Annotated in this window: 46 protein-coding genes, 1 rRNA gene and 1 pseudogene (1 of these 48 running past the window's edge); 15 read left to right on the top strand and 33 right to left on the bottom strand. The window is 69.1% G+C overall.

Annotation, left to right across the window (positions count from 1 at the left end; all coding sequences use genetic code 11):
- Positions 1–901, top strand: partial view of an arginine--tRNA ligase gene (argS, locus tag AB0M63_RS00240; protein ID WP_355904523.1) — the 3' portion only. The gene continues 872 nt to the left of window position 1, outside the view; only the last 901 of its 1,773 coding nucleotides appear in the window; its start codon lies off the left edge, out of view; it ends in the stop codon at positions 899–901.
- Positions 902–1,015: 114 nt separating this feature from the next.
- On the opposite strand, the gene AB0M63_RS00235 is transcribed toward argS, so the two are convergent.
- Positions 1,016–1,453, bottom strand: a complete 438-nt coding sequence (locus AB0M63_RS00235; RefSeq protein ID WP_366017838.1) for a peptidoglycan-binding protein — start codon at positions 1,451–1,453, stop codon at positions 1,016–1,018.
- Between the two features lie 327 nt (positions 1,454–1,780).
- On the opposite strand from AB0M63_RS00235, the gene AB0M63_RS00230 reads away from it, so the two are divergent.
- Both AB0M63_RS00230 and AB0M63_RS00225 read left to right on the top strand, forming a co-directional pair.
- Positions 1,781–2,527 carry a peptidoglycan-binding protein gene (locus AB0M63_RS00230; protein WP_366017837.1) on the top strand — a complete coding sequence of 249 codons (747 nt, stop codon included), beginning with the start codon at positions 1,781–1,783 and terminating at the stop codon, positions 2,525–2,527.
- Positions 2,524–3,327, top strand: coding sequence for a helix-turn-helix domain-containing protein (locus AB0M63_RS00225; protein WP_366017836.1), 804 nt, complete (start codon positions 2,524–2,526; stop codon positions 3,325–3,327). The genes AB0M63_RS00230 and AB0M63_RS00225 overlap by 4 nt, the downstream gene beginning before the upstream one ends.
- Before the next feature lie 29 nt (positions 3,328–3,356).
- Here the strand turns inward: AB0M63_RS00225 and AB0M63_RS00220 are convergent, their stop codons facing one another.
- Genes AB0M63_RS00220 through AB0M63_RS00205 form a run of 4 tightly spaced genes read right to left on the bottom strand, consistent with a single transcriptional unit; the run spans position 3,357 to position 15,782 of the window.
- Positions 3,357–3,608, bottom strand: a complete 252-nt coding sequence (locus AB0M63_RS00220; RefSeq protein ID WP_366017835.1) for a hypothetical protein — start codon at positions 3,606–3,608, stop codon at positions 3,357–3,359.
- Positions 3,605–10,561 carry a polymorphic toxin-type HINT domain-containing protein gene (locus tag AB0M63_RS00215; RefSeq protein WP_366017834.1) on the bottom strand — a complete coding sequence of 2,319 codons (6,957 nt, stop codon included), beginning with the start codon at positions 10,559–10,561 and terminating at the stop codon, positions 3,605–3,607. Before AB0M63_RS00215 ends, AB0M63_RS00220 begins: the two co-directional genes overlap by 4 nt.
- Positions 10,562–10,593: 32 nt before the next feature.
- On the bottom strand, positions 10,594–14,211 hold the full coding sequence (locus AB0M63_RS00210; RefSeq protein WP_366017833.1) for a LamG-like jellyroll fold domain-containing protein: 3,618 nt from the start codon (positions 14,209–14,211) through the stop codon (positions 10,594–10,596).
- Between the two features lie 14 nt (positions 14,212–14,225).
- Positions 14,226–15,782 (bottom strand): integrin alpha, encoded by a 1,557-nt coding sequence (locus tag AB0M63_RS00205; RefSeq protein WP_366017832.1) that lies wholly within the window; start codon positions 15,780–15,782, stop codon positions 14,226–14,228.
- A 243-nt stretch (positions 15,783–16,025) separates the two neighbouring features.
- Here AB0M63_RS00205 and AB0M63_RS00200 point away from each other — a divergent pair, with 243 nt between their 5' ends.
- The 3 genes from AB0M63_RS00200 to AB0M63_RS00190 all read left to right on the top strand — a co-directional run bounded on the left by AB0M63_RS00200 (position 16,026) and on the right by AB0M63_RS00190 (position 19,832).
- Positions 16,026–17,957, top strand: coding sequence for a glycosyltransferase family A protein (locus tag AB0M63_RS00200; protein WP_366017831.1), 1,932 nt, complete (start codon positions 16,026–16,028; stop codon positions 17,955–17,957).
- A 248-nt stretch (positions 17,958–18,205) separates the two neighbouring features.
- On the top strand, positions 18,206–19,021 hold the full coding sequence (locus AB0M63_RS00195) for an SDR family NAD(P)-dependent oxidoreductase (protein WP_366017830.1): 816 nt from the start codon (positions 18,206–18,208) through the stop codon (positions 19,019–19,021).
- A 31-nt stretch (positions 19,022–19,052) separates the two neighbouring features.
- Positions 19,053–19,832, top strand: a complete 780-nt coding sequence (locus tag AB0M63_RS00190; protein WP_366017829.1) for an SDR family NAD(P)-dependent oxidoreductase — start codon at positions 19,053–19,055, stop codon at positions 19,830–19,832.
- Positions 19,833–19,845: 13 nt separating this feature from the next.
- Here the strand turns inward: AB0M63_RS00190 and AB0M63_RS00185 are convergent, their stop codons facing one another.
- The 4 genes and pseudogenes from AB0M63_RS00185 to AB0M63_RS00170 form a co-directional block, all read right to left on the bottom strand.
- The gene (locus tag AB0M63_RS00185) at positions 19,846–20,391 is read right to left on the bottom strand and encodes a calcium-binding protein (RefSeq protein WP_366017827.1); all 546 of its coding nucleotides are present in this window, start codon (positions 20,389–20,391) and stop codon (positions 19,846–19,848) included.
- A gap of 228 nt (positions 20,392–20,619) precedes the next feature.
- Entirely contained in the window at positions 20,620–20,793 is a 174-nt protein-coding gene (locus AB0M63_RS00180; RefSeq protein ID WP_366017825.1) for a hypothetical protein, read from the bottom strand.
- 103 nt (positions 20,794–20,896) lie between these two features.
- A pseudogene (locus tag AB0M63_RS00175) lies at positions 20,897–21,259 on the bottom strand (peptidase E); the annotation flags it as partial.
- Entirely contained in the window at positions 21,259–21,687 is a 429-nt protein-coding gene (locus AB0M63_RS00170) for an ATP-binding protein (protein ID WP_366017823.1), read from the bottom strand. The gene AB0M63_RS00170 and the pseudogene AB0M63_RS00175, both read right to left, overlap by 1 nt.
- 122 nt (positions 21,688–21,809) lie before the next feature.
- Between AB0M63_RS00170 and AB0M63_RS00165 the strand changes: the two genes are divergently transcribed.
- From AB0M63_RS00165 to AB0M63_RS00155, 3 genes are read left to right on the top strand one after another with little or no spacing between them, the layout of a single operon-like run.
- A complete protein-coding gene (locus AB0M63_RS00165) occupies positions 21,810–22,619 on the top strand; it encodes a helix-turn-helix transcriptional regulator (protein WP_366017821.1) in 810 nt (269 codons plus the stop codon).
- Complete coding sequence (locus AB0M63_RS00160; RefSeq protein WP_366017820.1) at positions 22,619–22,858, top strand: DUF397 domain-containing protein; 240 nt, start codon at positions 22,619–22,621, stop codon at positions 22,856–22,858. The genes AB0M63_RS00165 and AB0M63_RS00160 overlap by 1 nt, the downstream gene beginning before the upstream one ends.
- Before the next feature lie 34 nt (positions 22,859–22,892).
- Entirely contained in the window at positions 22,893–23,654 is a 762-nt protein-coding gene (locus AB0M63_RS00155; RefSeq protein ID WP_366017819.1) for a DUF4253 domain-containing protein, read from the top strand.
- Here the strand turns inward: AB0M63_RS00155 and AB0M63_RS00150 are convergent, their stop codons facing one another.
- From AB0M63_RS00150 to AB0M63_RS00125, 6 genes are all read right to left on the bottom strand, one after another.
- Entirely contained in the window at positions 23,655–23,939 is a 285-nt protein-coding gene (locus AB0M63_RS00150; RefSeq protein WP_366017818.1) for a hypothetical protein, read from the bottom strand. It lies immediately after the preceding gene.
- Positions 23,939–28,648: a putative T7SS-secreted protein gene (locus tag AB0M63_RS00145; protein WP_366017817.1), complete on the bottom strand. Its 4,710-nt coding sequence runs from the start codon at positions 28,646–28,648 to the stop codon at positions 23,939–23,941. The genes AB0M63_RS00150 and AB0M63_RS00145 overlap by 1 nt, the downstream gene beginning before the upstream one ends.
- The gene (locus AB0M63_RS00140; RefSeq protein WP_355923365.1) at positions 28,648–29,292 is read right to left on the bottom strand and encodes a hypothetical protein; all 645 of its coding nucleotides are present in this window, start codon (positions 29,290–29,292) and stop codon (positions 28,648–28,650) included. The genes AB0M63_RS00145 and AB0M63_RS00140 overlap by 1 nt, the downstream gene beginning before the upstream one ends.
- On the bottom strand, positions 29,292–29,801 hold the full coding sequence (locus AB0M63_RS00135; RefSeq protein WP_355923363.1) for a hypothetical protein: 510 nt from the start codon (positions 29,799–29,801) through the stop codon (positions 29,292–29,294). The genes AB0M63_RS00140 and AB0M63_RS00135 overlap by 1 nt, the downstream gene beginning before the upstream one ends.
- Positions 29,802–30,019: 218 nt before the next feature.
- Positions 30,020–31,237 (bottom strand): PLP-dependent aminotransferase family protein, encoded by a 1,218-nt coding sequence (locus AB0M63_RS00130; protein ID WP_366017816.1) that lies wholly within the window; start codon positions 31,235–31,237, stop codon positions 30,020–30,022.
- A gap of 81 nt (positions 31,238–31,318) precedes the next feature.
- Positions 31,319–32,221, bottom strand: a complete 903-nt coding sequence (locus tag AB0M63_RS00125) for an SAM-dependent methyltransferase (protein WP_355923359.1) — start codon at positions 32,219–32,221, stop codon at positions 31,319–31,321.
- Positions 32,222–32,517: 296 nt separating this feature from the next.
- On the opposite strand from AB0M63_RS00125, the gene AB0M63_RS00120 reads away from it, so the two are divergent.
- Positions 32,518–32,670, top strand: coding sequence for a hypothetical protein (locus AB0M63_RS00120; protein WP_355923357.1), 153 nt, complete (start codon positions 32,518–32,520; stop codon positions 32,668–32,670).
- Between the two features lie 22 nt (positions 32,671–32,692).
- Here the strand turns inward: AB0M63_RS00120 and AB0M63_RS00115 are convergent, their stop codons facing one another.
- The 3 genes from AB0M63_RS00115 to hemB form a co-directional block, all read right to left on the bottom strand.
- Complete coding sequence (locus AB0M63_RS00115) at positions 32,693–33,058, bottom strand: DUF805 domain-containing protein (RefSeq protein ID WP_355923355.1); 366 nt, start codon at positions 33,056–33,058, stop codon at positions 32,693–32,695.
- A gap of 233 nt (positions 33,059–33,291) precedes the next feature.
- Entirely contained in the window at positions 33,292–33,657 is a 366-nt protein-coding gene (locus tag AB0M63_RS00110; RefSeq protein ID WP_355923353.1) for a DUF805 domain-containing protein, read from the bottom strand.
- Between the two features lie 38 nt (positions 33,658–33,695).
- Positions 33,696–34,691, bottom strand: a complete 996-nt coding sequence (gene hemB, locus AB0M63_RS00105) for a porphobilinogen synthase (RefSeq protein ID WP_355923351.1) — start codon at positions 34,689–34,691, stop codon at positions 33,696–33,698.
- Between the two features lie 1,035 nt (positions 34,692–35,726).
- Here hemB and AB0M63_RS00100 point away from each other — a divergent pair.
- The gene (locus AB0M63_RS00100) at positions 35,727–39,614 is read left to right on the top strand and encodes a P-loop NTPase fold protein (RefSeq protein WP_366017815.1); all 3,888 of its coding nucleotides are present in this window, start codon (positions 35,727–35,729) and stop codon (positions 39,612–39,614) included.
- Between the two features lie 91 nt (positions 39,615–39,705).
- On the opposite strand, the gene AB0M63_RS00095 is transcribed toward AB0M63_RS00100, so the two are convergent.
- The 5 genes from AB0M63_RS00095 to AB0M63_RS00075 form a co-directional block, all read right to left on the bottom strand.
- Complete coding sequence (locus AB0M63_RS00095; protein WP_366017814.1) at positions 39,706–41,412, bottom strand: uroporphyrinogen-III synthase; 1,707 nt, start codon at positions 41,410–41,412, stop codon at positions 39,706–39,708.
- Entirely contained in the window at positions 41,409–42,368 is a 960-nt protein-coding gene (gene hemC / locus AB0M63_RS00090; RefSeq protein ID WP_355923345.1) for a hydroxymethylbilane synthase, read from the bottom strand. Before hemC ends, AB0M63_RS00095 begins: the two co-directional genes overlap by 4 nt.
- Positions 42,365–44,077, bottom strand: a complete 1,713-nt coding sequence (locus AB0M63_RS00085) for a glutamyl-tRNA reductase (protein WP_366017813.1) — start codon at positions 44,075–44,077, stop codon at positions 42,365–42,367. The genes hemC and AB0M63_RS00085 overlap by 4 nt, the downstream gene beginning before the upstream one ends.
- A complete protein-coding gene (locus AB0M63_RS00080; protein WP_355923341.1) occupies positions 44,074–44,838 on the bottom strand; it encodes a redox-sensing transcriptional repressor Rex in 765 nt (254 codons plus the stop codon). Before AB0M63_RS00080 ends, AB0M63_RS00085 begins: the two co-directional genes overlap by 4 nt.
- 247 nt (positions 44,839–45,085) lie before the next feature.
- Positions 45,086–45,325, bottom strand: coding sequence for a glutaredoxin family protein (locus AB0M63_RS00075; protein WP_355923339.1), 240 nt, complete (start codon positions 45,323–45,325; stop codon positions 45,086–45,088).
- Positions 45,326–45,439: 114 nt separating this feature from the next.
- On the opposite strand from AB0M63_RS00075, the gene AB0M63_RS00070 reads away from it, so the two are divergent.
- The 3 genes from AB0M63_RS00070 to AB0M63_RS00060 all read left to right on the top strand — a co-directional run bounded on the left by AB0M63_RS00070 (position 45,440) and on the right by AB0M63_RS00060 (position 48,921).
- Complete coding sequence (locus AB0M63_RS00070) at positions 45,440–46,378, top strand: HAD-IB family hydrolase (protein WP_355923337.1); 939 nt, start codon at positions 45,440–45,442, stop codon at positions 46,376–46,378.
- Positions 46,379–46,693: 315 nt separating this feature from the next.
- Positions 46,694–47,467, top strand: a complete 774-nt coding sequence (locus AB0M63_RS00065) for an ECF subfamily RNA polymerase sigma factor, BldN family (RefSeq protein WP_026151088.1) — start codon at positions 46,694–46,696, stop codon at positions 47,465–47,467.
- Between the two features lie 233 nt (positions 47,468–47,700).
- Positions 47,701–48,921 (top strand): DUF5667 domain-containing protein, encoded by a 1,221-nt coding sequence (locus AB0M63_RS00060; RefSeq protein WP_366017812.1) that lies wholly within the window; start codon positions 47,701–47,703, stop codon positions 48,919–48,921.
- A gap of 94 nt (positions 48,922–49,015) precedes the next feature.
- On the opposite strand, the gene AB0M63_RS00055 is transcribed toward AB0M63_RS00060, so the two are convergent.
- From AB0M63_RS00055 to AB0M63_RS00035, 5 genes are all read right to left on the bottom strand, one after another.
- A complete protein-coding gene (locus AB0M63_RS00055; RefSeq protein WP_366017811.1) occupies positions 49,016–50,098 on the bottom strand; it encodes a lysophospholipid acyltransferase family protein in 1,083 nt (360 codons plus the stop codon).
- 14 nt (positions 50,099–50,112) lie between these two features.
- Positions 50,113–51,174, bottom strand: coding sequence for an NAD-dependent epimerase/dehydratase family protein (locus AB0M63_RS00050; RefSeq protein ID WP_366017810.1), 1,062 nt, complete (start codon positions 51,172–51,174; stop codon positions 50,113–50,115).
- Between the two features lie 209 nt (positions 51,175–51,383).
- The gene (locus AB0M63_RS00045; protein WP_003948845.1) at positions 51,384–51,482 is read right to left on the bottom strand and encodes an AURKAIP1/COX24 domain-containing protein; all 99 of its coding nucleotides are present in this window, start codon (positions 51,480–51,482) and stop codon (positions 51,384–51,386) included.
- Between the two features lie 111 nt (positions 51,483–51,593).
- Complete coding sequence (locus tag AB0M63_RS00040) at positions 51,594–51,803, bottom strand: helix-turn-helix domain-containing protein (protein WP_093781815.1); 210 nt, start codon at positions 51,801–51,803, stop codon at positions 51,594–51,596.
- 129 nt (positions 51,804–51,932) lie between these two features.
- A complete protein-coding gene (locus tag AB0M63_RS00035) occupies positions 51,933–52,748 on the bottom strand; it encodes a phosphatase (RefSeq protein WP_366017809.1) in 816 nt (271 codons plus the stop codon).
- 196 nt (positions 52,749–52,944) lie between these two features.
- Between AB0M63_RS00035 and AB0M63_RS00030 the strand changes: the two genes are divergently transcribed.
- Entirely contained in the window at positions 52,945–53,391 is a 447-nt protein-coding gene (locus AB0M63_RS00030) for a spore-associated protein A (RefSeq protein ID WP_366017808.1), read from the top strand.
- Between the two features lie 112 nt (positions 53,392–53,503).
- Here the strand turns inward: AB0M63_RS00030 and AB0M63_RS00025 are convergent, their stop codons facing one another.
- From AB0M63_RS00025 to rrf, 5 genes are all read right to left on the bottom strand, one after another.
- Positions 53,504–54,676: an acetoin utilization protein AcuC gene (locus tag AB0M63_RS00025; protein ID WP_366017807.1), complete on the bottom strand. Its 1,173-nt coding sequence runs from the start codon at positions 54,674–54,676 to the stop codon at positions 53,504–53,506.
- The gene (locus AB0M63_RS00020; RefSeq protein ID WP_355923322.1) at positions 54,627–55,838 is read right to left on the bottom strand and encodes an MFS transporter; all 1,212 of its coding nucleotides are present in this window, start codon (positions 55,836–55,838) and stop codon (positions 54,627–54,629) included. The genes AB0M63_RS00025 and AB0M63_RS00020 overlap by 50 nt, the downstream gene beginning before the upstream one ends.
- A 67-nt stretch (positions 55,839–55,905) precedes the next feature.
- Complete coding sequence (locus tag AB0M63_RS00015; RefSeq protein ID WP_355923320.1) at positions 55,906–56,601, bottom strand: VC0807 family protein; 696 nt, start codon at positions 56,599–56,601, stop codon at positions 55,906–55,908.
- A gap of 69 nt (positions 56,602–56,670) precedes the next feature.
- On the bottom strand, positions 56,671–57,315 hold the full coding sequence (locus AB0M63_RS00010) for an HAD family hydrolase (protein WP_355923318.1): 645 nt from the start codon (positions 57,313–57,315) through the stop codon (positions 56,671–56,673).
- Between the two features lie 60 nt (positions 57,316–57,375).
- Positions 57,376–57,492 (bottom strand): 5S ribosomal RNA (rrf, locus tag AB0M63_RS00005).
- Between the last annotated feature and the right edge of the window lie 179 nt (positions 57,493–57,671).

The following is a 57,671-nucleotide window of genomic DNA, read 5'->3' as shown; positions in this document are numbered from 1 at the left end:
GATCTCGGACGGCGCGCTGTGCGTGTTCTTCGACGACATCAAGGGCCCGGACGGCAACCGGGTCCCGCTGATCGTCCGCAAGTCCGACGGCGGCTACGGCTACGCGGCGACGGATCTGTCCGCGATCAGGGACCGTGTCTTCAACCTCAAGGCGACCTCGCTCCTGTATGTGGTCGACGTCCGCCAGGCCCTGCACTTCAAGATGGTCTTCGAGACCGCGCGGCGGGCCGGCTGGCTCAACGACGACGTGACGGCGTACCAGTTGGCGTTCGGCACGATCCTCGGCAAGGACGGCAAGCCGTTCAAGACGCGTGAGGGTGTGTCGGTGAAGCTGGAGGACCTCCTCGACGAGGCGGTCCAGCGCGCCACCGCGGTCGTCCGGGACAAGGCCGAGAAGGTGGGCCTCACCGAGCAGGAGATCGTCGACAACGGCCGGTACGTCGGCATCGGCGCGGTGAAGTACGCCGACCTGTCCACGTCCGCCGTACGGGACTACAAGTTCGACCTGGACCAGATGGTCTCGCTCAACGGCGACACGTCGGTGTACCTCCAGTACGCGTACGCCCGTATCCAGTCCATCCTCCGCAAGGCGGGCGAGGCCCGGCCGTCGGCCCACCCGGAGCTGGAACTGGCCCCGGCGGAGCGGGCGTTGGGCCTGCACCTGGACCAGTTCAGCGAGGTGGTGGCGGAGGCCGCGAAGGAGTACGCCCCGCACAAGCTGACGGCGTACCTGTACCAACTGGCGTCCACGCTCACGACGTTCTACGACCAGTGCCATGTGCTGTCGCCGGACAACTCGCCGGAGGTCGTGGAGAACCGGCTGTTCCTGGTGGACCTGACGGCCCGCACCCTGCACCGGGGGATGGCGCTGCTGGGCATCAGGACGCCCGGGAAGCTCTGAGGGTTCCCGCGGGTATCGATCGACGCGTGTGGCCCGTCCTCTCCCCCGGGAGGACGGGCCACACGCATGAACAGCGGTTGTTTCAGGTGCCGTTGGTGTCAGATGCCGTTGGTGTCAGATGCCGTTGGCGAAGTTCTTGAACGCGGCCTTGGTGCCGGAGCCGGCGTCGCCGTCGATCGCGCCGGTGTAGCCCCAGTTCTGCAGCAGCCGCTGGAGCGCCTTGATGGTGTTGACGCCGGGGTCGCCGTCGATCGCGCCGGTGTAACCCCAGTAGGTCTGGAGGTTGCGCTGGAACGCCTTCCAGCTGTTCGGGCCGAGCTGCCCGTCGATGGTGTCGGTGTAACCCCAGTACGTGTGCAGCCAGTTCTGCACCTTCTTGGCCTCGGCGGTGGACAGGCCGAAGTTCTGCACCGCTTGAATCGAGACGGCGGACGCCTGTACGGAGGCGGCCGGCGCGGCGAAGCCGGGGGCGGCGAAGGCGATGCCTCCGGCCGCGATTCCGGCGACGGCGGTGAGGCTGACGAGGGTCCTGGCCACGACATTCGGTCGCATGCGTTCCTCTTTCGGATAGTCGATCGGCGTGCTGTGCTCGTGCTGCCGTCGTGCTGTCGTCGTGCTGGAACGAGACTGCGGTCCGCCCGGGGTACCCCGCCACAAGTGGCGCTCAACTGACGTCCCGGCGGGACGCCACCACCGCTGACCTGCGGGGACTCCGTCAGCCGGGACGACGGGACGGGACGGGGTACGGCCCGTCGTGGACCATGGCCGATTCCCTTCACGCGCTGGAACCGAATGGCCGTGCGAGGAGGTGTCAGTGATGCAGAATGCGACGCGGCAGGGACCGCTGACCACGGTCCCCGAGCGCGAGCTGGGGGGAACATGTCGCGTTGGAAAGTGCTGCCCGCGGAACTTGATCCGCGCGTCCGGCAGTTGGTGGTGCGCCTGCGCCGGCTGAAGGACCACAGCGGCCTGAGCATCCGCCAGACGGCAGCGAGAACCGGATACAGCCCGAAGTCCTGGGAACGCTACTTCGGCGGCACCTCACTGCCACCCGGCGAGGCGGTGGAGGCCCTCGCCCGGATCTGCGGCGAGGACCCGACCCGGCTCCTGGCGCTGCGCGAGGTCGCGGCGGAGGGGTGGACGACGGTACGGCGCCCGGAGCCCCTGCCACCTGAGCCGGCCAGGCAGCCGCACGGCGGGCGGGCGTTGCGGGTCGCCCTCGTCGCGGGCTCGGTGACCCTGGTGCTGGCGGTCTCGTCGGCGGTCCTGCTGACGATACGGCTGATGGACCACTCCAACAGCGGTGCCACGAACCGGACTTCGGCCCCGCTCGCAGAACCGACGCCGACGCCGACGTCGCCGTACACCTGCCGGGTGCAGCGGAGCGACGGTCGCTGGTACGCGGGCAACAGCCGTACCCGGCAGGTGAATCTGGCCGTGGGCAGCGCCGGTCCGGATGTGGCCGAGGCGCAGTGTCTGCTGCGCAGGGCGGGGATCTCGCCGGGCGGCATCGACGGGATGTTCGGTCCGCTGACGGAACACGCGGTCAAGGAGTTCCAGCGGCGGTCCGGGCTCGTCGTGGACGGCATGGTCGGACCGCACACCTGGAAGGCCCTGAGGGGATGAGCCAACTGGCCGCCGCGATGCGGGAGTTGCGAGCAGCCACCGGCCTGAGCCTGGCGGCCCTCGCCACGAAGACGCCGTACAGCAAGTCGTCCTGGGAGCGCTATCTCAACGGCAGGACGCTGCCCCCGAGGGAGGCGGTGCGGGAGCTGTGCCGGCTCGCGGGGGAGCCGGAGGGGCGGTGCGTCGCGCTGTGGGAGATCGCGGAGGCGGCGGGGAGCGGGCGGGCGGAGACGAGGGGGCAAGGGGAGGCGACGCCGCCCTCGGCCTCCTCCCCCACACCGTCGGTGCCGGAACCCCGGGGTGTGGCGGCCCTGGCGGTCCTCGCGTCCGTCTGCGCGGTCGCCGTGAGCGCGGTGGTCGTCGCACTGCTCCTGCTCCCCGACTCCGGCTCGTCCGACCCCCTCTCCCCGACGGCCGCCACCACGGCCACCCCGTCCGCCCCCGGCTGCCACGGCCCGACCTGCGCGAACCGCAGCCCGATGGCGATGCACTGCGCGGCCCAGCCGGACACCCTCGCCCAGCACCGGATGGCGACCGGGGCGTGGATGGAGTTACGGCACAGCAAGGTGTGCGGCACGACCTGGGCCCGCACCTGGGGCGGCCGCGTCGGCGACCGCATCGAACTGAGCGTGCCGGGGCGGGCGGGTTCGGTGCAGGGGGCGGAGGTGAGCAACGCGGTGGACGCGGAGTCGTACGTCTACACGCTGATGGCTGTGACGGGGCCGGGGACGGTGGTGCGGGCGTGCCTCCGGCCGGCGGGGGGTGGGAGGGAGCAGTGCTTCGAGGGGCGGGTGCAGTGACTGTCGGCAACACCCGCCCCTCACTCCCGTCAGGAGCTGTTCGCTGTACCGCTGGAGAGCTGCGCCATCTCCTTCGCGTACGCGATCGCTTCGAGAACGACATTCGCGTCAGCCTCGATCGACATCGGAAGGAGATACAGCTCATCAGGGGCGTCGACGCGGATCTCGCAGACACACTCTCCGCTGTCCATTGACCGGCATTCCACGTAGTCGGCGTCTTCGTGAATGCTGGCCACCCGGAACAACCGATATCGACGCCCTGCGATCTCTACGATCTTCATCCGAGGAACCCTTCAAAGGTGAGCCCACCGCCGCGCATGCTCCAGCGTGCACCGTAACTGCCGCTCGGATGCCAGATGTCCCGGACAGTGCCCCCGTAGTGAGCCGAGGCGGAACCCACGGTATCCACACTCCCTGGATTGGTCAGCAATTCGAGAACCATGTCGTCACCCATCTCGGTCCGCTCCGCGTCCGAACCAAGGGTCGGGAACTTGCTTGCGTGACTCGCGCCTCGGCTGGGGTCGGCGTGCTTCTGCAACGCGCGTCCCGCATTGCTCTGACCGCGAGCGATTTTCCCGGTGCGTGTGTCGATCTTGGCCTTCTTGTAAGGGCCGGTCGCCGCGGCACCCAGCTCATCGAGTGACGCGTTTGCGCAGTTGTGAACAAGGACCGGCGTAGCCCCCGCCACCACGTAGTACGTATGCAGCTCACCAACAGTGAGGTTGTGAACCGTCGCCGTCGGAGCCGTCCAGCGCTTCACGGCCGCGATCTGGACGCGCGTCCCCGACCCGGTGCTCAGCCACTCCCCCGAGTGAAGGTCCGTGGCGTTGAGCCACTCGCCCAGCTCCGGTACCCAGAAGGGGTGCTGGTCGGTCGCCGTCACCGAGGACGTCTTCGAGCCCTGCTTGCCGTCGATGTCGACGGTGACCTTGACCAGGTGCTTCAGGCCGACGCCCTTGATCTCGGCGGTGACCTTCTCGGGCTTGGTCTTGCCCGTTTCCGGATCGGTCGCCAGGACCTCGTCGCCGATCTTGACGTCCTTGATGGCCTTGGTCGTGCCGTCCGCCATCAGGACCTTGGTATCGGCGGTGAAGCTGTTCGGTTTCTCGCAGGACTCGGCGATCTTGGCGAGCCGGCTCGCTTCCTTGCGGCTCTTGCGCCAGTCGTTGAAGTCGTCGAGGAGCTTCTTGCCGAGGCCCCAGATCCGCTTGCCGAGCTTCTCCGCCTTGGCCCACTTCCAGGGAGCCGCGTACTTCTTGGCGAGTTTGGCCAGTGGGCCGCCGCCGAGGAACGAACCGACGACGTTGAGCGCCGTGTTGCCGCAGGCCGCCAGGTTGCCGGTCGTGAAGCAGTCCAGCGCGTCCGTGATGCCCAGCTCGTCCGCGGCGATCTTGCCGAGTTCCTTGGCGATCGCGATCGCCCGCTGCTTGGCGGAGTCCGCCTTCTCCTGGGCCGCGTTCGCCTGCGCGCGGGCCGGTGTGGAGGAGGTGGTGTTTCCGCCGCCTCCCGAACCGCCGCTGTCCCGCGTGTCGACCGCGCCCCGGTGCGTCGAGGGACCCGGGCCGCACTCGTTCCAGCCGCCCACGCAGTCGGCCAGGCGCAGGCCCGACGCGTCGTTGTGGGAGACCGGGCTGTTGTTGGCGTAGGCGTAGCCGTTGATCTGCTGCGGGTCGGTGTAGTCGACCACCGGGTCCGCGGAGATGAAGCGGCCGGTGTCCGAGTCGTACTCCCGCGCCCCCAGGGTCGTCAGGCCGGTCGACGCCTCCATCGTGCCGCCGACGAAGCCCTTGTCGTTGACCCAAGCCGAGCCCGACGACGTGGAGTTGTCGCGCTCGTTGCCGAACGCGTCCATGCGGCGGCGGGTCGTCGAACCCGTCTTCGCGTCGACCGCGAGCTGTGCCGTGCCCTGGTTGTCGGAGGCGAGGAAGTGGACGCCGTCCGCTTCGCGCATCGCGACCGTGGTGCCGGCGAAGGTGTAGTAGCGGGTGGCCGTGACCTTGGCCGTGGACTTGTCGTAGTGGAGTTCCGTGCCGGGGAGGTAGAAGGTCTTCTCGTCCGGGGTGTCCCGGAGGAGACGGGCGCCCGACGCGTCGTACTTGTATGTCGTGACCGTCGCGTCGGCGTTCGTGACCGTGGTCAGCTCGCCCTGCTTGTCCCAGGCCAGCGACTGGGTGTCGCCGTCCAGGACGCGCGCGGTGGTGTTGCCCGAGGCGTCGTACTTGTACGAGTCCTGGGAGGTGATCTGCGGGGTCGTGGCCGTCGCGTCGGTCTTCTGCGTCACCGACGAGACCGTGTGCGGGCCCGAGTCCGTGCCGTTCGGGCCGGAGCCGTCGCCGTAGACATAGGAACGGGTCGCTGTCGCCGCGCCGTTCAGGCCGTGGCGGACCTCGCTCTTGCGGTTGCCGATCGAGTCGTAGCCGTAGTCCGTCCAGTACGGGGCCGCGCCGCCGACTGTCGACGTCGTCGCGCCCGTCGCGCAGGACGCGTCCGTGCTGCCGGTGCCCTTCGCGTCGTTCGAGGCGACCGAGGACGTCCAGGCCGAGGAGACCCGGCCGAGGCCGTCGTACGAGAAGCACTGGATGTCGGACGTGCCGCCGGTCGGGGTGTCGGCGATCGAGAGGATGTCGCCCGCGTCGTCGTACGTGTACGCGGCGTCGTAGGCGACGCTCGACGCGCCTTCCACGTCCACCCGTGAGTTGGTCAGCCGGTCGCTGCCCGCCTCGTAGGTGTTGGTGATCCAGGTCTTCTTGGACGTGGACTCGCCTGTGTACAGCTCCAGTTGCTCCAGGTTGGAGGTCGGGGAGTACGACGCGTCCGTTACGTAACTCAGGCCGCCGAGGGAGGAGTTGAGGCCTACCGGGCGCTGGAGGTCGTCGTAGACGTTGGCGACCGCCTCGGCCGACAGGTCGCCGGCCGCCGGGAGGCCCTGGCTCTGGACCGTGCCGTCGCGGTTGTACTGGGTGGTGAACTCGTAGGTCCCGCCCAGTTGCGGCTCGGCCGTCTTGGACAGGTAGTACTTGGTGGAGAGGGGCTCGTAGTCGTTGTCGGGGTCGAGGGTCGGGTAGGTGACCGACGAGTAGACCGCGCCGTCCTTGTAGGTGTAGACGCCGTACAGCTCGCCCTTGTAGGCCGTGTCGTACTTCGACACCGAGAGCTTGGTGCCCGTGGTCGCCTCGCCCTGCCAGGTGGAGACCGCTCGGCCCAACTCGTCGTAGAGAGTTGAGGTCTTGTCGCCGTTCACCGTGACCGACGTCTGGCGGTCCAACGCGTCGTACGTGTATGAGGACGCGCCCGCGTCCGGGTCCGTCGCCGTCTGCTTCCGGCCCAACTGGTCATAGGTGTAGGCCCAGTTGTTGCCCTCATCGTCGGTGACCCGGGTCAGCAGGCCCGCCTTGTTGTAGCCGTAGGACGTGGTGACCGCGTCGGCGCCCGCGGGGTACTGGACCTGGGACGTCGTGCGGTCCCGGGCGTCGGTCACCACGGTCGTCTTCACGCCGCCCTGTGGCGGGGTGGTCGTGACGCGGTCGCCGCCGTAGGCGTACGACGTGCGGTACTGCTCGGTGCCCTGGACCTTGAAGACGGTGGCCGTGGTGCGGCCCGCGCCGTCGTACTCGGTGACGGTCTGGGCGTCGAGGTCGGCGTCCTTCGGGTCGAAGAGCGTCGAGGAGGGGGCGCCGGTCGTGTAGTAGGTGTCGTTGACCTGGACCACGCGGCCCGAGCCGTCGTAGAGCGTGTCGGCGACCATGCGGCCGCCGCCCTCGCCCTCGGTCTGGTCCTGACGGGGCCTCAACCAGCCGTCGTACAGGGACCATTCACTGCCGTACGTCGTCCCGTCGTTGTCGATCTTCTGGGTGTGGACGGCGGTCGGGCCGTCGTCGCCGCGGATCAGGTACTCGTACTTGAGGGACGGGGTGAAGTTCGAGGCCTTCGGGCGGTCCGGGAGCCACACCGACACCAGGCGGCCGAGACCGTCGTAGGCGAGGTCGGTGCGCAGGCCGTTCTGGTCGGTCTTGGCGCTCGGCTGGCCCCAGGCGGGGGTGTACTCCGTGGAGGTCGTCCAGCCGTCGATGTTGGTGACCGTCGACTTGGTGGCCAGGCCGTAGGTGTCGGTGTAGGCGGTGGAGGACGTGTACTGCGTCGACGAGGACGCCGTGTCCGCGTCCTTCACCACCAGCGGGCGGCCGTAGTCGTCGTAGGTCGTCACGGCGGTCGTCTGGTAGGTGGCCGTCGTGCCGCTGTACGACGACAGCCGCTTGGTCGACGTGATGTCGCCCTTGGTGGGGGCGGCGCCGAGCGTCGTCGAGCCGTCGTAGTAGGTGAGGTTGTCGGAGATGACGTCCTTGGTGCGGTCGGGAGTCGAGGCGCAGTCGACGCCCACCGTCTCCACGCGCGAGAGGAGCGAGTAGATGTGCGCGCTCGCGCTGTCCGCGTACTCGTTGCGGGTGCACTGGTTGTCGGCGACGCCGACCTCGCCGTCGTCGTCGACCGTCATCTCGCGGCCGGTCGAACCGTCGTACGTGGTCGTGGACTTGGTGTGCCGCCAGCCGCCCACCGCGAGCGCGGTGTAGGTGTCGGTGGAGCCAGCCGCGACGTAACGGGCCTTGTACGTCGCCCAGTCCTGGGTCTCCGTCGCGGTCACCGCGGTCCACGGCACCGTCACCGACTTCTCGGTCACCGCGGAGCCGTTGTAGGTGAGCGTCTCCAGCTCCTGGCCGGCCTTCCAGTCGGAGTCGTCGTAGGAGACGCCGTTGGAATCGGTGACCGTCGCCGAGCGGGCGTCGCCGTCCTTGTCGACGTCACCGTCGAGACCGCGGAAGAAGACGTGCTCGGTCTTGGTGTTGGCGGGGTCGTTGCTGCCGTCGGAGGTGGCGACCTGGACCCGGCCGTAGCCGCGCCAGTCGCTCCAGGTGCGGTACTCGGACTTGGTGATGCCGTCGGCCGGTGTCTTCCGCCAGCCCGCGTCGCCGAGGTAGCTGTAGGAGGTGATCTGGTCGGCGTTCTGGCCGGTCAGGTCGGTCTGGACGACGGAGGCGACCACGTACTTGTGGAACCAGTCGGTGATCGGGTCGGTGGCGCCCGGCGGGTTCCACTTCACCGGGAAGCACCGCTTGGTGGAGGAGTCCTCCGCCGGGACGGTGCTCGCAGTGCACTGGTTGTCGGCGTAGTTGACGCTGAGCGCGCCGCCCGACTCGTTGACCACGCCGGAGAGGCGGAAGCGGTAGAAGGGCTGGAGGTTGTCGCCCGACTCGTCGACCCGGTTGGGGAGTTGGGTGCCGTACAGCTCGACGGAGGGGACCGAGGCGTCGGTGCCGACCTTGCCGGTGTGGTCGATCCTGTTCAGCCACAGCGACTTGGACGCGTCGCCGTTGTCGGTGAAGACGTGGCCGAGGCTCCACACGTCGACCGGGGTGTAGGTCGCGTCACCGGTGCGGATCTGCGTGGTGATCTTCGTGAGCTGCTTGCGGGTCCAGAAGGTGGGCGAGTTCTGCCCGGGGCACTTGGTGGCCGCCTTGCAGTTCTGGTCCCAGGGGACGTCCGGCCAGTCGGCGGCCGTGGAGTCCGTGAGGGCGTCCGCGGAACAGTCTGTCAGCGAGCCGACGCAGCGCTCGGCGGTGGTGAAGACGACCTGCGCGGCCGGCTTGGTGGAGTACGCCTTGCCGTCGCGCTGGCCGTAGTCGATGCGCTTGAGGTAGCCGCCGCGGATGTAGGCCTTGCCGTTCTCGGTGGTCTTCAGGCCCTGCGTGTAGTAGTTGGTCTCCGTGCCGTAGAAGTACGACATGGCGTTGCCGTGCGGGTCGACGACGTAGTCGAGGTTCCAGCGCCAGGCCTGGGTGCAGTAGGCGTCGGCGAAGGTGGCGTTGTAGCAGGGCTCACCGGAGTCGTCGCCGTAGACGGGGGCGGTCCAGGTGGAGTTGGTCTCCTCGTTGCCGCTCGCGTAGCCGGTGAGGTGGTTGAGGCCGAAGTAGTACTGAGTGCCGTCGCCGGTGGTGACCTTCCAGTACTCGCCGTTGTTGTCGCCGTTGGTGGCGCCGGTCAGATGCTCGACCTTGGAGTTGTCGTCGGAGCTGATCCGCCACGCGCCGGTGGTGTCGTCCTTGACGAGCCGGCCGGAGGACCCGCCGGTGAGGGAGAGCGTGGCGTTGTCGAACGCCCAGCACTGGTCGCCGTTGGTGTCGTCGTGGCCGTCCTCGGAGCAGCCCTTGTAGCTGCGCTCGATGTAGCCGGGTTCGTAGGAGAAGCCCTGGCCGACCCAGGAGCCCTGGTTGTTGGTGGTCGCCGTCTGCCCGTCTATGGACTGGGAGTTGTAGCTCAGGCCGACCGTCGGCTGCATGCCGCCGGGGACCGGCGGGACGGCCATCGGGTACGACCAGGTGAAGGCGCCCGAGCTGGCGTCGACGCCCCACTGGGAGGACTGCGCCAGGCTGGTGGCCTTGTAGTCGCCGCCGTCGCCGCTGCTGCCGGCGGTGGCCGCGACGACGGTGGCCGAGGAGGTGGCGGTGTCCGCCGTGAGCAGTTGGGTGGAGGGGCCGGAGGTGTCACCGGCCGCCTGCACGGTCGCGGTCAGGGTCTGCCCTGCCGTGTCGTTCGTCGACCTCAGGTAGGTCGGGGTCGAGCAGGCCTTCTTCTCCGGGGTCGTCAGGACGCACGCCGGGTAGGTGGCCAGTTGCAGCCGGGAGCTGTAGTCACCGCCGAAGGCGTCGGCGAAGTCCGAGTAGTCCAGGGAGACTTGGGCCGGTCCGGCGGCGGTGGCGCCGTCGGTGCGGGCGACGGTGAAGAGCACGCCGTCGACACCGGCCGCCTCGGTGGCCTTGCGGCCGAGGACCTGGACGCGGACGGAGTCCGCGCCCTTCGTACCGCCGACCGCTTTCGCGGTGAGCGGCAGCCCGGCGGCCTTGACCGCCTTGCCCGTCTTGCTCGTCTTGCTCGTCTTGCTCGTGAGGTCGACCTCGGCGCTGCCGGCCGTGGGCCAGTGCGCCTTGGCCGTCTTCTTCACGGCGGCCTTCTTGGCCTGGTCGGTCTTCTTGAAGGTCTTGGCGGTGGCGTTCTTGCCGCTCACCGGTGCGTCGAGGTCGGTCTGCGTCTTGGGCCGGGTCAGACCGGTGTCGGCGGTGGCCGAGGGGGCGTACTGCGGGAGCAGCCCGATGGACAACGCCAGTCCGAGGACCAGCGCGGCCCGTCGGCGACCGCTCCGCCAGGCCGGTCTCGCGGACCGGTACCAGGGAGACTGGGACATCAACTCTCCTAGTTGATAAGGGGAACGGCCGCTCAGGCCGAGGTCTCGTCGATGCTGGAACCGCCCGGCAGACCGGCGACCAGCGCCACCAGCGAGGCGTCCAACGGACCCTGGTACATGCGCACTTCGTCCATGGCACCGGAGAAGTACTCGCCCGCCGCCGTGCCGGTCAGCGCCCGGCCGACCTGGAGGCTGGTCGTGCTGAAGTCCCAGGTGTTGTCCCAGGAGGCGTCGACGGCGGCGACGCCGTTGACGTACAGCAGCACATCGCCGAAGACCGCGTTGTAGACCAGTGCGAGGTGGTCGCCGTCGCCCGTGGAACTCGGTGCGTCGCCGCTGTCGAGCAGGGTGGTGGTCACCGGTGCGGCCGAGTCGCCGTCGGTCACCACGAGCTGCCAACGGGCCTGGGACGCCGAGTACTTGACCTTGATCGCGCTGCCCTTGGCGCCGGACAGCGACAGCACCGTCTCGTCCGTCGTCGGGTTCGCCGAGGCGAGCCGGGCACGGGCGGTGAGGGTGAAGCTGTCCTGAGCGGTGAGCGGTCCGGTGGCCGCGCGGGTGGCGTAGGCGTCGGTGCCGTTCAGCACCAGGTGCCCGTCGCCCCACAGGGGTTCGGCGGGAGGCAGACAGTCCGGGTCCGCCTCGGGGTCGCAGGAATCGTCCGGTACGTAGATGGAGGCGCCGCCGCCGAGGGTGAGCCCGGTGCCGCCCGACGTCTCCGGGGAGACTCCGCCGGTGGCCGAGTCGAGCTGCCAGTAGGCGAGTTGGTGCGGCTGGATGCCGCCGAGCTCCTGGCCCTCGGTGGGCGGGATGACCCGGTCGTGCAGCTTGACGTCGGCGACGCTGCCCTTGAGCTGGTTGGTGTAGCCGTCGAGGGCGAGCTTGCGGCCGATCTGCACACCGCCGGTGGCGCTCCACGTGGTGTGGCGGGCCTGCACGTCGTCGGCGACGAGGACGCCGTTGACGTAGAGCATCATCTTGCCGAGTTCGGCGTCGTACACCCCGATGAGGTGGGTCCAGCTGCCGGCGACGGCCGCCGCGCCGGAGACCTTCCAGGTGCCGAGCGACTCCATGTCGCTGACGGGGATGCGGAAGGTCCAGGACGCGGTGTCGACGTCGTAGCCGAGTTCGAATCCGGGCTGCGCGGTGCCGTCCTGGCTGACGACGGTGACGTTCTCGGTGGGCAGCGTGGGCAGCATGACCCAGGCGCTCACGGAGAAGGTCTTGCCGGTGTCGACGCCGGCCGTGCCCGAGTCCAGGTAGGCGTTCTCGGTGCCGTCGAAGGAGGCGGCGGTGTCGGTGGAACCGAGGGGGCCCTCGACGCCGAAGGTCACTCCGGAACCCGCGGTCGCGTCCGGGGTGTCGCTGCTGCCGGCCGCCTTGGTGGCGCCCTTGGCGTCGCCGAGGGTCCAGGCGGCGACGGGCGCGCGGCCGTCACTGACCAGGAAGACGTACGCGGTCGGTGTCCTCTGCGCGTTGCCCGCGCCGTCCACGGCGGTGACGTGCAGGGCGTACGAGCCCTCGCTCGGCGGCATCCAGCGGACGGTCGCCGGACCGCCGGTGGACTCGGCGGGCACCGTCTTCTTCGTGTTGTCGGCCTGCGGGCCGGTGAAGTAGTACGTGTAGCTCGCCACGTCGGTGGTCGGCGAGTCCATGGTGAAGTCGCCGTAGTCGCCGACGCCGGTGTGCCAGGCGTCGTCGTCCGGGTACGCGGCCGAGGTGATCACGGCCGAGTCGGGCTTGCCGGTGTCGAAGATGAACTCGCAGCGGGTCTGGGTCCCGTCGGTCGACCAGGCGCCGTAGGACTGCTGGTCGTAGCCGCGCACCGCCCACGCGATGGTGGTGTTGCTCTGCGGGATCGTGAAGCCGGCCTCGCCGTCGCCCGACAGATCGTCGCCGATGGTGTAGGAGAAGGTGGCCTGTCCGGTCTGGCCGTCCTTGCTCGCGTCGACCGTGGTCTTCTTGGCGGTGGTCGCGTAGTGGACGACCTCGTCACCCGCCGAGTTGGTCCACCAGACCTTGAACTGGGCTTGCAGGGTCTCGCTGTTGGAGCCGGTGTCGCCGTGGTCGTAGTCCTTGATGACCGCGTACGCCTTCGGGGCCCGGGTGACGTAGTGCTCGGTGGCCTTGCCGTACTCGCAGCTGTCGCCGGGGTTCATGGTCAGGGAGTCCTGGTCCGGCTCCAGCGGGGGCCGGTTGTACTTCACCGAGAGGTAGGCGTTGCCGCAGAACCGCTTCCAGTACGAGGTGTCCGACTCACTGGCGGCCTTCAGCCGGAAGGTGGTGGTGCCCCAGCCCTTGTCGGAGGCGGTCTGCACGGTGCTCGTCGCGTCGAAGCGGACGTTCTGGTTGGTGGAGGTGCACGAACCGGCGTTGTCCGTGGGCGACTTGGCGTCGACGGTGGCCTTCGAGGACGGCTGGTTCGACCAGTTCGTCGCGGAGCTGATCGCGCTCGCGCCGGTGCTGTTGACCCGGGCGAGCTGCACCTCCCGGGCGGCGGAGCTGTAGGTGAACACCTGCGTCACCGCGAACTCGGCGTCGATGATGTCCTTGCCCTCGAAGGTGCCGGTCGGGACCGCGAAGAACTGCCGCTTGACGTCGGTGGCACTGGCGCAGCGGACCGACACGTCGGAGGGGCACCGGCCCACGCCCTCGTCGTCGTCGAACTTCCAGAACTCCGCGGAGGAGTTGGCCGAGGACACCATGGTCCAACTGCTGCGGCTGGCGGTCTTGACCACCGGGTCGATGTAGACCGGGTAGACGGTGTCCTTGTCGGTGAGCAGGCTCTGGTCGGGGGTCAGCGTGACGGCGTCCGGGCTGACGTCGACGCCGACGTCGGCGACCTGGGCGCCCTCGGGAGGCGTCTGGGTGCTCTCCTCGGCGGCCGGCGTCTGTGCGGTGCCGTGGCTGGAGTCCCACATCACCGGCTGCGGTGCCTCGAAGACCGCGCCGCCCGCGCCGGGGTCGGTGGCGGTGAGGCCGCCGTCGGTGTCCTCGGCGAGGGTCACCGAGTCGGTGTCGACGGGGAGTTGGAGCTTCGCCAGCTCCGGGTCGGCCGCCGCCTTCGCGGTCTTGACGACCAGCACGTGCGAGAAGCCCTCGGCGCTGGCGGTGACCTTGAGGTCGACGCCGTCCAGGACGTCCGGGTAGGTGGCGGTCGAGCCGTCGGTCTTCGGCTCGGGCAGTTTCGCCGGCCAGTCCAGGGACAGCGCGTGGCCGTCCTTCTGGATCGTGGCGAAGGTGGTGTCACCGCCGCCGGAGAAGGACATCGCGGTGAGCGCGGCCTTCGGCGCGAGGGTGCCGTTCTTCCGCCGGACCAGGGTGGTGTCGATGTCCGTCCACTTGCCGTCGATCCGGGTGCGGACGGGCTGGACGTACTGCTTGGTGGTGAAGGTGCCGTCCGGGTTGGCGACGGTGGTGCTGCGTTCGTCGCGCAGGCTCATGATCTCGACGGCCTTGCCGGACTTCGCGGCCTTGGTGCGGGCGGCGGACGGCGAGAGGGACGAGGTACTCGACGTGCCGCTCGCGTCGGCCGCCGACGTCCGCTCGGCGGCGGGGGTGGGGGCGGCCGTCAGGCCGGGGGTCAGCAAGGCCGCGATGGTGGCGGCCGCGATCAGGGGGCGGTGACCGGATCTGGTACGGGTGTTCATCGTGGTGCGCTTTCTCATCGGATCGCCCCGAGTGCCGTGTCCGCGTCGGGCAGACCGTTCACGCCCGGCTGGTAGGTGGTGGTGCCGACGCTCGTGGTGCCGTCGACGTCGGTCCAGCGCGTGACGTAGAGGACGCCCTTGGAGGTGTCCGATGCCTTGCTGTAGGGCACGCCCACATAGAGGTTGGTGCTGCCGGCCGAGAGCGAGATGCCCGTGTAGTCCCGGGCCGTGGCCGTGCCGGGCAGCCCGGAGCCACGGGTGAGCACCTTGTCGGCGGTGCCCATGCCGGCGTCGAGCGGCCGGTAGATGTGGATGTCGCCCGCGTCCTTGACGGTGGCCGTGTCCTTGCCGGGCTCGCCGACGGCGAGGCGGACGTTGGCCGAGACGGTCACGACGGTGGTGTCGGTGTTGGCGATCGCCACCCGCTGGCCCATGAAGTCACCGGCGACCGCGTCGCCCTCGGCGTCGGTCGCGTTGCCGTCCGCCGCGTTGACCTGGGTAAAGGCGCCGGACGGCTGGACGCGTACGACCGTGACGCCGCCCGCGTCGGCCAGCGTCCCGACGTCCTCGCCCGGCATGCCGATGGCGAGCAGCACATCGGAGTTGTACGTCTGGTCGCTCGGCCGGTAGCCGGTCATGGAGACCGAGGTGCCGAAGCCGTCACCGGCCTCCGCCGTGCCGGAGATCCCGGTGCTGTTCTGGTCCAGGCCCAGGAGTGGCGTGGGCATGCCACTTGAGAGGGTGTGGCTGAAGACCGCGACCCCGCCGGCGAACTCCTCGGTGCCGATGGCCTCACCCGGGCTGCCGACCGCGAAGTAGCGGTTGGTCCCGGCCAGCGAGTAGCCGAACTTGTCGTTCGTCTCGACATCGCCGGGCACTCCCGGATCCTTCTCGCTGATGCCGATCGTGGTGGTGCCCTGGCGGTACTCGATGCAGCCCGCGTCGCCGTAGGTGGTGCTGCCCACGGTCACGTTCTCGCCGGGAACCCCGATGACCAGATACGGCGTGCCGCTCGCGTTCGCGCCCGCCTCCACGGCGTAGCCGAACCAGTCGTACGCCTCGGTGGAGCTGCTGGAGTCGAAGCCGGCCTGCGTGTATCCCTCGATCGTGGAGCCCGCGCCGATACCGGTGGGCGTGCCGTGGATCACGTAGACCGCTCCGGCGTCGACGAGGTTCACCCCGTCCTTCACGACGTCCTCGGTCGGCGTTCCCACCACCAGGTCGGTGCAGCCGTCGCCGTCGGCGTCGTAGGTGTCGTAGGAGGCCCCGAAGCCGTCACCGGCCTCCGGTGTCGCGGGCATCCCGGCGGTTGCCTGGGATATCTCGGACACCCCCTTGCCACCCCCGAGGACCACCCGCACCAGCCCGGCCTTCTTGGCACCGCTGACCGTGGCGTCCGGGTCCGCGAGGACCGTGTCGGTCACTCCGTCGCCGTTGAAGTCGTTCGCCGTCCCCGCCGTGCACGTGGCCGCCACCGCCGGTGGCGATGCCACGGTCACGACCCCCATAGCGGCCAGGAACAGCCCGGCCAGACCGGCCAGCCCCCCGGCCAGATGCGTACGTGTACGCACACCCCACCCCTTGTCGACCTTCCGGGCGCGCCAAAGTAAGGCGACCCTGTGAATGACGTAAGAGGAGACTAAATACGAGTCAAATAAAGGCCGTCAAGGTCATTCCGGAAACCGGCTGTACATAGCAACCACACAGACTGTGACCATCTGCGCCTCCGGGGCGAAAGCCGCACGCCTCACATCTCACGGCAAGCCAGTAAGCGTCAGTTCACCGCGCTTTCACCGCCAGGTAAGGTCCGTGGAATGCCGAGAGTCAAAGTCAGCGTCATCGTCCCCGTCTACAACACCGGGAAGTACGTCGACGAGTGCGCGCCGTCACTGCTGGGGCAGAGCCTCCCGGCCGACGAGTACGAGGTCATCTACGTCGACGACGGCTCGACGGACGACACGCTGAGCCGCCTGGAGAAGATCGCGGACGGCCACCCGAACGTCCAGGTCCACACCCAGCCCAACTCGGGCTGGCCCGGCGCACCCCGCAACCTCGGCATGCGGCACGCCAAGGGTGAGTACATCCAGTTCGTCGACCACGACGACACGCTCGGGCCGGAGGCCCTGGAGCGGCTGTACGACCACGCCAAGCGCAACGACGCGGACGTCGTCCTCGGCAAGATGTCCAGCACGATGGTGCGGCCCCGGCGGCTGTTCAGGCACACGGTGGACGCCTGCACGATCGAGAACGACGAGCTGACACAGAGCATGTCGCCGCACAAGATGTTCCGCCGCGCGTTCGTCGAGGAGCACGGGCTCCGCTTCCCCGAGGGGCCCTGGATCCTGGAGGACCTGGCCTTCGTCAGCGCCGCCTACCTCAAGGCGGAGCGCATCTCGATCCTCGCCGACTACCCCGTCTACTACTGGATGAAGCGGGACGACGGCGGCAACAACACCCAGCACCGCTTCAACCCGCGCCACGGCTTCTGGCCCAACACCCGCACGATCGTCCGCCAGATCAAGGACGGCACGCCCGCGTCCGACGACATCGACGCGCTCCAGAACCGCCTCCTCCACCGCCTCTACCACGTGGAGATCCTCTCCCGCACCCGTGAGCCCGAGATCCTCCGCGAGGACCCGGCCGAGCAGCGGCAGCGTTTCGAGGCGGCGCGGGAGGTGGCGGTCGAGGAGTTCCCGCCGGCCGTACGGGAGGGCCTCCCCGCCGTGTCCCGACTGCGCGCCGAGCTGCTGGAAGCAGGCGACTTCGACGGCGCGGTCACCCTCGCCGAGCGCGTCCGCGAGGTGAAGGCCCGCAGCACGGTCGGCGACCTGCGCTGGGAGGACGGCCTCCTGACCGCCGACGTCACCCTCGACCTCCTGCGCGGCGACGGCGAACCGCTCGTCCTCGTCGAGCGGGACGGAAAGCGGTGGCTGGACCCGGAGTTGGTCGCCGGAGTGCCGGGCACCGAGGACGGCTGGGAGGTCCCCGACCCGTTCCGGCTGGCGTACGCGGAACTGGTCGTCAAGGACCGGGACCGCGAGGACTGGTGGTATCCGGAAGGCGACCTGGAGGTGCGGCTGAAGCCTCTGGGCGACGGTCGTTCGCAGGTGATCGCTTCCGGCCGACTGCGCCTCGACCCCGAACGGCTCGCGGGCGGGCGGCCGTTGGAGCGCGGGGTGCACGACGTGTGGGCGTACGTCCAACTGCTGGGCGTGGACCGGATGGTGCGGGTGACGAGCGGGACCGGCACCGACGCTCCGGCCGCCGGCCCGGCGCTGACCGGCGGCCGGCTCGCCCTGCCGTACTGGACGATCAAGGGCCAACTCGCCCTGGATGTGGACCAACGGCAGCGGAAGCTGGGACCGGACACGGCTGCGGCCGCCGCGGCGAACGCCGGGCGCGGCACACGCTCCCTCCCGCTGCCGTACATCGCGGCGACACCGGCCACCGCCCCGGCCCGCATGAAGGTCACCGTGGCGACCCTCTCCGTCCAGGCCGACCTCCTCCCCACCCCCGAGGGTTCGACCGCCTACCTCCGCCTCCCCACCAGCCTGAAGCTCCCCTCCGGCCGCCACCCGGTCGCCCTCCCCAAGACCACCAACCCCCTCGCCTACGCCGTCGTCCGCGACGGCACGCTGCTGCGCGTGGAGGGCCCGGCATACGAGGCCGGTGCGGGGCGGCGCCTGCTCGACTCGGTCGCGGACAACCGGCAAGTGCGGCGGGTGCGGCGGAAGTTGGGCCGCTAGGACTTGTCCCGGAGTTCCGGGTTCGGCTCACTGAAGAGGAGCCGCGCCTCGCTCACCCCAACTCCCTTCTTCCGCCCGGGCAAGCTGACGTCCGGCTGACAGCGACGTGACCAGGCCCGCGAACTCAGGCCACTTACCGCGCCGATTGAGCCGACTGTGCCACGTGTCAACTCAGCCGATTGCCTTGATCCCGCGGAACGCGATTCACTGCGCGAACCGCGTGTGAACGCCGAGGCAGGAGCGACGAGTTGAGAACCGGACTGGACGGCCGTGCGGTCGTGGTCACCGGTGGTGGCGCCAACATCGGCCGCGCTACGGCGTTGGCGTTCGCGGCGGAGAGCGCCCGGGTGGCGATCGTGGGACGCGACGAGCGGCAGGGTACGCGGGTCCGCGAGCTGCTCCTGGAGAGCGGGGCCGCCGACGCCTACTGGCATCGCGCCGACGTCACCGACCGGGCGCAGGTCGCCGGGATGACGGACGCCGTGCTGCGGCGGTTCGGCGCGATCGACGTGCTGGTCAACAACGTCGGCGGCAACACCGGGCTCGACACGTTCGCGGAGTCCGAACCGGCCGCGTGGGAACGGGACATCGCCCTCAACCTCACGACCACCCTCAACTGCACGCACGCGGTCCTGCCCGGAATGATCGAGCGCCGCGACGGCCGGATCGTGAACATCGGCTCCACGGCGGGCATCATCGGCGACCCGCTGATGGCGGTGTACTCGGCGACGAAGGGCGCGGTGCACACGTTCACCAAGGTCCTTGCCAAGGAAGTGGGTTCGTACGGCATCACGGTCAACGCCGTCGCCCCGTACGGCACTCTCCCCGAGGACCCGGAGCACGACGTCAGCGCGGGAAGTCGTTGGCACCCCGACGGGCTGTTCGCGAGGCTGATGGACACCCGCGCGGAGGAGATGCGTTCGGTCGGCCGCCGTACCCTCCTGGAACGCCGTACCGCCCGCCCCGACGAGGTCGCGGCGGCGGCCGTCTATCTCGCCTCGGAACCCGCCGCCTTCATCACCGGACAGGTGCTGTCGGTCGACGGCGGAACCCAGATCGCCTGAAGAGCCAGGCAGTGACAAGGAGTTGGCGTTGATGGATGACTTCCTGCGGCAGTACGGTCCGGTGGCCGTGGTCACCGGAGCCTCCTCTGGGATCGGCCGCTCGTTCGCAACGGAACTGGCCGGTCGCGGACTTGACCTCGTCCTCGTGGCCCGCCGTCACGACCGCCTCAAGGAACTCGCCGACACCCTGCGCGCCGCCCACGGCGTCGAGGTCACCGTCGTGCCCGCCGACCTCGCGGACCCGGCGGCGGCCGGGGAGATCCTGGACGCGGTGTCGGGGCTCGACGTCGGCCTGTTGGTGAGCAACGCCGGGTTCGGGGTCAAGGGCCCCTTCGAGGAAGGCGATTCAGCGACCCTCTCCTCCATGCTCATGGTCAACTGCCAGGCCCCGACCCAGCTCGCGCACGGCCTCGCCCCGCGCCTGAAGCGGCGCGGGCGCGGAGGCGTGATCTTCACCAGCTCGGTGGAGGGCCTGATCGGATGCCCGTACTCGGCGGGCTACTCGGCCACGAAGGCGTACGTCGTCGCCCTCGGGGAGGCCCTGTGGGCGGAGTTCGCCCCGAGCGGCGTCGACGTCCTGACCCTCTGCCCGGGCGCCACCGACACCGAGGCCCCTCGCAACCAGGGCATCGACCCCGCGACCCTCCACGACCTGATGTCCCCGGACGACGTCGCCCGCGCGGCCCTCGACAATCTGCGCAACGGGCCCACCCACATCCCCAGCGACCACTACCGGGGCCTGTTCGACACGTTGCTCGCGATGCCGCGCGGCGAGGCACTCACCGCGATGGCGCGCCAGACGGGGAAGTGAGCGGACAAGCCCTTCAGTCCTGGAGGACGACGTTCGTGCCCGTGCCGCCCGACAGCTTGTCCCGGCCCGGGCCGCCGTACAGCTTGTCGTTGCCCGCGTCGCCGGAGATCACGTCGTCGCCGCCGTTGCCGTACAGGGTGTCGTTGCCGTCGTTGCCGTAGATGATGTCGTCGCCGAGGCCGCCGTAGACGGTGCCGTTGTCAGGGCCCGCGTACACGCTGCTGTCGGCGCCGTCGGCGTAGACCGTGTCGTCGCCCGTGAAGATGTACGCGTCGGAGCGGGCGCCGAGGTGGACGGTGTCGTTGCCGTCGTCGCCGAAGACGATGGCGTCGGTGCCGACCGTGATGGTGTCGTCGGCGGCCTTGTCGTTGCCCGAACCCAGCATCAGCAAGGCCGAGTTGGCGGCCTGGCCGGTGGCGTTGTCGTAGGTGATGCTGTCGTTGCCGTCGCCGAGGGAGACCCCGAGGACGGCGTACGAGGAGCCGCCCGACGCACCGGACCGCGTGCAGGAGATCTTGGTGACATCGACGCCGTTGGCCGAACTCGCCTTGATACCCACCTTGTTGATCTGACCGGCCGCCGCCTTGTACAGGATCCGTCGTCGACCGTCCTCTCCACGGTCGCCGGTGCGGTCGCGGCGTTCGCGGTGACGGGCAGGGCGACCGACGCGGCCACCGCGGTGCCGATGAAGCGTGAAGCATGGGTTTCCGACCACCCCGAGTCACCAGTGGGGAGTATGGGCGGTTGTGCTCGCGCTTGCGGAGTTCATGGTTCCGTGGGGCACTGTTCAGCGGCGTCGCGCGCCCGCTCGATCGCCCTTCGTCACGGCCGGGTTGAACAGCTTCCAGCGCCCTTCGGAGACGACCTCGGCGACGCCGTCGGTCACCTTGATGGCGGTCTGAGCGTCGATGGCGTACGCCGGACCGTCCGTCCCGGCGGCCCACCGTTCCGCCTCGGCCATGGTGTTCTCCGGGCAGCCCGGGCTGTCGACGTGCGGGTTCGCCGATGCGGGGCGTCAGCGCCATGCTTCCGGCACTGAGCCCCACGTAGACCGTGTCGCGCAGCGACGGGAGGAGGTCGGCCAGTCCGGACTCCCGCATCCAGTGGCACAGATACAGCGCGTCGCCGCCGTTCACCAGCAGCGCGTCCGCCTCTCGGACCCAGGAGACCCAGCGTTCCCTGTCGATGCCGGGCAGCGCGGTGAGCTCCAGCACACCCACCGATCTCCACCCCAACCCGGTCATGGGACTGGGGGACTGCCCGCTGATGAAACGCCACGGCCCACCCGGATCGCCGTACGGACCCCCGTACCCCGCCGTGGGAATGCACAGCGCGTCGGCCTCGTCGATCGGCTTGCCCAGAAGATCGACCAGCGCCGCCAGAATGCTCGCGTTCTTGACACCTGAGTCGGTGAGGAGAAGCTTCATCACGCCTTCAGCCATGGGTGTGTTCGATGTGTCAGGGCGCCCTCGCACCCGAACTCGGCCCACACCACCTTGCCCAACTCCCGCTCCCCGACCCCCCACTTGTCGGACAGCGCCGCTACGAGCAGCAACCCGCGCCCACCCTCGTCCGTGTCCTCGGGATGCGCGTCCACTCGCGGAACACCACCCCCGCTGTCATGCACCTCGACCCGTACCATCCGGCCGTCGTACCGCAGCACCACCCGGAACTGCCGCCCGGCCGGCACCCCGTGCACCAGCGCGTTGGTCGCCAACTCGCTGACGCACAGCAGCACATCACCGCCGCGCTCGGCCTCGGCGAGTCCGCACTCCACGAGGAACGCGTGCGCGAAGTGCCGGGCGGCGGGTACGGACCGGCGTTCGCGCCGGAAGAACTTCTGACTCAGGTTCACGGGACAAGAGTTGCGTAGCGTCACTAGTGTTGACAGGGCGTGAGCCCCGTGCGTGATTTTGTACGGGCGGAGTACGGGTTGGCGCAGTGTCGGTGACGGGTGGATATGGGGAGCACCACAGCATGAATTCCAAGAAGAACCGCTCGACGATGCGGATGCTGGGCAAGCAGCTACAGGCGGCCCGCATGGCGGCGGGGCTCACCCAACGCGCCCTCGCCGAGCTGGCGATGATCGACGAGGAGACCATCGCGTCGATCGAGCAAGGCAGGCGGCCCTTGCTGTCGGACCTCGCCAAGACGCTGGACCGAATCCTCGACACGAAGGGCACGTTGGAGGCGGGGGTCGAGAATCTGCCGGAGATCGACCAGTTTCCGGTATTCGCCGAGGAGTACATCCTGCACGAGCGCGGGTCCATCGCCCTGTCGTGGTACGACACCTTGGTCGTTCCCGGTCTACTTCAGACCGAGGCGTACGCCCGGGCGCTGCTGAGCGGTCGCGTTCCCTCGTACGACGAGGACGAGTTGGAGACGAAGATCGCGGGCCGCATCAGCCGCCAGGAAATCCTGGAGCGCAAGGTTCCCCCGACGCTCAGCTTCGTCGTCTGGGAACCCGCGCTGCTGTGGCCCAACGGAGGTCGCGAGACGCACCTCAACCAACTGCGGTCCCTGCGCGAACACTCCGCGCTCCCGGGCCTGTCCTTCCAGATCCTGCCGCTGAGTCGAACCTCGCACGCGGGGGATGCAGGCGCCTTCACCCTCCTGGAGACACCCGACCACCAACACCTCGCCTACACCGAGTCTCAACGCGGCAGCCAGTGGGTTTCCAACCCGGATGAGGTGTCCATTCTGGCGCGCAAATATGCGATGCTGCGGACGCAGGCCCTCACCATCGAGGACTCCAGAAGCCTGCTGGACCGTCTGCTAGGAGACTAATGAGCACGGCACTTCAGTGGTTCAAGTCGAGCTACAGCAGCAGCGAAGGCGGCCAGTGTCTCGAAGTCGCCTACGCCTGGCGGAAGTCCAGCTACAGCGGCAGTGAGGGCGGAGCGTGCGTCGAGATCGCCACCTGCCCCCACACCATCCACATCCGCGACTCCAAGAACCCGGAAGCCACCGGCCCCACCCTCACCATCACCCCCACCGCCTGGGCGGCCTTCACCACATCCCGGTGAGCGATGTCAGTGGTCGCCTCTACAGTCTCTGATCATGGCGACTCTTCCCAACCCGCTGCCGAGGCTCGCGGCCCTCGGTCTCGAACTTCCGGCCGGCCGACTGATCGACGAGACCGACGAAGGCCCCTGGTCCGAGCCGCTGTTGTGGCTCGCGGACGAGCGGGCGATACCGGGCGCGTGGTCCGCGCTGCGCCAGACGGCGCGTCAGGCCGGTCTGCTTCCCGTCGTGTTGGAGGTCGGGGGCGACCAAGGCGGGCCGGAGAGGTGGGAGTTGAGTCCCGAGGAGGCGTCGTACCCCGGGGACCACGACGCCGACGAGGTGTTGGAGGAACTCTGGGAGGAGTTCACCGAGGAGGGCGACGAGTGGCCCGGCCTCGCCGAACCACTCACGTCGGAGGCCGATCCCGATGAGCGGGCCGCCGAGATCGCCAACTCCCTTGCGGGTGGCGGGCCCGGGGTCGAGGAGCCGCGGCTCGCGCTGGTACCGGCCCGCCGCAGCGCGGACATCCCGGCGGCCATCGGCTGGATGGGCCCGGCCAACCACGAGAACGACGTGGCCCGGCTCTGCGCCGTACTCCGCTCCTGGGAGGACCGCTTCGGCGTACGGCTCGTGGCCCTCGGCTACGACTGGCTGACCGTGTCCGTGGCGGCGCCGCCCGCCGACCTCGACGAGGCCGAGGAAGTGGCCGACGAGCACTTCGCCTTCTGTCCCGACAACATCGGTGGCATCGACGACCTTGAGGCGTACGCAGGGAAGCTGATCGGCGAGCGCGTCTGGCATTTCTGGTGGGACTGATCACTGACGCCGGTTGAACGGGTCCACTGACAGACATTCCTGGATACCGAGGAATCGACATTCCCCGGTTTCGCTGTGCACAGAGATAAAAGTGGGCCCATAGAGGAAGTACTTGTCATCCCGGGTGGCAATATACTTCACCGACTGGAAATTGAAGAAGAATGACTCACCCTTCCGCGCCTTCCATTCATCCTCTTCAAACAGAGCGACTTCATTATCCCAACCAGCACTCTTCTGACGGAGGAACTCAGCCGCCAGCCGCTCCGCTTGCTCCATCGTGTACATCAATTTGTCCTCATCAGCTTGAATGTCTTGAACAGGGCCGGATCCACAAATCCGGTCTGCGCGTCAAGGAAAAATACCCGACCCTGCGAGTTCACGATATTGAACACGTGACCCGCCCCGCTTTCGGGCAGCCCGGCCACTATACCGCGAGCACCGTCTCCGGAATTCCTGACATGGTCGACCATGTCCCAGAAACTCTTGTCCTCGAAGCTCCTGCCATAGACACTCTCCAGTCGGTCAAGGGACTGCAAGCCACCTATATCTCCGGGGACGGGCTTGATTCCCTCACCGGCAAGATATCGGTCCAGCGCTTCCCCGACATAGGTGCAGTTCTGCATCCCTCCCTCAGGATTGATCTGCTTCGCCAAGTCGGCCAGATTGGCCGTCTCATACGGCTTCGGCGGCACAATTGACTTCTGCGGAGCCAGGCCCAGCGGGTCGCACGCCACCTGAGGCCGGTCCGCATACGTGACGGGATTCGCCGCCGGGGCAAGGCCGAGGGGGTCCTGGCTGACGTAGCGGCCGACTTCGGGGTCGTAGTACCTGAGGTAGTTGTAGTTCAGGCCCGTCTCGGAGTCGAAGTACTGGCCGGGGAAACGTAGGGGTGTGTAGGCATGACTTTCCGCCGCCCAGGACACCTTGCCCCAGTGTGTGGCCCGTGCTCTCCAGGCGATGTCCCCTGATTCCCCGACCAGTTCGCTGGGGGCTCCCGAGACATCGGAGACGATGGCGAAGAACCGGGCGTCGATCTCCTCCTGCGAGGCCTGCGAGGCTTGCGAGACCTGCGAGGTCGACGCCGTCACCCTGCGCTCGCTCTGGGCGACCGCTTCCGGGCCGTGGAGATGCCACGTCAGGGTGACCGCGTCGCTCGAACTCCCCCAACTGGTCGTCTGTTCGCAGAGCCACGTGCCGTCCCACGTGAAGTCCACCCGCTCCAGCACGTCCACGCCGTTCTCCGCGAGGCGCTGCTTGTTCGTGCGTCTGCCCAGAGCGTCGTACTGGTACCGCCAGGTCGTGCCGTCCGGGGTGACGACCTGGGTGAGGCGGTCCTCCGCGTCCCAGCTGTAGCGCCAGGTGTCCGGCTTGCGGGAGAGCCGGGTCTTCTGGCGGAGAACGACACGTCCGGCGGCGTCGTGCTCGTACCGGATTCGGCCGGCGCCGACGACATCGGCGCCCTGATATGTGCGATCACCGCAGCCGTCGTCACCGAACTGACGCGACGGCCAGTGACCTTTGACCTGGTTGCCGACTTTGTCGTACGCGTACGACTCGACCCACCCGTCCCCGCTTACCCGAGTAGCCCGCCCCACCGGGTCCAGTTCGTACTCACGGACCCCGTTCAACTCGTCAAGGACCTTGGTCACGCTGCCGTCCGCGCGATATTCATAGGCCCTCGACTGGAGACGCCCCAGCGGGTGCTCCACGGCTTGCGAGGTCAGCCGGTTCATCTCGTCGAAGGACCGGGAAATACTCAGGGAGTCGTCGAATCGGCGACCGATTTCGCGGCCGACCCGGTCGTACTCCAGCGCGACGACGCGTCCGTCCGCCGTGAACCGGTGGAGTTGTCCCGCGGAGTCGTATTCCCAGGCACTCTCCACGCCCGCCGGCGTCGTACGGCCCGTCAGCTTTCCGAACTCGTCGTACCGGTAGGCCACTTCGCGGTCGTTGATCCGCTCGGAGACCACGCGCCCGTGCCGGTCACGGAGGAGGTTCAGGTTCGTGTGGGCGTTGGCGGCCTGGGCGATCTGGTCGGTGAAGTCGTAGGTGTACGTCATCACCTCGCCGTCGACGCTTTTCCGGACGACCTGCCCCAGTTCGTTGTGCTCGAAGGAGACGGTCTGTCCGAGCGCGTTCGTACGGGAGATCAGGTCCCCGGCCGCGTTGTAGGAGTAGCGGTTGACCCGGCCGCCGAAATCGGTCTCGCTGGTCAGTCGGCCGACCGCGTCGTATTCGTACGTCCAGACCAGACCGGCGGGGTTCGTCACCCTTGTCAGTCGCAGATCGTTGTCGTACGCGAACTCATAGCGGGAGCCGTCTGGCTCGACACGTTCGGTCAGCAGGTCGAAAGGGGAGTACCGGAAGCGGGTGACTCCCCCCATGGTGTCCGTGTGGGTGAGGCAGTTTCCCTCGCCGTCGTAGGTCCAGCTCTCCTCGGTTCCGTCCGGATGCACTCGGCGGGTGATCTTGCCCTCGACGGACCATTCGATCTTCCCGGTCTGTCCCAGCGGGTCCGTGGCGGACACGATGCGGCCGAGCGAATCCCGCTCGTACCGCATGACATTTCCCGCGTGATCACGTACCTCGACGGGCAGTCCTGCCGAGTCGGAGCGTATGCGGGTCACTCGGCCGTGCTGGTCACGCAGCTCGGACAAGTGCCCGGAATCGTCGTACGTGAAATGGGTCGTGCCGCCTGCCGAGTCGGCCACCAGAACCCGGTTGCCGCGTTCGTCGAATTCCTGACGAATCGCGCTTCCATCGGGGCGCACTATCCGCGTGGGGAGTCCGCGGTCGTCGTAGGAGAGGGTGGTGCTACGGCCGTCCGGGCGGGTGATCTCGGTCGGGTTCCCCGCCTCGTCGTACCGGAAGGACGTGGTGCGGCCTACCGCGTCGGTCTCGGACAGCAGGCGATTGAACCGGTCACGCGTGAAGCGTCTGGTGTTTCCCGAGGGATCGACGATGGCGACGATGTGGTCCAGTTCGTCGACGAAGTACTGGCGCACAGCGCCGTCGCCGTTCGTCGCCGTCGTGGTGCGCAGTCCGGTTTCCGGGTCCCTTTCGCCGTAGGACAGCCGCAGGCTCATATGGCCCGCGGAGCCGCCCTGCGCGATACACCGGTTCGCTTCGTCGTATGCGTAGGAGTACGCGTGTCCGTTCGTGTCGGTCCACGACGTGACTCTGAGCGCCTCGTCGTACGCGAACCCGAGAGGCAGCCCGGACGAATTGACGACTTCGGTGAGATTCCCCTGCGTGTAGCCGTACCGGATCAGTGGGAGATCCGATCCGTCCGCGTTCCCGCCGACCAGACACACGCTCTGGATCAGTCCGTCGGCGCTGTCGATCCGCAGCCGGTGTCCGGCGCTGTGCGCGATGCCCGACGGAGTCCCCGTCTCGTCGTACTCGAAGCTGATCCAGTGGCCGTTGCCGTCGTCGATCTGTACGAGTTCGGCCAGGTTCTCGTCGCGGTCCGCGAAGTGCCACACCTGCCGGGTCTGCGGATCGGTGACGGTGTAGCCGTCCGCTTCCCGGTCCAGGGGCCAGCGCGGACCGTGTCCGGGCAGGACGGGCAGGCCCGGTGCCGGATGCGGATAGTGGAGGCGCATTCCGTCCTCGTGGACGAAAGTGACGCCGGCCGACGTGATGTCCAGGCGCTGATCGACGGTGCTCGTCCACGAGGGGCCGAGCAGGCGGCCGTACGCGCGGCCCGACTCGACCCGGCGCTTGAAGGCGAACGGCAGCGAACCGGGGAGCGACAGGTCCGTCTGGGACAGGTACATCCGGCCGGTGGCCAGGTTGACCGGGTCCGTGCCCGCGGACTCCACATCCCCGGCGGCCTGGCTCTCGGCCGCGCTCGGGGTCTCCGCCAGAGCGCCCTCTTCGGCCGTCGCGGCCTCCGCACCGTCGGCGGCGAGCATGCCCTCCTCCGCCGCGGTTCCCGCACCGTCCGACGCCACGGCCAGGGCAACCTGGGGAATCAGTTCCCCGCCGAAGTTGTACGGGTCCGACTTGAACGACTTCCAGGCCGATTCCAGGGCGCGTTCGGGATGTGTGGCCTGGCTGACCACACCTCCGAGCAGCTGCACCTTGTTCTGCAGGAAGGCGGCCGGATGGGTGAGGTTGTAGGGGTCCATGGGGTTGAGGCTGCGGGCGAAGTTCAGGATGCCCGCCGTGCCCTTGACGAGACCGCCGACGACATGCGCCGAATCGACGTTGCCGGCCTCCAGAAGATCCGCGCCGTCCAGCTTCAGCTGCTGTACGACCGAAGGCTCCTTCGGCGCGTGCGCCAGCGCGGCCTTCAGCTTGGTCTCCGTCTCGGCGGCGATCGAGTTCCGCTGCCGCCGCGCCGCGTCGAGGACGTCCTGCGCCTCGCGCATCGAGGACGCGCCGGGATCCTCCTCGGGCGGGAGCGGGCCGGGGTCCTCGGTGCCCTGCTCCAGCTTGAGGTCGTAGGCGTCGACCTGCTTCTTGTGCGCGTCGGAGGCGGACTTGCCCTTCTTGTACAGGCGGATGGCCTCCTCGGCCTGCTTCTGCGCCCATTCGACCGTGTCGGCCAGGGCGTTCAGTGCCGTGGCCGCGTCCGAGCAGGCCGCTCCCGCCTGGAGCCACTTGGTCGGGTGCAGGGCGAACTTCTCGCGGAAGGTGTTCGCCGCCTCGCCCTTCCAGCCCGCCGAGTCCACGGCCTTCATGCCGACGCCGACCTCGTCGAAGGCCGTGGCGAACGCCAGCAGATGGGTGGCCTTCTCGCGGATCGTCGCCGGCTTGCCGTGGATCAGGCCACTCGGCTCGGCATCCGGCCCGAGCTGCTGTTCGGCGACGTGCGCGCCGAGATAGGAGGCGAGTTGGTCCCCGCCGTCCCGTACCTTCTGGGCCGTCCCGTGCGCGCCGACCTTGTCGAGGACGTCGCCGGTGAGATCGGCGCCCTCGTCGACGACATGCCCCACATCCCGCTTGGCGTCGTCGAAGAGTCCCTTGCCCTTGCTCCAGATCGACATCAGCCCTGGCCCTCCGGCTTGAGGCCGAGCGACTTGCTCACCGCGGCGTCGTAGTCGTCCTGGTCCATGCCGAGGGTGGTGGGCGCCGCCTCCACGCCGGGCACGACCTCCGCGGTCGCCACGTCACGTGCCATTCCCTTGAGGACCTGTTCCGAGTTTGCGGCACCGTCCTCGAAGGACTTCGCGCTGTAGTCCGGGTCCAGCCATGCGGGCTTCGCCAGTTGGCCCCAGCTCTGCTTCTCGATCTGGTCCTCCGTGGCGTACGGGTTTCCCTCCAGGGAGTTCAGGCCGACCTTGAGCGAGTTCTTCACGGTCTGGTCCGACTGGTACTGCGTCCCCGCGGCGAGACCCACCGATTCCGCGAAGCGGTTTCCCTCACTGACGAGGGATCGCACACCCCATTGCCAGCGCTCGCAGAACGAGTGGAAGACGGCTCCGACGGCGTCGTCGCCGATCGTCAGGCCGTCCATCTCCAGGTCGTCGAACCCGCGCCCCGCGCCCGACCAGCCCACCTTGTCGAGAAAGCCCAGCTTCCCCAACTCGGCCAGCGCCTTGTCGATCCCGTCGGCGATCAGCGCCAGCCCGACGACCTGCAGATCCGGCCCGGCACCGCCTTCGCCACCCTGGGGAACCTCCGCCGTCATTACCGCCCCGTCTCTCCGCCCGGCCCGGTGGCCGTCGCCTCGCCCGACCGCGAACCGGACAACTCCGGTCCGTCCACCGCGACTTCCTCGGGCACGATCCCCACCACCGGCGGCAGCACGAGCCCTCGCTCACCGTCCGCCACGTCCACCAGCACCCCGCACGGCACGCCCGACCCGGCCACGGTCGGTACGGCCGCGTCGAGCAGAGCGGCACCCCACACGCCCCGGTACGGCCATCCCCGGCCGCCTTCTCCCCGGGCCAGCGCATACCGGGCCAACGCACCCTCGCCGGTGAACGCGAGGATCCACCGCACCCCGCCCGCATCGACGGTCAGGGGCGCCTCCGCCGCACCGTCCGGCCCGGTCAGCGGGCCCATCGGGACCAGCACCCGCGACCGCCGGAACTCACCCAGCCGGTCAAGGAACCGCCGTCGGCGCGCCGCCACCCGCGCGGCCTCGCCATCGGCCGGGCCGCTCCGCGCGCTCTCTTCGCTCGCCGTCCGGATCACCGTCTGATCGGCGATGTCCGCCAACCGCGACCGCGGCAACCCCGACGCGGATCCACTCGCCGCCGTATCCACCAAGCCCCCGTCGCAGGACGGCCGTTCGCCCTCGTTCAGTGATCAAACCCCACGAGGCTCACACGTTGCGATTGCCATCTGCAACCCAATGCGAGGCAACGAAGAACAAAGGAACTCCCAAGAGGAAGGCTCTGAGACGTCCCGAGTCAACGCACCCCCGCCCGCAGCCCCTCCCCCAGCCGCCGCAGCCCCTCCCCGATCCGCTCCGGCGTCTGCGTCACGAAGCACAGCCGCATCGTCGACCGGTCGGCCTCCCCGGCGTAGAAGGGCGCACCCGGCACATAGGCCACGTCATGCCGCACCACCCGCGACAGCAGGTCCGTCGTGTCGTACGACTCCGGGAGCCGCGCCCAGAGGAACATGCCGCCCTCGGGGCGCTCCCAACTCGACCCCTCCGGGAGTGAGTTGGCGAGGCCCGCGAGCATGGCGTCACGCCGCTCCCGGTATGCGGCCGCGACCCGCGCGACATGCGCGTCGAGGTCGTTGTCCGCCAAGTACCGTGCCGCGGCGAGCTGGTTGACGGTCGGGGTGTGCAGGTCGGCGGCCTGTTTGGCGACGACGCAGGCCCGCAGCAGCTCGGCCGGCGCGCGCAGCCAGCCCAGACGGAGACCGGGGGCCATCACCTTGGAGAAGGAACCGAGCAGGACCGTACGGTCCGTCGCGCCCTCCTGGGCGGCGATCCACGGCAACCGCTCGCCCTCGAAGCGGAGTTCGCCGTAGGGATCGTCCTCCACGAGCCACAGCCCGCGCCGCGCGGCGACGGCGGCGACCTCGGCCCGGCGGGCGGCGGACATGGTGCGGCCGGTGGGGTTCTGGAAGGTCGGCACGGTGTAGAGCAGTTTGGGCCGCTCCCGGACCACCAGCTCGTCCAGCGCCTCGGGATCGACCCCCTCGCCGTCGCCCGGCACGGCGACGACCCGGGCGCCCGCGAACGCGAAGACCTGAAGTGCCGCCAGATAACAGGGACTTTCGACGAGGACGACATCCCCCGGTTCCAGCAGCGCGGTCGCGAGCAGCGAGAGCGCCTGCTGTGATCCGGTGGTGACGAGGAGGTCGGCGGCGTCGGTGGGCAGCCCGCGGGCCGAGGTGCGCGCGGCGAGCGCGGCGCGCAGGTCCGGCTCGCCCTCGGTCGTCGCGTACTGGAGCGCCCGCTCGGGCGTCTCGGCGAGGACCGCCCGGTACGCGGCGGCGATGCCGGTGGTGTCGAAGAGGTCGGGGGCCGGCAGCCCGCCCGCGAAGTTGATCACTTCGGGGCGGGCGGTGACGGCGAGGATGTCCCGGACCGGCGAACCGCCGATCGCACGGGCCCGCGCGGCGAGCGGCGGGAGAACGGCAGGGGCGGGGGCGGGCTCGATGACAGTCATGCCGGACAGCGTAGAAAGGTAGGTGCCGCCTACAAGCACGTTTTCGCGATCCGGACAGCCCGGGATTCCGCCCCCGGCCGGTCAGGCCTTGCGGCCCGTCGCCCCGTACACGTTGATGTCGTCGTCCGTCACATCGTTGATGTCCCGGTAGGTGATCTTCTCGATGTCGTCGAGGCTGTCGAAGTACGCCTGCTCCACCGCCGGCGGGGCGGGCGCCGGGCTCGGGTGCCAGTGGTGGGCGGGGACCACACCGGGCTCGTCCAGGGTGATGCCCGGCGTCTCGGTGAAGAACCGCTCGACCTCGTCCTTCGTGCGGAACACGAAGGTGAACCCCCGCTCCGTGTACGTCCGTTGCACCGCACGGGTCGGGATCGGGTGGAGTTCGTCCGTGAGGTGGCTGAGCACCAGGTGGCTGCCGGAGGGCAGCACATCCACCAGGTCGCGCACCAGCGGGTACGCCTCGTCGTCCTCCACGAAGTGCAGGATCGCCACCAGCATCAGGGCGATCGGCTCGTTGAAGTCGAGGGTCTTGGCGGCCTGTTCGAGGATGTCGGCCGGCCGGCGCAGGTCCGCGTCGATGTAGTCGGTACGGCCCTCGGGGCTGCTGGTGAGCAGGGCGCGGGCGTGCGCCAGCACCACCGGGTCGTTGTCGACGTACACGATCCGCGCCTCGGGGTCGACGCCCTGCGCGATCTGGTGCACGTTCTCCGCGGTGGGCAGTCCGGTGCCGATGTCGAGGAACTGGCGGATGCCGTGCTCCTGCGACAGCCGGGTCACCGCGCGGCGCATGAAGTCCCGGTTGTGCCGTACGTCGAGATAGCCGCGCGGGTTGGCGGCGAGCGCGGCGGCGGCTGCCTCGCGGTCGACGGGGTAGTTGTCCTTGCCGCCGAGGAAGACGTCGTAGACGCGGGCCGAGTGGGCCTTGGTGGTGTCGATCCTCCTTCTCAGCTCGGCGGGATCCTGGCTGAGGGCGTCACCGGACATGGGCGTCTCCCAGAAGAGTGGTCGTTCGAAGGACAACCGGAGCGATGGTCACAAGCGGCGGTCAACAACCTAACTCCCGCCGGGACTTGATGGTGCCCAAGTCCACGGGTCGGTGGCTGTGAAGTCTCCGGGCCCTTCCCCGCGTCCCACGCCGTGCCCGGGAAGCCCGGCGTCCCCGCAGGTCAGCACCCGCGGGACGGTTACGGCGTCCCGAATCCGGCGGCAGCCGTAGCGCCCGCCCCGCGCGAGCGCCCAAGCTGCGTCCGACGACACTTCGCTTCCACAGGGGGAGACCCATGCCCGTCCGCACCACCCGCGTCCGTCTCCTGGCCACCGCGGCGGCCGTCCTCGTCGCGCTGCTGCTCTCGGGATGCAAGGACGGCATGGGCGTACGCGACGAGGGCCCGTCGGGCGCGACCCCCACCTCGTCGGCGGGGTCCACGCCCTGACGGGCCCTCGTGGCGCGGATGATCAGACGTGCGCGGGAACCCCGCCGACGGCCTTCGGGTTCGGGCCGTACTGGTTGTCGCCGGGCTCGCTGTCCGAGCAGGTGAAGACCAGCAGGGTGATGGGGCCGGCGATCGGCACGATCCCGAAGAGCAGCCACCAGCCGGAACGGCCGGTGTCGTGCAGGCGGCGGACGCCGACTGCCAGGCTGGGCAGCAGGATCGCGACGTAGAAGATGGCCACGATGGCGGGCATCTTGATGGCGAACCCGATGCCGAGCAGTACGGCCTCGATGATCATGACGAACAGCGCGTACATCCAGTACTCCTTGCGGCGCGCCCGCCCGCTGAATACCGCGTACTTCTTCAGCACTTCGATGAACCAGCTCATGGTGTCCCCCAGGGATCGACGTCCAGACCATCCGGAACGGATCAGGCCAGGCGCAGAACGTAGGGACGCTGATGCGGACGCGTCAAATCCGCATAAGCACGGGACGGACATGGCGTTTCCGGGGCACAACACCCCATCATCACCGGCGATTTCGGGCCAGCACCCCGCCACACCCCGAACCGAGATCGCCCCGAAGCCGGAACGATCTCGAAGCGTTGCCGACCGGCCGGTGCTCAGAGGTGGGCGGGGATCACCTTGGGGCACGAGCCGAACCGGTTCTCGCCCGGCTCGCTCTCCGTGCACAGGAAGACCAGCATGACGACGGTGCCGACGAACGGCACGAAGCCGATGAGGAACCACCAGCCCGAACGGTCCGTGTCATGCAGCCGCCGGACGGTGACGGCCACGGCGGGCAGCAGGCTCCCCACGATGACGAGGAACGCGGCGACGACGAGAGCCGGGGACTCGGCCGAGACCCCGAGGCCGGCCAGCGCGACGTACGCCCCGTAGACGACGAGCACGAACGTCCAGTACTCCCCGCGCCGCGCGCGCCCGCTGAACACCGCGTACTTGCGCAGCGGTTCGACAAACCAGTCCACCCCGAGTCCCCCCGCCCCTCCCCTGCCCCTCCTCTGTCTCAGTCGCGCAGCTTCTGCGCGGCCTCCACGGCCCAGTACGTCAGGATGTTCCGCGCCCCGGCCCGCTTGATCCCGGTCAGTGTCTCGAAGATCGCACGGTCCCGGTCCACCCAGCCCTTCTCGGCGGCGGCCTCGACCATCGAGTACTCGCCGGAGATCTGGTAGGCGGCGACGGGCACGTCCACCGCGTCGGCGACCTTGGCCAGGATGTCCAGATAGGGCCCGGCCGGCTTCACCATCACCATGTCGGCGCCCTCCTCCAGGTCGAGCGCCAACTCCCGCAGGGACTCACGCCAGTTGGCCGGGTCCTGCTGGTAGGTCTTGCGGTCTCCCTTGAGCGAGGAACCGACGGCCTCGCGGAACGGCCCGAAGAACGCGGACGAATACTTCACGGTGTACGCGAGGATCGACACGTCCTCCCGCCCGATCTGGTCGAGCGCGTCCCGGACGACCCCGATCTGCCCGTCCATCATCCCGCTCGGCCCGACGACATGGGCCCCCGCGTCGGCCTGCACCTGAGCCATCTCGGCGTACCTCTCCAGCGTGGCGTCGTTGTCGACGCGCCCCTGCTCGTCCAGCACACCGCAGTGGCCGTGGTCGGTGGTCTCGTCGAGGCACAGGTCGGACATGACGAGCAGCTCGTCCCCGACCTCGGCCCGCACATCCCGCAGCGCGACCTGGAGAATCCCGTCCGGGTCGGTCCCCGGCGTCCCGAGCGCGTCCTTCTTGCTCTCCTCCGGCACCCCGAACAGCATGATCCCGGAGATCCCCGCCGCCACCGCCTCGGCGGCCGCCTTCTTCAGACTGTCCCGCGTGTGCTGTACGACCCCGGGCATCGCCGAGATCGGCACCGGCTCGGAGATTCCCTCCCGCACGAACGCCGGAAGGATGAAGTCGGCGGGATGCAACCGGGTCTCGGCGACCATGCGGCGCATGACGGGGGTGGTCCGCAGCCGCCGGGGGCGCGAGCCGGGAAAGGATCCGTACGTCGTCATGACTTCTACGCTACGCCCGCCCCGGGGGCACCTTTGCCGACGGGCAGTCGGGGCGACGGCGATGCCCGAACCTCGGGACGGGGACGCCGCGCATCTGCGACGCTGACAGGCTGTGACACCGCCTGTGCGGGACGCGCGGAGGCGAACGGGGTGGGGATTCCCGGAGGGGGCTGCACATTCATGGGACGACGGGCGATTCTCATCGCGGGTTCGGATTTCAGCAGCGGTAGCACGGAACGGTCCGAAAAATATCCGCCGATTCCGTTCGCCGAGAAACGTACGATGGACCTCTCCGGAGCACTCGCCCGCTTCGATTTCGAATGTTCGGGCATCGTGAACGCGACGTCCCATCGGATGAACGAGGAAATTCGGCAAGCGTTCCACGATGGCGGCCCCGAGGACTTCCTCGTGGTTCACGTGCTCGGCCACAGCCGTTCAGGACCCCACGGCGGCCTGAGCATCATGGGGAGCGATGGCGACACGAGAGAGTACGCCTCGGCAAACGAATGGATCAGCACCCTCAGTGGCATGACGGAGGGGCCGCAGACCCTGTTCATCCTCGACATCTGCAACGGCGGGACCGCGATCCCCATGACCGAGTACGCGAACCTGCCTCGGCCTGCCCCGAACGAGCGAACGTGGATCATCGCCGGAACCGACAGCCGCGAAATGGCATTCAACGGGAACTTCACGCAAGCGATCACTCGTGTTCTCGCATCCATCAGCGACGGAGACAGCAACCTGAGTCCGGATCTCGCCTATGCGCCGTTTTCGTACATCACCCGAGAAACCCAGCGCGAACTTACCTCCGCCTCTCAGGAGACCTTTCCCCAGACGGTCGTCATCGGCCCGGGAGATACCCTGGACGCCTCGGAGTTCCGGTTCTTTCCGAATCCCGATCACACTGCACCGCCAACCACCAGTCATGGCGACCGCGTCTGGTGTGTCTCATCCCTTGTCGAGACGCGCGGGACGCCACGCATCGCGGTCGGCGGCGACGAGTCGCTCCGCGTCTTCGACCCGCGCACCAGAGCCTTGACCGCCAATACCCGCGCAGACGGTGTCTTCGCCGTGGTGCCGGTACCGCTGCAGGACCTGTTGGTGTGCGCGGGGAGGAGCGGCGCCGTAGAGGTCCGGTCCGCTGTCGACCTGGGGTTGCGCAGGGAACTCTGGTCGCACTCCGCGCAGGTCAACGATCTGGACTGCGTTGTCGGGGATGGGCACTGGGCGGTGTGGTCCGTCTCCGACGACGGCTCTCTGTGGAGCGGTGACATCGACGGGGGTACCCGGGTCCACATCCCCAGGGCACACGACGGTTTCGCCAACGCGGTAGTCGCCATCGGCTCCTTCGTTGTCTCGGCGGGCTCGCACGGGGACGTGGCGGCCTGGGACTCGACCACAGGTGACCTGAAGTGGCGGGTGTCCGAGCACTCCGGCCCCGTGCACCGGCTGGCTGCGCTGGGGGTCGAGGGCAGCGTGGCGATCGTCAGCGGTGGTGACGACGGCGCCCTTCGCATCTGGGACCTGTCCGACGGGACACTCCTGCGCACTCTCCCCGCCCGCTCGACACCGATCCGGGCCATGACCGTACTTTCCGCGCCGGGCCACTGCGTGGCCGTCGGAGGTCCGACCGAGCCGGTGAGCGTCTGGGACGTGGCCACGGGCGAGAAGGTGGCCGCCCTCGCGGACGGATCGGACATCTGGTCACTGGCGGTCGACGAGGTGGGCGGAGAGATCCGGTTGTTCACCGGAGGCGACGAGGGTCTGGTCCCGCTGTCGCTCCCCGACTCGGTATCGGCTGCCGCACCCCGATCTCCGGATCCACAGTCCGCGGCCGCACCTCAAGCCCCGGCCCCGCCGACCATCCTCCACGCCGGCTACACCGCCGACGTAGCCGAGGGCACCGACCGGCTGGGCATAGCCCAACAGGTTGACACCCTCTGCCAGTTGATCATGGCCCGCGAGGTGCGACCACCCCTGTCGATCGGGCTCTTCGGCGACTGGGGCACCGGCAAGTCCTTCTTCATGGCCCAGATGCGGAAACGCGTCGAGGAACTCGTGCACAGGGCGAACCAGGCCGACCTGGAGGAGGGCGGTTCCGGGCTGTGCAGTGGTGTGTGCGAGATCCAGTTCAACGCCTGGCACTACCTCGACGCCAACCTCTGGTCCGGCCTGGCATCCGCCATCTTCGACCGGCTCGCGCTCGGTGGCGCCCCTACGCGCGAAGTCCTGCACGACCTACCGTCCGTCCAGACGCTGCGCCAGGAACTGCTGGCCAAACGGGAGACAGCGCAGGCCCAACTCGACGAGGTGGCCCAGGATCTGGCCCAGGAGGACCCTGTCGGCATCCGTGACGTCCTCACCCTCGACCATCTGAAACAGGTCCAGGACGTCCTCACGGAACCGGTGCTGAAACAGACCAAGTCGGCGCTCACCGAAGCGGGGATCTCCCCCAAGGAGATCGGCAGGCTGGAACTGCGGGCCACGGAATCCGTGGGCTACGTCCGGAGGTTGTGGCTGCTGCTCCGCAGGGGCAAGCCGTCGGTCCGGCTGCTCATGCTGCTGGCGATCGTCCTCGTCGTGGTCGGCGGCCCGTCGCTCTCCGTCGTACTGCGGAACCTGCTGGGCACAGGCATCAGCGCCATCGCCCCCTTCCTGCTCTGCTGCGTCGGGGCCTCAGCCATCGCCGGGCCGTACCTGTCCAGGCTGGGACGGGCACTTCGAGTGGCCGAGGACGCGGTACGGCAGGTCGACGAGCACCGTCGTATCCCGTTGCGCGCCAAGCAGGAGGCCCTACGACGCCGTATCACCCGGATCGAGGAGGAGACCGCGTCGATCGACGACAGCATCCGGGAGTTGCGCCAGGAGTCCAGCCTGCGCGCCTTCGCCCTCAAGCGCCTGGCCGCAGACGAGTACCGGCAGCACGAAGGCCTGATGGCCCTCCTCCGCCGGGACCTCGAAGAACTCAGCCGCCGGTTCACCGCGCCGGATTCCGGCCGCACTGCCGCACCCGACCTCGAACGCATCGTCCTCTACATCGACGACCTCGACCGATGTCCGCCGCACCGCGTCGTCGAAGTCCTCCAGGCGATCCAACTCCTGCTCGCCTTCCCGCTGTTCGTGGTGGTCGTCGGCGTGGACGCGCGCTGGCTGCTGCGCTCGGTCCACACGCACTACCGGGACGTACTGGGTTCCGACGGTCTGTCCACGGTGGCAAAGGACAGCCGGCACTGGGCCTCCACTCCACAGAACTACCTGGAGAAGATCTTCCAGATCTCCCTGTGCCTGCCGCCCATGTCCGAGGACGGGTACACCAGCCTGGTCGGCGCGGACCTGGGCGAGTTCCTGCCCGATGCCCCCGGCGAGCACACGGACACCGACACCGGGCGACCCGCGACGCGTCGGGAGCCGACTGCCCAGACGGCGCCTGGGCCCCTGCGGACGGCACCGACCGCCGCGCCCGAAGCCACCCCCGAACCCGCCGCCGATCCCCAGACCCGCAGGGTCGACGCTCGTGAGTTGCACAAGTTCAAGGATGTCGTCGGCCCAGTCGCCGCCGTCGCTCTCCGCGACGATCACCCGCTGCTCCTGTCCGTGAGCTCGTCGGCCGTCCTCACCCACCGGGACCTCCGGCAACGCGAAGCCCCGTCGCTGACACAGAAGATCACCGATGGCCGGCTCGCGACCGCCGAGATCACCACGGACGGACGGGTGCTGCTCACCGGCGCGTTCGGAGAGTCCGGCGAGTCGCGGCATACCGTGGCGCTGACAACGGACGCGCGCGGCAACACGGTGAGCAGCGTCAGCCTCCCGGCCTCCACCGAGCGCCCGGCAGCGGCCAACGCGATCTTCTCGGACAGCGGAACCAAAATCGCCATGTCATGGTCCGAGGCGGACGGAGCCGCGGGGCACGTCCGGGACAGAATCCTGCCGGGCGCCAACGAAATGGACACCACCGCGCCGACAACGCCAGGTGCGCTGCTCGCCTGGCACGACTCGTGGGAACTGGTCGGGGATGTCGATGGCATCCGGCTGCGTGCCACCGACGGCACGTCGTCCGATGCCTTCGTCATCACCGATCCCTTCGAGCGTGTCGTACTCGACCCGACGACCGGGAAAATGGCGCTCCTCGGCACACACACGCTGCTGGGCCTGTGGTCCACGGCCGGCACACCGAAAGAGATCAGACCGGTGCAGCCTCTCCCAGAGTTGCAGGGCACCCTGCGGATCGCGTTCAGCACAACCAACCTGATCGCCATCTCCGATGACACCCGAGTCCGTGTGTGGGACCTCGCCTCCGGCGCCCTCCACACCGAGCTGACGGCCGCCTCGGCCGTAACCGCACTGGCCTTCTCGCCCAACGGGCGCCGCCTGGCAACGGGTTCGCAGGACGGGACCGTGCAGATCTGGGCGGTCGAGAACTCCGATCCGGACGTCGCCCGCAAACTTGAGGCGCTCCGGCTGACCCGTGCCGAGCACGACATGATCACGTCCGTCGGGCCCCTCATCTCCACACCCCGGACCGCGAGACGGCTGGTGAACACCTACCGTCTGCTGCGCACGTGTCTCAGCGGCCCGGACATCGAGCGCGTCCGCTCGGGGGACCACGCACCGCTGATCCTGCTGCTCGCCGTACTCATCGGATATCCCGCCCAGGGGGCGGCGGTACTGGAGGACCTGCTCCACGGCGACGCCCTGCCCGGGGCGTTCACGGCCCTGCTCCGCCGTGAACGCCCTGAACACCTGAACCAACTCCCGGCGACAGACGCCGACTCCGAAGGTCCGCGGTACATCTGGGCCCGCCTCGCATCGGTCACCGCCGACATCGCCACCAGGACCGGCACTTCGGACGAAACGGCCGACTACCGGCGCTGGGCTCCGTACGTCGCCCGGTTCTCCTTCCGCACCGGGCACCTGCTGTGACCGGGCGCGGCGGGAGGGCGGAATTGCGGGGAGAACTCGCGCGTCCTCCCCGCGACCACCTCAGACTCAGCCCCCAGTTTCAGCCCAGGACTCAGGTCGTCCTACGACGCCTGGCACCCGGCCGACGCTCGCTCGGCCGGGTAACGGGATCTCCCGCCTCCTGCGCCGCAGCACGGCGCCTCAACCCGAAGTTCGCCAGCGCCTCGGCCAACTTGTGCACGGACGGCTCCGGAGCCATCACATCCACCCGCAGCCCGTGCTCCTCGGCCGTCTTCGCCGTAGCGGGACCGATGCACGCGATCACGGTCACGTTGTGCGGCTTCCCGGCGATGCCCACCAGGTTCCGCACCGTGGACGACGACGTGAAGAGAACGGCGTCGAAGCCACCCCCCTTGATCGCCTCCCGGGTGTCGGCCGGCGGCGGTGAGGCCCGCACGGTCCGGTAGGCCGTGACGTCGTCGACCTCCCACCCAAGCTCGATCAGCCCGGCGACAAGGGTCTCGGTCGCGATGTCGGCGCGCGGCAGGAACACCCGGTCGATCGGGTCGAAGACGGGGTCGTACGGCGGCCAGTCCTCCAGCAGACCGGCGGCGGACTGCTCCCCGCTCGGCACCAGGTCCGGCTTCACGCCGAAGGCGATCAGCGCGTTGGCGGTCTGCTCGCCCACGGCGGCGACCTTGATGCCCGCGAAGGCACGCGCGTCGAGCCCGTACTCCTCGAACTTCTCGCGGACGGCCTTGACCGCGTTGACCGACGTGAAGGCGATCCACTCGTAGCGGCCCGTGACGAGCCCCTTGACCGCGCGCTCCATCTGCTGGGGCGTGCGCGGGGGTTCGACGGCGATCGTCGGCACCTCGTGCGGTACGGCGCCGTAGGACCGCAGTTGGTCGGAGAGCGAGGCCGCCTGCTCCTTCGTGCGCGGGACGAGGACCCTCCAGCCGAACAGCGGCTTGGACTCGAACCACGACAACTGGTCGCGCTGGGCGGCGGCGGAACGCTCACCGACCACGGCTATCACCGGCCGGCCACCGTCCGGGGACGGCAGCACCTTCGCCTGCTTCAGCGTCTGCGCGATGGTGCCGAGCGTCGCGGACCAGGTGCGCTGGCGGGTGGTCGTGCCGGCCACCGTGACTGCCATCGGAGTATCGGGCTTGCGGCCCGCGGCCACCAGCTCACCGGCCGCCGCGGCGACCGAGTCCAGCGAGGTGGACACGACGACCGTGCCGTCGGACGCGCCGACCTCGGTCCAGCAGCGGTCCGAGGCGGTACGGGCGTCCACGAACCGGACGTCCGCACCCTGCGCGTCCCGCAGCGGGACACCGGCGTACGCGGGCACGCCGACGGCCGCCGCGACACCGGGGACGACCTCGAACGGCACACCGGCGCGGGCGCAGGCGAGCATTTCCTCGGCGGCGTACGTATCTAGTCCGGGGTCCCCGGACACCGCACGTACGACCCGCCTGCCGCCCCGCGCGGCCTCCATGACAAGATGTGCCGCATCCCGTACAGCGGGTAGGCCAACGGTTGTTGACACGCCGTCAACAACCGTTAGTTGAGGCGTGCCTGTGCCCGGGAACGCGTCCGAAGAAGGACCCGGATCCGGATGCACGACGGCCACGCCCGATCGGGCGTGCGCACGTACGACGTCGAGCACCTCGTGCTCGGCGACGAGAACGTCCGCGTTCGCCAGCGCCTCCACGGCGCGCAGTGTGAGCAGTCCCGGATCTCCGGGTCCGGCACCCAGGAAGGTGACGTGCCCGTGTTCCGGACCAGCGGCGGGAAGAGTGGTGGGGCTCACTTGGCTTGCTCCCCCATGAGACCGGCCGCGCCCTGGGCAAGCATCTCGGCGGCGAGTTCGCGACCGAGCGCCAGTGCTTGGTCATGCGTCTCGGGCACGGGACCGGTGGTGGACAGCTGCACCGTACGCGATCCGTCGGTCGTGCCGACTATCCCGCGCAGGCGCATTTCCTTGACAATCTGCCCGTCGGCCAGCAAGTCGGCCAGCGCGCCCACAGGGGCGGAGCAGCCGGCTTCCAGGGCGGCGAGCAGGGACCGTTCGGCGGTCACGGCGATCCGTGTGAACGGGTCGTCGAGCTCGCCGAGCGCGGCGATCAGGTCCGCGTTGTCCGCGGCACATTCGATCGCCAGGGCCCCCTGGCCGGGGGCGGGCAAAACCGTGTCGACCGACAGGAAGTCGGTCACCTCGTCGATCCGGCCGATCCGGCTCAGTCCGGCGGCGGCGAGGACGACGGCGTCCAGCTCACCGTCCCGCACGAAGCCGATCCGGGTGTCGACGTTCCCGCGGATCGGGACCGTCTCGATGTCGAGGCCGTGGCCGCGCGCGTACGCGTTCAACTGGGCCGTGCGGCGCGGGGATCCCGTACCGATGCGCGCCCCGCGGGGCAGGTCGGTGAACTTCAGGGCGTCCCTCGCGACGAGCACGTCCCGCGGGTCCTCGCGCTCCGGAACGGCGGCGAGCACCAGCTCGTCGGGCTGCGTGGTCGGCAGGTCCTTGAGCGAATGAACCGCGAAGTCGACCTCACCGCCGAGCAGCGCCTCACGCAGCGCGGTCACGAAGACCCCGGTGCCGCCGATCTGCGCGAGGTGTTCGCGGGAGGTGTCGCCGTAGGTGGTGATCTCGACGAGCTCGACGGGCCGTCCGGTCACCTGGCTCACGGCGTCCGCCACCAACCCGGACTGGGCCAGGGCGAGTCTGCTCCGCCTGGTCCCGAGCCTCAGTGCCTTGTTACTCATGCTGGCCCTCGGTTCTTGCTGTTCTCGTTCTCAGAGTCTTGTTGGGCCCTGGAGACGGAGGCCACCGTCTCCTGGTCGAGGTCGAACAGGGTGCGCAGCGCGTCCGCGTACCCGGCGCCGCCTGGCTCGGCCGCGAGCTGCTTGACCCGTACGGTCGGGGCGTGCAGCAGCTTGTCGACGACGCGCCGCACGGTCTGCGTGATCTCGGCGCGGTGCTTGTCGTCGAGGCCGGGCAGCCGTCCGTCGAGCCGGGCGATCTCACCCGCCACGACATCGGCGGCCATGGCGCGCAGGGCGACCACGGTCGGCGTGATGTGCGCGGCCCGCTGGGCTGCCCCGAAGGCCGCGACCTCGTCGGAGACGATACGCCGGACCGCGTCCACGTCGGCCGCCATCGGAGCATCCGCGGAAGCCTCGGCGAGCGACTCGATGTCCACGAGCCGCACCCCGGCCAGCCGGTGCACGGCGGCGTCCACGTCCCGCGGCATCGCGAGGTCGAGGAGCGACAGCGCGGGCGCGGGGCGCGGGATCCGCGCGACGGGCTCGGGCCTACGCCGCTCGGGGATCCGGCCGACGGTCACGGCCATGGCGGCGAGTTCGGCGATGAGCTCCGCCTCGGCCTCGGGCGTACGGCGGCCACTCTCGCGCCGGTCGACGGTGGCCCCGGCGACCCAGGCCGCGTGCTGCTCCAGCGTCGCCGCGTCCATGCCGGCCACGGCGGCCTCCCCCATCACGGAGAAGCCGGTCGCCCCCTGCACCGCCGAGAGGTCCAGCGGACAGCCGTCCTCGGCCCCGACGGAGGTCGGCGGAAGGTCTTCGCGTACCTCGTCCGGCGCGGCCGTGCGGTCGGCCGCCGCGTCCAGCGGCACCCGGCCCTCGACGGCCTGCGCGACCGCGTCGGCCGTCAGGACCAGGCCCGTGGCGCCCGTGCAGGACACGGCGACATCGGCACGTGTCAGCTCGAACGGCACCGACTCCATCGGTACCGCGCGGGCGGACACGTCCGTTTCGGGGCTCTCGGTGATGATCTGGGCGAGGCGCTCGGCGCGGTCGGACGTGCGGTTGGCGACGACGATCTCGGCGACCCCGGCGCGGGCGAGGGTCGCGGCGGCCAGCGACGACATGGAGCCGGCGCCGATGACCAGGGCGCGTTTCCCCTTCGCCCAGGCCTCCACCGGCGTACCGGAGGAGAGCTGCTGAAGGCCGAAGGTGACCAGGGACTGGCCGGCGCGGTCGATGCCGGTCTCGGAGTGGGCGCGCTTGCCGACTCTCAGGGCCTGCTGGAACAGGTCGTTCAACAGCCGCCCGGCGGAGTGCAGTTCCTGCGCCTTGGCCAGCGCGTCCTTGATCTGACCGAGGATCTGGCCCTCGCCGACGACCATCGAGTCGAGGCCGCAGGCCACCGCGAAGAGGTGGTGGACGGCCCGGTCCTCGTAGTGCACGTAGAGATAAGGAGTGAGTTCCTCCAGGCCGACCCCGCTGTGCTGGGCGAGCAGCGTGGACAGCTCGGCGACGCCCGCGTGGAACTTGTCCACGTCGGCGTACAGCTCGATGCGGTTGCAGGTGGCCAGGACGGCGGCCTCGGCGGCCGGTTCGGCGGCGACCGTGTCCTGGAGGAGCTTGATCTGGGCGTCCGCGTTCAGCGTGGCCCGCTCCAGGAGACTGACCGGGGCGCTGCGGTGGCTCAGCCCGACGACGAGGAGACTCATGCCGGCATCACGGCGGGGACGTCCCCGTCCGGTCCCTGCTCGGCGGAGTCGCCGCGGCGTGCGGCGGCCGGGTGCGCCTCTTCGTTGGCGGCGGCCTCCTCGCCGGCCTTGCGCTGCTCGTGGAAGGCGAGGATCTGCAGCTCGATGGAGAGGTCGACCTTGCGGACGTCGACACCGTCCGGGACGGTCAGCACGGTCGGCGCGAAGTTCAGGATGGACGTGACCCCGGCGGCCACCAGCCGGTCGCAGACGGGCTGGGCGGCACCGGCGGGGGTGGCGATGACGCCGATGGAGACGCCGTTGTCGCTGATGATCTTTTCCAGCTCGTCCGAGTGCTGCACCGGGATGCCCGCGACGGGCTTGCCGGCCATCGCCGGGTCCGCGTCGATGAGGGCGGCCACCCGGAAGCCTCGGGAGGCGAACCCGCCGTAGTTGGCGAGGGCGGCGCCGAGGTTTCCGATACCGACGATCACGACCGGCCAGTCCTGGGTCAGGCCCAGTTCGCGGGAGATCTGGTAGACGAGGTACTCGACGTCGTAGCCGACACCGCGGGTGCCGTAGGAGCCGAGATAGGAGAAGTCCTTGCGCAGCTTCGCGGAGTTGACCCCCGCGGCGGCCGCGAGCTCCTCGGAGGAGACCGTGGGTACCGAGCGCTCCGAGAGTCCGGTCAGCGCGCGGAGGTACAGCGGGAGACGGGCGACGGTGGCCTCGGGAATCCCTCGGCTACGGGTCGCCGGTCGGTGAGTTCGGCCAGTTGCCACGGTGCTCCTGCGGGTAGAGCGGGGCTGTAGGCGGTCACACGTACCAAGACCGCCCCGTCGAAAGCAGGCTATGTCTTTGTGAACGCGTGCACAAAGATGGTGTCCGTTTTGCCCGGCCAACGTGACCGGGGTCACGCACACGCGTCCCAGGTGCATTCCAGGGGGCAAAACCGCCACACTCCTCGTAATTCCCGCCCCCGAGACCAAACCGCCGTCGATCCTAAGCGACGTTCGGGTGCGCGTTGAACTACTTGGTCAGTTCCCTGCGCAGGCGCCCCTCGTCCACCCGCCAGAAGGTGTGCTGTTTCCCATCCACGAGGACCACCGGAATCTGCTCCCAGTACTCGTCGTGGAGCCGCTGGTCCTCGGTGATGTCCTTCTGCTCCCAGGGGACACCGAGGTCGGCGCACACCTTCTCCACGACGAGCTGCGCGTCCTCGCACAGATGACAGCCGGGCTTCCCGATGAGGGTGACGAGATGACTCATGCAGACCATTCTCACGCCGTCCGAGGACTTCTTTAACGGCCCGGTCGCGGAGAGTTCACAGCCTCCGTACCTGGCGGCTCCGGAACCACCGAACAGACTGGCTATGCTCACGACATGGCCGCTCTCGGATGGCTCACTCCCCGTAGGCGCTCCGCCACGGCGCGGAGCGTGTTGGCAGGCGAGGCCTCTGCGGAGGCAGCGCGCAAGTCGTCGCAGGACGTCCAGGACATACAGGACGCCCGCACGGAAGAGGCGCAGGAGCCCGAGTTCCCCGTCCTCGGCGACGACAGAGCGGCCGCCTTCTTCGACCTCGACAACACCGTCATGCAGGGCGCGTCGATCTTCCACTTCGGCCGGGGCCTGTACAAGCGGAAGTTCTTCGAGACCCGCGACCTCGCCAAGTTCGCCTGGCAGCAGGCCTGGTTCAGGCTCGCCGGCTCCGAGGACCCCGAGCACATGCAGGACGCGCGCGACTCCGCGCTGTCCATCGTCAAGGGCCACCGCGTCGCCGAACTCCAGTCGATCGGCGAGGAGATCTACGACGAGTACATGGCCGAGCGCATCTGGCCGGGCACCCGCGCCCTCGCCGAGGCGCACCTCGCCGCGGGCCAGAAGGTGTGGCTCGTCACGGCGGCCCCGGTGGAGATCGCCAATGTGATCGCCCGCCGCCTCGGCCTCACCGGCGCGCTCGGCACGGTCGCCGAGTCCGTCGACGGCGTCTACACCGGCAAGTTGGTGGGCGAACCCCTGCACGGCCCCGCGAAGGCGGAGGCGGTACGGGCGTTGGCGGCGGCGGAGGGCCTGGACCTGTCCCGCTGCGCCGCCTACAGCGACTCGCACAACGACATCCCCATGCTGTCGCTGGTCGGGCACCCCTACGCCATCAACCCGGACTCCAAGCTGCGCAAGCACGCGCGGGAGTTGGACTGGCGGCTGCGCGACTACCGCACGGCCCGCAGGGCGGCCAAGGTCGGCATCCCGGCCGCGGCCGGCGTGGGCGCGGTGGCCGGCGGCACGGCCGCGGCGATCGCATTGCACCGCCGACGCCGGTGACGCGGTAAACACAGCCAATCCACGGTTCGTACCCGCGTAACCCGCTGTCCAGTCACGTTGGCTGCACACGGCCACAACACGCCCCGGTCCCTGACTGAATTCGGACTGTTCTGATCAACAACCGGTCACTCTGCGGTACTTGATCGGGCGTCAACCGGTTACAGAAGCGACGTAATCGATGATTTGAGCAACTGGGTGTAGCAGCGCCTGTACGAAGCGTTATTCTCCTCAGACGCAATCCGGTACCCCTCCGTCGCTACGACGGGTGAATGTTCCGGTACTGCACGTGATGGAAGCTCTGCCTCTGGGAGTCCCGTGTACCCACACGTCGGGGTTGACGCCTCGGGCCTGGCTACGCTGCGCGCAACGGTCCAAGACCTGTTGCGCGGCTTCGTCCCCACCGCGTACGCCGTCCCCGCCGCCTTCGCCACCACCGCACCCGTCGGTCCGTGCTACGCACTGGCCGACGGCGGCGCGGCTGTTGGCAGACGAGGGCGCTCGGCCGGCGCCGCCACCGCACGACGTCCGGCCGCTGACAGCGACAGCGCCCGGATGATGGACCTCGTGGAGCGTGCCCAGGCCGGCGAAGCCGACGCCTTCGGCCGCCTCTACGACCAGTACAGCGACACTGTGTACCGGTACATCTACTACCGAGTGGGAGGCAAAGCCACCGCCGAGGACCTCACCAGCGAGACCTTTCTGCGCGCCCTGCGCCGCATCGGCACATTCACCTATCAGGGGCGCGACTTCGGCGCCTGGCTGGTGACCATCGCCCGCAACCTCGTGGCGGACCACTTCAAGTCGAGCCGCTTCCGGCTGGAAGTGACCACCGGCGAGATGCTCGACGCCAACGAGGTCGAGCGCTCCCCCGAGGACTCCGTCCTGGAGTCCCTGTCGAACGCCGCCCTCCTCGACGCCGTACGACGGCTCAACCCCCAGCAGCAGGAGTGCGTCACGCTCCGCTTCCTCCAGGGCCTCTCCGTCGCGGAGACCGCCCGGGTGATGGGCAAGAACGAGGGCGCGATCAAGACCCTGCAGTACCGGGCCGTGCGCACTCTCGCCCGGCTTCTCCCGGACGACGCCCGCTGACGGCATACGCTCGGTAGCGCCCAACTCGCGCTCAGTGAAAGTCCGTTGAGTTCGCGGTCGGATCATCCGTCGTCCGTAACCCAAGTGCCGCGCCGCTCGTTGTGCGGGATACAGGCTCCCTGTGGTCACGTCCTGACTCTCTCCGATCACTCGATCGTGTGGATGCGGTCAGGCTGTGCAACCCTCAGGACCCCCTGGGGAGTCGACCGTCATGACGAGAGGAGGTGCCGCCAGTGATCGCGAACGTATCGGCGCACCGGCGGGCGAACGCCTTCGCCCAGGCCCTGGAAGAGGAGCAGTCCGACCGGGGTACGGCGGCCGAGCAGTCCGAAGGACCGGCCCCGGCCCCGGCTGCTGCGGAACAGACCGAGCAGGGCCGCATGCTGGCCTTCGCCACCGGTCTCGGCGAGCTGCCCAAACCCGTGCTGGACCCCGAGGTCAAGGTCGTCCAGCGGGCCCAGTTGGTCGCCGCGTTCGAGGCCATGCTGCAAGGGGGCGAGGCACCGGAACCTTCGGTACCGGAGCAGCGTTCGCACCGGTCCCGGGGCACGCACCGGGCCACCGGCCTGGGCAAGCTGCGACCCCGCACCCGGCTCACCAAGGGCCTCGCGGCCGGCGGACTGAGCGTCGGGGTGGCCGCAGGTGCCTTCGGCGGAGTGGCCGCGGCCAGCTCGGGCGCCCTGCCCGGTGACTCGCTCTACGGCCTGAAGCGCGGCATCGAGGACTTCAAGCTCAACTACCTGTCCGACGGCGACGACCAGCGCGGTGTGGCCTACCTCGACCAGGCGTCCAACCGCCTGAGCGAGGCACGCCGGCTGATCGAGCGGGACCGCAGCGGCCACCTCGACCACGAGCAGCTCGGCGAGATCCGCCGCACGCTGTCCGGGATGACGCACGACGCGTCCGAGGGCCACCGCCTGCTGCACGAGGCGTACGAGCAGGACCCGAACTCCCTGGGCCCCATCCAGGCCCTCTCCGCGTTCTCCCGCTCGCACCGCGAGGCCTGGGGCGCGCTCCGCGACCGCCTGCCCGTCCAGCTCGGCGACGTCAGCGACCAGGTCTCCTCGGTCTTCGACGCCATAGACGAAGAGGTCGCCCCGCTCCAGTCGCTGCTCCCCCAGCCCCCGGCCAGGTCGACCGGCGGCACGGGCCGACACCGCGCCCCCGATACGCCGTCCACCGGGGGCTCGGCCGGCTCCCACCGCTCGACGAGCCCGAGCACCACGGACGGCTCGGCCGAGAACAGCCACTCCACCACCCCGACCGAGTCCGCCACCACCGGCGACGGCCTCCTCGGCGGCAACACGGGCGGCCTCCTGGACCCTCCGAAGTCCTCCGGCACGGCGTCCCCGTCCACCACCAAGCCGACGATCCCCGAACCGGACGTCACCCTCCCGCCCCTGCTCCCGGGCCTGCTGCCGGGCCTGGGCATCGACGGCGAGGACGCGAACTAGGCGATCACCACATGCCTGTGGGGCTACGGGATCTTCTCCGTAGCCCCACAGGTGCATGTCAGGTTTCTCAGACGAAGGCCGCGCGAAGTCGACCTCAGAAGAACACGGACCTCCGCTGCACCAGCAGTTTGTACAGCGTGTGCTGGATCTGTTCCCGCACCTGGTCCGTGAGGTTGAACATCAGCATCGGGTCCTCGGCCGCCTCCGGCGGGTAGCCGTCCGTCGGGATCGGCTCGCCGAACTGGATCGTCCACTTCGTGGGGAGGGGGATCGCGCCGAGCGGGCCCAGCCACGGGAACGTGGGGGTGATCGGGAAGTACGGGAAGCCCAGGACCCGGGCCAGCGTCTTCGAGTTGCCGATCATCGGGTAGATCTCCTCCGCGCCCACGATCGAGCACGGGATGATCGGCGCGCCCTGCCGCAGGGCCGTCGAGACGAACCCGCCCCGGCCGAAGCGCTGCAGCTTGTAGCGCTCGCTGAACGGCTTGCCGATGCCCTTGAAGCCCTCCGGCATCACACCGACCAGCTCACCGCGCCCCAGCAGCCGCTCGGCGTCCTCCGCGCAGGCGAGGGTGTGACCGGCCTTGCGGGCCAGCTCGTTGGCGACCGGCAGCATGAACACCAGGTCCGCCGCGAGCAGCCGGAGGTGGCGGCCGGCGGGGTGGTTGTCGTGCACGGCGACCTGCATCATCAGGCCGTCCAGCGGCAGCGTCCCGGAGTGGTTCGCGACGATCAGCGCCCCGCCCTCGGCCGGGATGTTCTCGATGCCCTTGACCTCGACCCGGAAGTACTTCTCGTACAGCGGGCGCAGCACCGACATCAGGACCTGGTCGGTCAGCTCCTCGTCGTAGCCGAAGTCGTCGACCTCGTAGTCCCCGGTCAGCCGGCGGCGCAGGAACGACAGGCCGTGGGCGATACGGCGCTCCAGGCCGCCCTGGACACTCTGAACACCCTGGCCGGCCTCGTCGTCCGGCGCCCGCTCCGGCTCTTGTTCCTCGCGCGTCACAAGAACATCATCCTGCGTGAGGTCCAGTCCGGGCAGGGGCTGGACCTCACGGACCAGCGCGGGCTCGCCGTTCTTGCGCCGGCTCCCCGTGCTCCGGCGCCGCTGCGGCCGCTGCACGGCGTTCGCACGGGACCGGTCGTCGTCGAACGGAATGACCTTGGCATCCGCCATCGTTGATGCGCTCCTCAGTTGGCGCTCGGCGTCGGGGTGTGGCCACTGCCCGGTCGGGACAGCGCGGCGATCCGGTCGACGGCCCCCGCGACGACCTCGGGCGGCAGCAGCCCCGGGCCCTGGCCGCGCGCGAAGTCCGCGAAGGTCTCGGCGGTCGTGTACTTCGGCCGGTACCCCAGCGTCTCGCGCATCTGGACCGTCGACACGACCCGGCCGTGGGTGAGCAACCGGATCTGTTCGGGGGAGAAGTCCGTCATCCCCAGCGTCCGCACCAGAGAACCGGCCCAGGTGACCGCCGGCAGCAGCAGCGGCACGGTCGGGCGGCCCAGGCGCCGGGAGCACTGGGAGAGCAACAGGACGCCGTCCCCGGCGATGTTGAAGGTGCCGCTGTTGAGCGTCCCCCGCTCCGGTTCGTGCGAGGCGATCCGCAGCACCTCGATCATGTCGTCCTCGTGCACGAACTGCAGCCGCGGGTCGTAGCCGAACACGGTCGGCAGGACCGGCAGCGAGAAGTACGACGCGAGCGGCGAATCCGCCGTAGGACCAAGGATGTTGGCGAACCGCAGCACGCACACGGCGACGTCGGGGCGGCGGCGGGCGAAGCCGCGCACATAGCCCTCGACCTCGACGGTGTCCTTGGCGAAGCCGCCGCTGGGCAGGGACTTCGGCGGGGTCGTCTCGGTGAAGACGGCCGGGTCGCGCGGCGCGGACCCATAGACATTGGTGCTGGACTTCACCACCAGCCGCTTCACGACCGGCGACTTCTGGCAGGCACCGAGGAGCTGCATGGTGCCGATGACGTTGGTCTCCTTGACCGTGGTCCGGCTGCCGCTGCCCAGCGCGGTGCCCGTCACGTCCATGTGCACGACCGTGTCGGCGCCCGACTCGGCGAGCACGCGCGCGATGGTGGGCTGCCGGATGTCGGCCTGGATGAACTCCGCGCCCCCCAGATGATGCCCGGGCGGGACCGCGTCCACGGCGATCACCCGGTCGACCTCCGGGTCACGCTGGATCCGTCGTACGAACCGGCCCCCCAACTGACGGGCCACTCCGGTCACGAGCACGACCTTCCCCAAGATCAGCGCCTTCCTTTTGTGTTACCCGTGTGCGGCCAACCTAGCGGGTCGGTGTTGCGCTGTGATGACCGCCTGACGCCCGACATCACGAGTACCCACATTCGGCACATGACGCGGACACAGCCGCGGGCACGGCCGCCGACATGACTGTGGCCCCCCACCGCATTCGGTGGGGGGCCACAGGAGACGCTCTCGCTGCGTCGCGTCGTCTACTTCTTGTTACGACGCTGAACGCGCGTGCGCTTCAGCAGCTTGCGGTGCTTCTTCTTAGCCATCCGCTTGCGCCGCTTCTTGATAACAGAGCCCACGACTACCCTCGCTCACTTCTCATCACTCGGTGCTGGGCATCATGGGCCCATACGACCTACAAGGGGCCAGCCTACCCGTCCGAGCGCTGAGGTCGTAATCGAGGGTTCACCTCAGGCTGTCTCCACCCCCACATAACTCTCGCGAAGGTACTCGTGTACCGCTTGCTCGGGGACGCGGAAGGACCGCCCCACCCGGATAGCGGGCAGATGACCGCTGTGCACCAACCGGTACACGGTCATCTTCGACACTCGCATCACCGAGGCGACCTCCGCCACGGTAAGGAACTGAACCTCGTTCAGAGGCCTCTCGCCAGCAGCCATGACACACCTGAACCTTCCGCACTCGACGGTCACCGGCTTCCCCTTCCGATGACTCTTCGTCGTTGCGTGCTCACTCCCCAATGTAGGGGCGGGTGATGCGAGTGGGGAAGAGGTGCACCCATCGGCGGCCTACTGTGACAGACACGCTCGATTGAGTACGTAGCGGGTAAGCGGGCGGTAGTAATCGGACCGCACACCGTCATCAAGTGGAACTACCACGGACACCGACCCCTCGGCCTCCCCCACAAAGAGCGCGGGGTCATCCGTATCCGCCAGCCCAATGGCCTCAAACCCCAGCTGACCTGCTCCGCAGACCCATCCGTGGTCTCCGATCACCAGCTCCGGAAGCACCCCGCCGGCCTCCGCCGCCGCACCCAGCACGGTACGAACCGGGAGCGGTGAGTGCGTGTGTGCGCCGGGCTCACAACCGGGGCGTTCGGGGCCCGGATCGCGGACGAGAGCGACTCCTCGTACGTAGGCAAGGTTGTAGGTGCGTAGACCGAACCGGGTCGTTATGTCGACACAGCGACCATGCGCCGGGGTGAGGACAGTACATCCCGCCGCCGACAGCGCGTCCGCCAAGGCGGCGTAGAACCCGAGCAGCCGATGTGGATGCCCGGTGCCGAGGAGCACGGTCCCGCCGCGCTGCGCGACCGCCGCCAACCGGTCGGCGAAGGCATCCAGAGCGGTCAGGGTCCGCTCCGGGTCGATCACATCATGCCCGGAAACGTGCTCAGGGTCGGCCGAAACCCCACACTTGTCCGCCATCAGACCGATCAAGTCCCGCTGTCCCCATGTCCATTCGGGATCGAGTCCGATCAGCACCCGGGGGTCCCGGGCGGCGAAGGCCCGATAGCTCCGCAGGCTCTCCTCCCGCGAGGTCGCCACGGGTCCGGCCAGCCGGGCGGCCAGCAGATGGGCGCGGAGCGCGCCGGTGGTCAACACGGGAGCGATGGTGACGGACGGCGGGTGGGGGCACGGCGGGAACGCCGGAAACACCGCACCGTTGGCGTAGTCCCGGTGACAGAACAGTGACACAAACAACCACAACTGCCGTACGACTTCCCGGGTCTCACCTCGTGTGGACGGAACGACCAACCGTCCCAAGCGAGTTGACGATCACACCAACTGGGGGAACACCATGAAGCTGAACCTGTCCCGCCGCACCACGACCGCCGCGGCACTCGCCACCCTGGCCCTCGGCGGCACGATCGCCGCCACCGCCCCGGCCTCGGCGGCCACCACCACCAAGGCAGCCGCGGCCACCGCCACCTACAACGGCGCCTGCGGCACCGGCTACAAGGTCATCGACTCCACGCCCGTCGGCAACGTCGGCAAGGTCTTCCTGACCTGGAACGAGTCGACCGGCAAGAACTGCGCCGTGACCATCCGCAACGCCCCGGGCGCCAAGATCTTCATGGCCGTCGAACTCAACGTCAGCGTCGGCCACGAGAGCACCCCGGTCGTCGACAGCGGCCAGTACACGTCCTACGCCGGCCCCGTCTACATGCCCGCCCGCGGCCAGTGCGCCGTCTGGTACGGCGTCATCGGCACGGCCAAGGGCGGCGACTCGGGCCACTGCGGCTGAGGCACTTCTCGACATCGGCCGGCAAAAACCAGCCCGTCCGGCGTTTGAGGACGAGGCCCGTTCAGGGCCGATCGGGGGTCTGGGGGCGGAGCCCCCAGACCGAAACCCGGGCCTACGCCAGCAGCCCCCGCAGCGGGAACACGGCCCGCCGAGCCGCCACGATCGCCTGATCGAGGCGGTCGGCAGGGTCATAGCCCGCCTCCCAGGAGGCATAGCCCACCGGCCACCGCCCATCCGTCATCCGCTGCGGCCCCAACTGCCGCGTCCGTGCGAACACTTCCTGCCGCCACCCCTCCGGGATCACCGCCTCGGGCTCGATCTCCCGCCCCGCGGCGATCGCGACAAGATGCGTCCACGACCGCGGCACCACCTCCACCACGGCATAACCGCCCCCGCCGAGCGCGACCCACTTCCCGTCCGCGTACTCGTGCGCCAGCTCATGACACGCCACCTGCACGGCCCGCTGCGCGTCCAACGACACCGCGAGATGCGCGAGCGGATCCTCGAAGTGCGTATCGGCCCCGTGCTGCGTCACCAGCACCTGCGGCCGGAAGTCCGCGATCAACTCCGGTACGACGGAGTGGAAGGCCCGCAACCACCCCGCGTCCCCGGTCCCGGCCGGCAGCGCCACGTTCACCGCGGAGCCCTCCGCACTCGCGGCCCCGGTCTCCTCCGGCCACCCGGTCTGCGGGAACAACGTCCGCGGATGCTCGTGCAGCGAGATCGTCAGCACCCGGGGGTCCTCCCAGAACGCCGCCTGGACCCCGTCCCCGTGATGCACGTCGACATCGACGTACGCGACCCGCTCGGCCCCCAGCTCCAGCAACCGAGCGATGGCCAGCGAGGCGTCGTTGTAGATGCAGAACCCGGAAGCCGCCCCCGGCATCGCGTGATGCAGCCCACCGGCGAAGTTCACGGCGTGCAACGCGTCCCCACGCCACACGGCCTCGGCCGCCCCGACTGATTGCCCCGCAATCAGCGCGGACACCTCGTGCATCCCGGCGAAGGCGGGATCATCCATCGTCCCCAGCCCATACGCCCCGTCCGCCGACTCCGGATCGGCCGAAGCGGCCTTCACCGCCTCGACGTAGTCCTCCCGGTGGACGAGCCGCAACGTCGAGTCACCGGCGGGCTTCGCCGCCACGACATCCACGTCCTTGTCGAGCCCGAAGGCATCGACGAGGCTCCGGGTCAGGGCCAGCCGGACCGGATCCATCGGATGGTCCGGACCGAAGTCATAGCCCGTTACTGCCTCGTCCCACATCAGCTGTGCGCGCCCGCTCATGCCCGTCACCGTATCGGTCCGCCTGCGGCGCGAACGAGTGGGCGTACACCAACGTCACCAGCACCAACACCATCGGCACGAGCATCGCCCAGCGGTAACTCCACGCGTCGCCCAACGCCCCCACCAACGGCGAACCGATCAGGAACCCGACGTAGTTGAAGACGTTCAGCCGCGCGATCGCCGTATCGGAGGCCCCCGGGAACAACCGCCCGGCCGCCGCGAAGGTCTGCGGCACCAGCACACACAGCCCGAGCCCCACCAGCGTGAACCCGAGCATCCCGACCCAGGCCCCGGGCGCCACGGCCACCACCGCGAACCCCAGCGCGGCCACCACCGCCCCCAGCCGTACGACGGCCACGGCCCCGAACCGCCGCACCCCGAGGTCCCCGATCCCCCGCCCGACCAGGCACATCACCATGTAGACGTTGTACGGAACGGTCGCCACCTGCTCCGAACTGCCCAGCACGTCCTTCAGATACTTCGCGCTCCAGTTGGAGACCGTCGAGTCCCCGATATAGGCGAAGGTCATCACCAGACACAGCGGCAGCAGCAACTTGAAGACCAACGGCCCGGCTTCGGCCCCCTCGCCTTCCGCGCCCGTCCCACTGCCGTCGACGTACCACCGACTCCCCACGAGGGCCGCCGGCAGCAACACCGCCACCACGGGCAGATACGACACCCACAACGCCAGATGCCAGTGCGCCCCCGCCCACGCCAGCGAGGCCCCCATGATCCCGCCCAGGCTGTACGCGGCATGGAAGCTGAGCATGATGCTCCGCCCGTACGTCCGCTGCAGACTCACCCCGAGCATGTTCATCGAGGCGTCCAGCGCACCCACCGCGAGCCCGAACACGCCGAGCGCGACGGCCAGTTCGGCCATGTTGTCCCCGGCCCCGACCCCGAGCAGCGCCAGGAGCACGACGGGCTGGGACCAGCGCAGCAGCACGCTGGGCCGTATTCGCTTCACCAACTGCTCGGTCGTGACGCTCCCGACCCCGGCGAGGATCGGTACGGCGGCCAGGAAGACGGGCAGCAGCCCGTCCGAGACCCCGTACCGGTCCTGGATCGCCGGGATCCGTGTCACGAGCAGCGCGAAGGTGGCGCCCTGAGCGAAGAAGCTGAACGCCAACGAGGCCCTACCGCGCCGCAGCACATCTGTCATGGCGGCGAGCGTAGGGCCCCGAACGTACTCGTGGGTAGATCCAGCCAAAGATGAAGTTCTCTCACCTTTACCGAGCGGCGACCAGCGAGGGGACAACCGCAGGTGCGGGGGCGTCCCCGGCCTTCAACTCCTCGGCGATCATCTCCGCCATCGGCCCGACCGCGAGACCACCGCTGACGACCGCGGTCACGGCCATCGTGCCGATCATGACGACCGTACCCAGCCAGACCATCGTGTCCACCGGCAGCGTGTACGCGCCGACGACCCGGGCGACACACTCGCCGAGCAGCGCAACACCCCACACCAGCGAGAAGCGCCGCTCGGCCCGCTGGAAGGCCGCCGACCCACCCAACAGCCGGTCGAAAGCGGCCTCCCGCTCCGGGTCCCCCTTCACCAGGAACGGCTTCATACCGGCGGTCATCATCGGCCGCCCCATCGCCACCGACACCAGGACCCCGATCCCGATGACACTGCTGACCCCGCTGTCCTTGGCGAGCATCAGCCGCGGATCACCGGCGACAAGGCTGAGCAGCAGCCCGACGACGTTCACGAAGAGGATCAGGGCGGCAAAGGCATTGATCGTCCGCTCGGCGACCACACCCCACACCGTCCGCACCGCCGGCACCACACTGCTCCACCCGAGCGCCGCCACCGTGCTCATCCCGAACCCGCTCTTCAGCAGGTAGTACGACCCGATCGGCACCGCCACGTCGATGAGGAGCGGCGCGAAGTTCTGCTTCTTGGAGCCCGTGTTCGTCGTCATGCACACAGACTGCCGCCGACGCCCCCACCGCCAGTAGAAACGATCGTCCGGACCTCGGCATGACAAATGTCAGACGAGCAGGTCAACCAACTCCCGCATGTCACCGAAGAGTTCCGTGGCCCCGGCAAGCCGCTCAGCAGGCGTCATGGCGGTGAACCCATAGACATCCATCCCGGCCGCGATCGCAGCCTCCACCCCCAGCGGACTGTCCTCCACAACCACACACCTCTCCGGTACGACACCCATCCGCTCGGCCGCGTACAGGAACAGATCCGGCGCGGGCTTCCCCCGCCCCACGTCCTGCGAGGAGAAGACCCGCCCCTCCTCGAACCACCGGTCGAGCCCGGTCGTCCGATGCCCCACCCGAATCCGCTCATGACTCCCGGACGAGGCCACGCAGTACGGCACCCCGTCCGCCGCCAGCTTCTCCAGTACGTCGACGGCCCCGCCGACCGGCTTCAACTCCCGCTCGAACGCGGCGAACACACGGGCATGGAAGAGGTCGTCGAAGTCGCCCGGCAACCGCTGCCCGGTCCGCTCCAGGACCAGCTCATGGATCCGGTGCATCGCCGAGCCCATGTAGTCACGGATGGAGTCCTCGTACGAGGTCGGATGCCCCAGCTCGGTGAGATAGCCGGCGAGGATCCTGTTGGAGATCGGCTCACTGTCGACGAGAACACCGTCATTGTCGAAGATCACGAGGTCATAGCGCATAGGTACGAGCCTAAACGCAAAAAACCCCGCACCAAATGGCACGGGGTTTTCGCAATATTTGTTCGGCGGCGTCCTACTCTCCCACAGGGTCCCCCCTGCAGTACCATCGGCGCTGTAAGGCTTAGCTTCCGGGTTCGGAATGTAACCGGGCGTTTCCCTCACGCTATGACCACCGAAACCCTAATGGTTTCGAGCGAACAAGCACACTTTTCTGTTGTGTGGTTCAAGCTCTAGCCGACAACTGTTCGTTGTCTCAGAACTAACACAGTGGACGCGAGCAACTGAGGACAAGCCCTCGGCCTATTAGTACCGGTCACCTCCAGCGGTTACCCGCCTTCCAGATCCGGCCTATCAAC

The sequence above is a fragment of the Streptomyces sp. NPDC051576 genome (assembly GCF_040681835.1).
Classification (GTDB): domain Bacteria; phylum Actinomycetota; class Actinomycetes; order Streptomycetales; family Streptomycetaceae; genus Streptomyces.
The sequence above is the reverse complement of the archived record's forward strand: the minus strand, read 5'-3'. Positions and strand labels throughout refer to the sequence as shown.

Bases quoted from the DNA above. Each gene is read 5' to 3' on its own strand.
- AB0M63_RS00235 (WP_366017838.1), bottom strand. From the start codon at position 1,453: ATGCGACCGAATGTCGTGGCCAGGACCCTCGTCAGCCTCACCGCCGTC.
- AB0M63_RS00230 (WP_366017837.1), top strand. From the start codon at position 1,781: ATGTCGCGTTGGAAAGTGCTGCCCGCGGAACTTGATCCGCGCGTCCGG.
- AB0M63_RS00225 (WP_366017836.1), top strand. From the start codon at position 2,524: ATGAGCCAACTGGCCGCCGCGATGCGGGAGTTGCGAGCAGCCACCGGC.
- AB0M63_RS00220 (WP_366017835.1), bottom strand. From the start codon at position 3,608: ATGAAGATCGTAGAGATCGCAGGGCGTCGATATCGGTTGTTCCGGGTG.
- AB0M63_RS00215 (WP_366017834.1), bottom strand. From the start codon at position 10,561: ATGTCCCAGTCTCCCTGGTACCGGTCCGCGAGACCGGCCTGGCGGAGC.
- AB0M63_RS00210 (WP_366017833.1), bottom strand. From the start codon at position 14,211: ATGAACACCCGTACCAGATCCGGTCACCGCCCCCTGATCGCGGCCGCC.
- AB0M63_RS00200 (WP_366017831.1), top strand. From the start codon at position 16,026: ATGCCGAGAGTCAAAGTCAGCGTCATCGTCCCCGTCTACAACACCGGG.
- AB0M63_RS00190 (WP_366017829.1), top strand. From the start codon at position 19,053: ATGGATGACTTCCTGCGGCAGTACGGTCCGGTGGCCGTGGTCACCGGA.
- AB0M63_RS00180 (WP_366017825.1), bottom strand. From the start codon at position 20,793: ATGGCCGAGGCGGAACGGTGGGCCGCCGGGACGGACGGTCCGGCGTAC.
- AB0M63_RS00165 (WP_366017821.1), top strand. From the start codon at position 21,810: ATGAATTCCAAGAAGAACCGCTCGACGATGCGGATGCTGGGCAAGCAG.
- AB0M63_RS00160 (WP_366017820.1), top strand. From the start codon at position 22,619: ATGAGCACGGCACTTCAGTGGTTCAAGTCGAGCTACAGCAGCAGCGAA.
- AB0M63_RS00155 (WP_366017819.1), top strand. From the start codon at position 22,893: ATGGCGACTCTTCCCAACCCGCTGCCGAGGCTCGCGGCCCTCGGTCTC.
- AB0M63_RS00150 (WP_366017818.1), bottom strand. From the start codon at position 23,939: ATGTACACGATGGAGCAAGCGGAGCGGCTGGCGGCTGAGTTCCTCCGT.
- AB0M63_RS00145 (WP_366017817.1), bottom strand. From the start codon at position 28,648: ATGTCGATCTGGAGCAAGGGCAAGGGACTCTTCGACGACGCCAAGCGG.
- AB0M63_RS00140 (WP_355923365.1), bottom strand. From the start codon at position 29,292: ATGACGGCGGAGGTTCCCCAGGGTGGCGAAGGCGGTGCCGGGCCGGAT.
- AB0M63_RS00130 (WP_366017816.1), bottom strand. From the start codon at position 31,237: ATGACTGTCATCGAGCCCGCCCCCGCCCCTGCCGTTCTCCCGCCGCTC.
- AB0M63_RS00125 (WP_355923359.1), bottom strand. From the start codon at position 32,221: ATGTCCGGTGACGCCCTCAGCCAGGATCCCGCCGAGCTGAGAAGGAGG.
- AB0M63_RS00120 (WP_355923357.1), top strand. From the start codon at position 32,518: ATGCCCGTCCGCACCACCCGCGTCCGTCTCCTGGCCACCGCGGCGGCC.
- AB0M63_RS00115 (WP_355923355.1), bottom strand. From the start codon at position 33,058: ATGAGCTGGTTCATCGAAGTGCTGAAGAAGTACGCGGTATTCAGCGGG.
- hemB (WP_355923351.1), bottom strand. From the start codon at position 34,691: ATGACGACGTACGGATCCTTTCCCGGCTCGCGCCCCCGGCGGCTGCGG.
- hemC (WP_355923345.1), bottom strand. From the start codon at position 42,368: ATGAGTAACAAGGCACTGAGGCTCGGGACCAGGCGGAGCAGACTCGCC.
- AB0M63_RS00085 (WP_366017813.1), bottom strand. From the start codon at position 44,077: ATGAGTCTCCTCGTCGTCGGGCTGAGCCACCGCAGCGCCCCGGTCAGT.
- AB0M63_RS00075 (WP_355923339.1), bottom strand. From the start codon at position 45,325: ATGAGTCATCTCGTCACCCTCATCGGGAAGCCCGGCTGTCATCTGTGC.
- AB0M63_RS00070 (WP_355923337.1), top strand. From the start codon at position 45,440: ATGGCCGCTCTCGGATGGCTCACTCCCCGTAGGCGCTCCGCCACGGCG.
- AB0M63_RS00055 (WP_366017811.1), bottom strand. From the start codon at position 50,098: ATGGCGGATGCCAAGGTCATTCCGTTCGACGACGACCGGTCCCGTGCG.
- AB0M63_RS00040 (WP_093781815.1), bottom strand. From the start codon at position 51,803: ATGGCTGCTGGCGAGAGGCCTCTGAACGAGGTTCAGTTCCTTACCGTG.
- AB0M63_RS00030 (WP_366017808.1), top strand. From the start codon at position 52,945: ATGAAGCTGAACCTGTCCCGCCGCACCACGACCGCCGCGGCACTCGCC.
- AB0M63_RS00025 (WP_366017807.1), bottom strand. From the start codon at position 54,676: ATGAGCGGGCGCGCACAGCTGATGTGGGACGAGGCAGTAACGGGCTAT.
- AB0M63_RS00020 (WP_355923322.1), bottom strand. From the start codon at position 55,838: ATGACAGATGTGCTGCGGCGCGGTAGGGCCTCGTTGGCGTTCAGCTTC.
- AB0M63_RS00015 (WP_355923320.1), bottom strand. From the start codon at position 56,601: ATGACGACGAACACGGGCTCCAAGAAGCAGAACTTCGCGCCGCTCCTC.
- AB0M63_RS00010 (WP_355923318.1), bottom strand. From the start codon at position 57,315: ATGCGCTATGACCTCGTGATCTTCGACAATGACGGTGTTCTCGTCGAC.